Raw genomic sequence first — 55,764 nt, forward strand, 5'->3', positions numbered from 1 at the left:
CGTCGACCTGGTCGACTTTGTTGAGGAACACAACCATGGCGGGAATACCCACCTGGCGGCCCAGCAGGATGTGCTCACGGGTCTGCGGCATCGGGCCGTCAGCGGCGTTCACGACCAGGATCGCGCCGTCCATCTGGGCAGCACCGGTGATCATGTTCTTGACGTAGTCAGCGTGGCCGGGGCAGTCGACGTGCGCGTAGTGGCGGTTGTCGGTCTCGTATTCCACGTGCGCCGTCGAGATGGTGATCCCGCGGGCTTTTTCTTCCGGCGCGCCGTCGATCTGGTCATACGCCTTGAAGTCACCGAAATACTTGGTGATCGCCGCCGTCAGCGTCGTCTTGCCGTGGTCAACGTGACCAATCGTGCCGATGTTGCAGTGCGGCTTGCCGCGTTCAAACTTTTCCTTACCCATCTTCAAGACGCCTCACGGTTAGGGGGGCCGCCGACGTGCCCCGAGAGTTTCATCGCGCGCCGTTTATTGAGTCGGGCGGCGAAAATCAAGCGCCACTTGGGTTTTGCACCCTGCCCCGGCCTGCTTTCAGCAGCCGCCGGCGATCTTTGGCGCGTTGCGGGCGGGCTTGTAGTCCTCGGTGAACCACCCGTCGCTTTCCATCTTTTCGCGCAGCCACTTTTCAATGTCCTTGGCGGCGGTTTCGGCCAGACGCTGCATCTGCTCCTCACGGGTCAGTTCCAGCCGCGTTTCAAAGACCTGAATCACCATGACGTCATGCACCTTGGGGTTCATCTTGATGCAGTTGGCATCGTCGTAGATCGTCGCCGTCACGTGCAGGGCAGACTTGCCGGGAACGATGGGGGGCGGCAGCGAATAGGCGATCACCTTGACGCCCAGATGGTAATAGCTGTCCCCGTCGAACCGGCGGAACCGGGTTTCCAGCGCCCCGTCCATGGCATTGATCCACTCTTCCGGGGTCGCATCGCGCGACACCAGCAGCTTGGACGGCGCAGGTTTTTCGGTGACAACCTCTGCGTGGCCGAGCAGGAAATTCCCCATAGGCTCAGTCGGCCCGGTCAGGTCCTGCGTGGCGTCCGTGCAGGCAACCAGCCCCAGCGCCAGCAGCAATACGGCAGCGATCCGGATCATATACATCCCTCCTTGTCGGCCCCTCGACAGGTGCCACCCGCCTGCGTGCATTCACCCGCCAAAATTGTCGACCCCCCGTCCGCCCCTATGTTCGCAACAGCGACCAAGGAGCCACAGATGGCAGGGCGGCGCGTCGAGGCATCCAGCCCCAAAACAAACGGGTATCGCGGCAAAAATTCATCCCTCTCTCCGGCTTGCCCCGCCGGAGACCGCGAGGGTCACGATTTCGTCAGTCAACTGTTTCGCCTGCCCTGCGGGCCGGGGCTCCGCCCGTCCAGCCGCCAAAACCTCCGCTGGAGGTTTCGCCGCGCTACGCGCGGTTCGCGCCGCCCTGCGGGCCGGGGCTCCGCCCGTCCAGCCGCCAAAACCTCCGCTGGAGGTTTCGCCGCGCTACGCGCGGTTCGCGCCGCCCGGCGGGCCGGGGCTCCGCCCGTCCAGTCCCCAAAACCTCCGCTGGAGGTTTCGCCGCGCTACGCGCGGTTCGCGCCTGGAACCCACAAGACATCTGCGCGGCCGTCGTCATTGGCAATGCGAGCCGCGACAAAGAACCAGTCCGACAGCCGGTTGAGGTATTTGACCGCCTCTCCGTTCACCGACTCCATCGTTGCCAGTTCCACGGTAAACCGTTCCGCCCGTCGCGCGACCGTACGGCAGTGGTGCAGATGCGCCGCCAGTGCCGACCCACCGGGCAGGATAAAGCTGCGCAGCGGCTCCAGCACGCCGTTCATCACGTCGATTTCCGACTCCAGTCGGGACACCTGCGCCGCGACCATACGCAGCGGCGGATACTCACGCTCTGCGTCCTTTTCCATGTCCGGGGTACACAGATCGGCCCCCAGATCGAACAAGTCGTTTTGTATCCGGCTCAATTGCGCGTCCAGATCACCCTCGGCCTGCAACCGCGCCAGACCGACAACCGAGTTCAACTCATCCACGGTGCCATAAGACGTCACCCGCGTGGCGAATTTGGCCACCCGCGCGCCGTTGCCCAGCGCCGTTTCACCGGCATCCCCGGTCTTGGTGTAGATTTTGCTCAGAACGACCATGTCACTCCCCCCGAATCCAGACAAACAGCAGGATCAGCACAACGGCGATGAATTGCGCCGCAATCCGCCAGCGCATCGCCTTGTTGGCATATTTCTTGTTGAACGCACCGCCCTTGGCAAAACTGCCGATGCCGAAGAGCAGGACCGCCAGAACCGCCAGCATTGCGACGGCGACGACGATAAAGAGGGGATCATTGGCCATAACGCCTCCTGAGGCTTTGGTCGAGACATAGTGGAGCGGCGCGAAAAAGCGAGTGGACGGAAAGTCACCCCTTGGCCAGCAGCCAGTCCAGCGCCCGACCGGGCAACACACGCCGCGCGGCCTCCATCAGCCATGTGGCGCGGGTGACAAAATAGCGGGGGCGCGGGCGCGGGCTTTCCAGAGCATGGATCAGTTTGGCCGTCACAGCGGAGGGCGGCAGTTCAAAGGTGTCGGGCGTGCCGCGATCCTCATACAGCCGCTTCAGCAGTTTGTTCTCATATTGCGCGGCGCGCGGGCTGGCCTTCCAGTCGATCCAGCGTTCGAAATGCGGGATCGAGTTCTGCCGGATCTTTGACGTGATCGGGCCGGTCTTCAGCAGGACGACATGAATCGGCGTGTCGCGCATCTCGATCCGCAGGGTGCTTGTCAGCGCCTCGGTGGCAAACTTGGTGGCATTGTAGGCGGACCGCCACGGTGCCACGACAAGCCCGAGGACTGAGCCGTTATTGACGATCCGCCCATGCCCCTGCGCCCGCATCACAGGGATCACGCGCCGGGTCAGGTCGTGCCAGCCAAAGACGTTCGCCTCAAAAATCTCGCGCAGCGCATCGACGGGCAGATCCTCTGCCGCGCCCGGCATCGCGTAGGCCCCGTTGTTGAACAGCGCATCCAGCGTGCCGCCGGTTGCGTCCAGCACCTGCGCCAGTGCCGCCCCTATGCTGGCGGCATCGCTATAGTCCAGACGGGGGCTTTCAAAACCCTCCGCCCGCAGTCGCGCGCAATCGGTCTCTTGACGGCAGGCGGCGAACACGCGCCACCCCCGCGCCTTCAGCCCATGCGCCGCGTCATAGCCGATCCCCGAGGAACAGCCGGTGATGAGAATGGATCGCCCTGTCATGCGCGCGCTCTACGGCGCAGGTGCCGGAAAGGAAAGGGGCGCCGCAAGGACCCTGCCCTTCCGACGCCCCGGCACGTGCCAACATACCTCAGTTGGTGGTGGTCAGGAAATCATCCGACATCCAGCCCAAAGTGTCGGAATCGACAACCCGCAGCTTGACCCAGCCGTCGCCGGTGTCGTCCAGCACCTCGACCTCGACCCCCTCATCCAGTTTGTCGACAACATCATAGGAGGTCGCCGGACCGCCCCGCAGGTTCACGCGGCTGGCAGAGACAACCCGCAGATCCCGCGCCTCGGGCACGAATTCCGGGGCAAGCGCCTCCCCCATCTTTGTTCCAAGAGGCAGCGAGGTTCCCAGTCCCGCGATTCGCGGCATCGGCGCTGTCGGGTCAAAGGTGTCTTCGCCCGCAGGGATCGCCCCGGCCAATGCTAGCGCGATTTCGTCCACGCGTCCGGCTGCGGGAGTGCTGACAGGTGCGGATGCAGGCACAATCACCGGCTGGATTTCTTCCGTGCGGGTGCGTGTAACCACCTCGGCAGGGATCACAACGGCCTTCACCGACTTCGACGGCAGCGGCTGGCGGTCGCGCAATGAGGTCACGCGCGGCACGGCAACAGGATCGATTACAGGCGTCTGGATCGTTTTGAGACCCGCAAGCGTGGGCCGGTCAGGCACGGCGCGCGGCGAGGATGTGTCAGGCGCGGCAAGGATCGTCACACCGTGGCCGCCCGGAACAAAATCGCTGCCGCCCGACAGCGCATACCAGGACCACCCCAGCGCCGCGAATGTCACTACCATGATGCGGATCATCATTACCCCCCACACTGCCAAACCCGTATTGCCTCCACCCCGGAGCGCGCTGACTGGTTTTAAGCGATTCCCGGTTTTCCTCTAAGGGAAAAACCCGGATTATTCCCCGGCCCCGCTTGCTGCGGCGACGTGGCATGGATATTACCACATCTATGGATGACGACGCCGACACCCCCAACATGCCTGAACGCGACCTTGCAGAGCCGCTGCGCCGCGCCATTGGCGAGCGCTATCTGACCTATGCGCTCAGCACCATCATGCACCGGGCGCTGCCAGATGCGCGTGACGGGTTGAAGCCGGTTCATCGACGTATCCTATATGCAATGCGCAGGCTGCGACTTAGTTCCACCGGCGGCTTTCTTAAATCCGCCAAGATCAGCGGCGACACCATGGGGGACTTTCACCCGCATGGCGACACGGCGATCTATGACGCGATGGCGCGCCTCGCGCAGGATTTCACCATCCGCTACCCACTGGTCGATGGCCAAGGCAATTTTGGCAACATCGACGGCGATAACCCCGCCGCCAGCCGCTATACCGAAGCGCGCATGACCATCATGTCAGAGGCGCTGATTGAGGGGCTGGACGAGAACTCGGTCGATTTCCGTCCCAACTACGACGGCCGCCTGATGGAACCGTCGGTGCTGCCTGCGTCTTACCCGAACCTGCTGGCCAACGGGTCCAGCGGGATTGCGGTCGGCATGGCCACCAATATCCCTCCGCACAACATCAGTGAGCTGATCGATGCCTGCCTGCATCTGATCCGCTCCCCCAACGCGGTCGATGACACGCTGATGCAGTATGTCCCCGGACCGGACTTCCCCACCGGGGGCGTGATCGTCGAACCGGCAGAGAACATTGCAGAGGCCTATCGCACCGGACGAGGCAGCATCCGCCTGCGCGCCAAATGGTCGGTCGAGGATCTGGGCCGCGGCACATGGCAGGTTGTCGTCACCGAGATCCCCTATCAGGTGCAGAAATCCAAACTGGTCGAACGCATCGCCGAGTTGATCCAGACCAAGAAGGTCCCGATTTTGGCCGATGTCCGGGACGAGAGCGCCGAAGACGTGCGCATGGTTCTGGAACCCCGGTCAAAGAACGTCGACCCCGACGTGCTGATGAACATGCTGTTCAAGAACTCGGACCTCGAAATCCGCTTTTCGCTGAACATGAACGTGCTGATCGACGGCGTCACGCCCAAGGTCTGCTCGCTCAAGGAGGTGCTGCGCGCCTTCCTCGATTTCCGGCGTGAGGTCCTGATCCGGCGGTCCCGTCACCGCATGGCCAAGATCGACAACCGGCTTGAGGTGCTCGAAGGCCTGATTGTCGCCTTCCTGAACCTTGACCGCGTGATCGACATCATCCGCTACGATGACGACCCCAAGGCCGCGCTGATGTATGAGGACTGGTCGCGTCCACATCAGGCCACCCTCACCCGCGCCACGGATGAAAACGATTATATCTCACCGCTGATCGGTGTCGACGTTGCCGCGCTGGAACTGCGCGAGGACCCAGAGGCCATCGCGCGCGGCGTGCTGGCCGATGACGGCACCGACGCCAAAGTACCCGCCCGCTTTGCAGGCCGGTCCGAAGGCCTGTCGGATGTGCAGGCCGAGGCGATCCTCAACATGCGCCTGCGGTCGTTGCGCCGCCTTGAGGAACTGGAACTGGTCAAGGAACGCGACGCCCTGATGGAAGAGCGCGCAGGCCTTGAGGACTTGCTGGACAGCGAAGACCTGCAATGGAAGCGCGTCACGGACGAGCTGAAGGACGTGAAAAAGAAGTTCGGCAAGGGGCTGGATCGCGGCGCCCGCCTGACCGCCCTCGCCGAGGCCGGAGAGGCCGAGGAGGTCCCGCTGGAGGCGATGATCGAACGGGAACCGATCACGGTCGTCTGTTCGCAGATGGGCTGGATACGCGCCATGACCGGCCATATCGCGCTGGACCGCGAGTTGAAGTTCAAGGACGGCGACGGCCCGCGCTTTATCTTCCACGCTGAGACCACCGACCGCCTGCTGGTCTTCGCCTCCACGGGCCGCTTTTACACGCTGTCGGCTGCGGCCCTGCCCGGCGGGCGCGGCATGGGTGAACCGCTGCGCCTGATGGTCGACCTGCCGAACGAGGCAGAGATCATCGACATCTTCATCCACAAACCGGGCCGCAAACTGTTGGTGGCCTCCTCTGCGGGTGACGGATTCATTGCGCCCGAGGATGAGATCATCGCCCAGACCCGCACCGGCAAGCAGGTGCTGAACGTGCGCGCCCCGGCGCGCGCGCTGGTGTGCAAGCCGGTGACCGCCGATCACGTCGCCGTCGTGGGCGAGAACCGCAAGCTTCTGGTTTTCCCGCTCGACGAACTGCCCGAGATGGGCCGTGGCAAGGGTGTGCGCCTGCAAAAGTACAAGGACGGCGGATTGTCGGACGCGCGCACCTTCCTGATGGAGGCCGGTCTGTCGTGGCAGGACCCGGCGGGACGCACCCGCACGGTGGAGGCCGCCGAGCTTGAGGAATGGGTCGGCAAGCGCGCCGGAACGGGCCGCATGGCACCGCGCGGCTTCCCAAGGGACAACAAGTTCAACTGAGTGTTTCGCGCGCGAAACATTACGCCTTAACAACACGTTAACCCCTCCCACGCGGGATGCAAAACCACCCGCCCAGAGGTCCCGGATTACGTCCGGGACGGGGGGCGCTTGGGTCCGGGCCCGGTCATCCCGCCCCGGACCTGATCCGGGGCGTCGGCGATGCGTCACACAACACCGCAGTTGCGCAGCAGCCGGGAAACCGCCACTCTGCCCGCAGGACCGGCGGGGAGGCAGGGACCGTTTTGGAGGGGCACGGAACATCTCCGGGCGTGCCGGCGCAGGCCGAGGATGTGACGCAAGACCTGCGTGACGACCGGCTTTCGACGCTGTTCGCGGGCCGCCGCTGGCCGCTGTTCAAGCTGACATTTGTCACTGGCGTCCTGACCGTCCTCAGCCTTGGTTTTTACCGGTTCTGGCAAAAGACCCGCATCCGGCGCTGGTACTGGTCCGCGATCCGCCCCGGCGGGCACCCTCTGGAATATGTTGGCGACCCGTTCGAGAAACTGTTGGGCTTCCTGATCGCGGTGGTCATTCTGGCGTTTTACATCGGCGTCGTGAACCTTGGCCTGATGTTCGCCAGCTTCGCGGTGTTTCAGGGCAATACCGCCGCCTATACGCTCAGCTTTGTGGGGGTCATCCCGATCTGGTTCTATGCCCGCTACCGCGCTCGGCGGTATGTGCTGGCGCGCACCCGGTGGATGGGACTGCGCTTTGGTCTGGCCCCGGGCGCGTGGGGCTATGCGATACGTGCGCTCTGGCACTGGCTGCTAACCCTCATCACGCTGGGCCTGCTGTGGCCGCGCATGACCTTCAAACTGGAGAAATACCGCACCGACCGGACATGGTTCGGCGATCACAGCATGGAACAGGGCGGATCGTGGTTCATGTTGTTCTGGTGCATCAAGTGGCACCTCATTGCCATTGGCGTGCTGGTTGTCTCGACCGTTGTTCTGGGCGCGGGCCTTACCCCTCTGGCGGTGCTTGGCTATGTGTTTGCAGGGCTCTTGGTGCTCTATGGCGCGGTCTATTACCGCGTCGAGACCCGCAAGCGGATGGCCGGGGCCAAGCGTCTTGGCCCGCTGCGCCTGCACTTGACGATCAACCCGCTGCGGGTGTTCTGGATTGTGCTGTCCGGCTATGCCCTTGCGCTGCTGGTCTCGGCGGTCCCCACCGCCTTTCTGGGTGTGCTGTTCCTGCGCCTGCAATCGGCGGAAACCCTGACAGAGATTGGCATGGCGGATCTGTCACAGCTCTTTGCCGGGGCCGACCGCTGGCTGCTGGTGGGGATGACGGCGATGACCTATTTCGCCATCTTCCTGATCTGGTCGGCGCTGACTCAGGCATGGGTCACGCTGCCCCTGACCCGGCTCTATGCGCGCGGCCTGCGGATCGAGGGGGCCGATACCCTGCCCGCGATCCGCCAGCGCCCGCGCGACGACCATCTGGAGGCCGAAGGCTTTGCCGAGGCGCTGGATGTGGGGGCCTCGCTATGACAACCGTCGTCCGCGTCAGCGCGCAGCCCCCGGTTTTTCGCGGCGAAGGCACGTTTTTCGACGGGCAGAACGCCGAGGCCCGTCACGTCAGCCTGTCGATCAACGAGGCGCGCGGCGTGCTTTTGGCCGAGGGGCTGGACTGGCCGCTGGAGGAAATCCGCCAACTGCCCGATATTGCGGGCGGTGATCTGGTGATCCTGCGCCACAAGGACAACGCGACCGCGCGCCTGATCCTGACCGACGACACGCTGCTTGTACGGCTGCCGGACCGGGACCGAAGCGCGCCTTTTATCCGTCGCGGGCGGCTGGCCGGATGGGCGTTGGCGGCGGTGGCCTCGGTGACGCTGATCCTGTTTGTTCTGGTGCCGCTGATGGCCGATCAACTGGCCGAATACATCCCGCCAAACGGCGAAAAGGCGTTGGGAGAGGTGACGCTGACCCAGATCCGCGAGGCGTTGGACGACACCGGCCTGCACCCCGTCACCTTTTGCACCGCGCCCAAAGGCGAACAGGCCCTGCGCAAGATTCAGGCGCGCCTGACCGCGCAAATGGACCCGCCCGCCGACCTGTCGGTGCATGTTCTCAATCACGAGATGGTCAATGCCTTTGCCCTGCCCGGCGGCCAGATCGTCTTTTTCCGCGGTCTCATCGACGAGGCCAATACCCCCGAGGAACTGGCCGCGGTCTTTGCCCATGAGATTGGCCACGTGGTCAGCCGCGATCCCACCCGGCACGCCCTGCGCTCTGCCGGATCGATCGGGGTGCTGGGGCTGATCTTTGGCGATTTCGCGGGCGGCGCGGTTGTCCTGCTACTGGCCGAACAGCTGATAGAGGCGCAATACAGTCAGGGCGCAGAGGGAACGGCGGATGTCTTTGCCCATGACTTGATGATCCGCGCGGGCCTGTCGCCCGCCGCGCTGGCAGTGATGTTCGAACGCTTTCGCGCGCTGGGGGGCGACGCCGAAGGCTTTGTCGGTCATTTCCTGTCCCACCCCAGATTGGGCGACCGCATCGACGCCGCCCGACAGGCCGTGCCCGACGGGTTGCAGCCCAAGCCACTGCTCACCGCCGATGAATGGCAGGCCCTGCGCGACATTTGTAAGGGCGGATCCCTGTACTGACGCCAGTCCGCAACAGCCCCCGAAAGGGCAGGCATTCCCGACTTTACGCGGTCCGCCCGGCCCCCCATCGTGGGCGTATAGACAGTGCGCGCCCCTCACGCGCCCCACCCCGCGACCGAGAGATAGTAAAATGAGTACTGATCAAGATTTCATGGACATTCGTTATACCGGCGAAAAAGGCCCGCTTTTCAACCTCGCCTTCAACACCGGCCTGCTGACCGTTGTCACGCTGGGCATCTACCGGTTCTGGCAAAAGACCCGGATTCGAAAATACATCTGGTCCTCGGTCGATGCGGGCGGCGACACCTTTGAATACACCGGCACCGGTATCGAAAAGTTCCTTGGCTTTCTGGTCGCCGTTGTCTTTCTGGCGATCTACATCGGCCTGATCCAGATGGCGCTGTTTTACGCGGGCCTCAACGTCATGGTCGATCCAGAGACCGCGTCGCCACAGGACATGATCACCCAGACGATTGCCATCTACATCACCTTCTTCGCCGTTCTGCCCTTTATCCTCTACGCCACCTATCGCGCACGGCGGTACAAGATGGCGCGCTCGCGCTGGCGGGGCATCCGCTTTGGCATGGAAAAAGGCGCGTGGGGCTTTGTCTGGCGTGCGCTGGGTTACGGCTTTCTGGCGGTGATCACGCTGGGCATCCTGACCCCACTGCAAACCTTCAAGCTGGAGAAATATCAGGCCGACCGCAGCTTTTACGGCTCTGCACGGTTCACCCAGACAGGCAAATGGACGGACCTCTACCCGGCCATGAAGCACATGCTGATCGGTATTGGCATTCTTGTCGCCAGCTTTGTCCTCATCGGCGGCGGTGCCGCATCGGGTAAAATGGGGCTGGCGGCCCTTGGCGGGTTCGCGGCCTTTGTCGGCTATATCTGGGTCATCATCGGCAGCATCCATTACGGGGTGCAATCCTTTGCCTACCTGACCGCGAACAAGGTTCTGGGCGACGACATCCACTTTACTGCCGCGCCGCGCACCGGTTTTGTCATCAAGACCTATATCGTCGGCGGCCTGCTGGTCGGTCTGTTGGCCTCTGTCGCCTTCGGCATCGTCGCCGCCATTGCGGCCGCCTTTGTTCCGTTGCTGGAAAACGGCGTTGGCATGGTCGCCTTCGGGATCGTCATGGCGGTTGGGTATGTGGTCGCGCTGGTGCTGACGCAGGCGCTCAGCCTGATCCTGATCACCCAGCCGGTTCTGGCGCACTACATCGAAAAGCTGGAGATCGTGAACGCCGAGGGGCTGAACCGCATCGCCCAGCGCGAAGCCGAAACCGGCGTTGACGCCGAAGGCTTTGCCGACGCGCTGGATATCGGTGGCGCGATCTGATGCAAAAGACAGAGGCGCATTTCTTTGATGGCCTCACGGCGGGGCGGCATGAGGTTCATGTCGCCCTGTCCGACGACCGGCAGGCCATGCTCATCACCGGCGACAGTCTGGCAGAGCCGCTGCGCTGGTCGCTGATGGACCTGCGCGCGCTCAGCGATACCTCTCATAATGGTCGCCTGACGCTTACCCGCCATGCCGATACCGATGATGAGGCCCCGCGCGACCCTGCCCGACTGGTCCTGCACGACCCAGAGCTGATCGCATGGATGCACCGCACCCGGCCCGGCCTGTTTCGGCGGGATCTGCACAAGGGCACGTGGCGCAAGGTGTTTCTGTACAGCGGCGGTGCGCTTGTCGCCGCCGGGTTGATGTTGTTTGTCATCCTGCCCGCCATGGCGAACACGCTGGCGCAGATCATCCCGGTCGAACGTGAGATCGCCTTTGGCAAGGTTGTCACCTCACAGATGGAGCGCGTGCTTGGCCGCACCGACAAGAAATCCCTGCGCTGCGAGGACCCGGCAGGCCGGGCCGCGCTGAACACGATGCTGGCGCGGATGACCGACAATCGCGCGATGGAGTATCAGATTTCGGCGCTGGTCTTCGATCACTCGATGGTCAACGCCTTTGCAGCCCCCGGCGGGCAGGTGGTGATCCTGCGCGGGCTGCTGGACAGGGCGCAAAGCCCGGATGAGGTGGCGGGCGTGCTGGCCCATGAAATCGGCCATGTCGAATCGCGCGACGCCACTCGGCACGCCCTGCGCACCGCCGGATCCGCCGGGCTGCTGACCATGCTCATCGGTGATTTCACCGGCGGGGCCGCCATTGCGCTTGTGGGCGAGCGACTGATCACCGCCGCCTATAGCCGTGACGCAGAATCCGCCGCCGATCTCTTTGCGCTCGACATGCTGGCCTCTGCCAATGTCGACGCGACTGGCTTTGCCCGGTTCTTCGACGAATTGGGCGGAATGCAGGGCATCGAGATCCCGGCCTATCTGTCGACCCACCCGGTGACCGCTGAACGTGCCGAACAGGCGCGCGGCTTTGCGCAAAGCCAATCCGGCACGCGCCCGATCCTGAGCGATGCCGAATGGCAGGCGCTGCGCAACATCTGCCGGTGATCTGTGACGCCCGCGTTGCAGCACGCCGTCGATAGCGCCTGGCAAGAGATCGACGGGCCGGTTCCCGACAGCCATCAGGCCTGCACCGCCTGCTGTATGACACCGGAAAACGACTCTCGGTTTTTCCGTGTCCCAAGGCGCACGATGCCCGTTACGATGCTGGATGACTGGTTTCATGCGGCGTTCGGTGGCCCGGCCTCGCCCGACCTGCGGCGATACCTGCTGCCCCGCGTGTTCGAGCTTTTGGCACAGGGAACCGAACTCGGCCTGAGCGTCGAACTGACGCTGGAGCGGTTCGAAACCGGGCGGGCCGATCTCTGGACCGACAGGGAAAACGCGGTCATCGCCGCATTTGAGGCTGCGCTGATCGACGCGCAAACCGGGGTGCCGTCACCTTGGGGCTGTCTCGATGACATCTTTTGCATGTTTGCCCGTGCCGGGCACGACATGACCCGCATTCTTGATCGTGTCTGGGGCTGGCCCGATGGGGCGCTGGTGACGCGACTGCACGCCGACTGGTGTCATCGCGGCGGCGGTATCTGGCTCTGGCACACCGCCTTTTGGGACAGCGACCGCCCTGGTCTGGCCAAGGCCTCGGCACAGGTGACGGACTGGTATCGCGGCCCGCTTTTGCAGGAACGCTGTTTCGACATCTGTCTGGATGAGACCCAAAGCGAGGCGATACAAGCCATGGCCGGACAGCTTTACGATGGGTTGCTCCACGTCTGATAGCGCAACCGGGCCAATTGAATTCGACGGCATACCGAAAAACGTTCCGTCATGGCGACGCGCAATGACAATAACGCGACGATTTTTCGCTGTTTCCACCTGTCCGGGCGGGCTACACCACCCTGCAAGGAAGTTTCGCGGGCCCTCCCGCGGGCATGACAAACCTGAGGAGAGACACGCAGATGAAGGTCCTGGTACCGGTCAAGCGCGTGATCGATTACAACGTGAAAGTTCGCGTGAAGGCGGACGGATCGGGTGTCGATCTGGCAAACGTGAAGATGTCGATGAACCCCTTCGACGAAATCGCCGTCGAAGAGGCCATTCGCCTCAAGGAGGCCGGCAAGGCCGAGGAGGTCATCGCGGTCTCCATCGGCGTCAAGCAAAGTCAGGAAACCCTGCGCACCGCGCTGGCCATGGGCGCGGACCGCGCCATTCTGGTGGTGGCCGCCGATGACGTGCACACCGACATCGAGCCGCTGGCCGTCGCCAAGATTCTGGCCGCCATCGTCAAGGAAGAACAGCCGGGCCTAGTGCTCTGCGGCAAGCAGGCGATCGACAACGATCTGGGCGCCACCGGCCAGATGCTGTCGGCCCTCTTGGGCTGGTCGCAGGCGATGTACGCCAACAAGGTCGACGTTGATGGCGACCATGCGGTCGTCACCCGTGAGGTCGACGGCGGTCTTCAGACCGTCAAGGTCAAGATGCCGACTATCATCTCGACCGACCTGCGCCTGAACGAGCCGCGCTATGCCTCGTTGCCGAACATCATGAAGGCCAAGAAAAAGCCGCTGGACGAAAAGACCGCCGCCGATCTGGGTGTCGATGTCTCACCGCGTCTGGAAATCGTCTCGACCGGTGAACCGGCGGCGCGGGCGGCTGGCGAAATGGTCGGCTCCGTCGATGAACTGGTGGCGAAGCTCAAGGAAAAGGGGATCATCTGATGGCCGTTCTGCTGATTGCCGAGATTACCGATGGCGCGCTGGCGATGGACGCCACCGCCAAGACCGTCGCCGCCGCCAAGGCGCTGGGGGATGTGACCGTTCTGGCCGCAGGGGCCTCCGCCAAGGACGCCGCAGCCGAGGCCGCCACAATCGAGGGCGTGTCCAAGGTGCTGCTGGCCGAGGATGACCTCTATGGTCACCGTCTGGCGGAACCAACCGCCGCGCTGATCGCCTCGCTTGCGGGTGACTACAGCCACATCGTCGCCCCCGCCACCACCGATGCCAAGAACATCCTGCCGCGCGTCGCCGCGCTGCTGGACGTGATGGTGCTGACCGATGTGACCGCCGTGGTTGACGCCGACACGTTTGAGCGTCCGATCTATGCCGGTAACGCCATCCAGACGGTGAAATCGAAGGACGCCAAGAAGGTCATCACCTTCCGTACCTCCACCTTTGACGCCGCCGCCACCGGTGGGTCCGCCGCAGTCGAGGAAATCGCCAGCGGCGACAACCCCGCCCTGTCGGAATGGGTCGAGGACAAGGTCGCCGCAAGCGACCGTCCGGAACTGACCTCGGCCGGGATCGTCGTTTCCGGCGGTCGCGGTGTCGGCAGCCAGGACGATTTCGCCCTGATCGAAAAGCTGGCCGACAAGCTGGGTGCCGCCGTTGGCGCGTCCCGTGCCGCGGTCGATTCGGGCTTTGCCCCGAACGACTGGCAGGTTGGTCAGACCGGCAAGGTTGTGGCGCCGGATCTTTACGTCGCCGTCGGCATCTCGGGCGCGATCCAGCACCTTGCCGGTATGAAGGACAGCAAGGTCATCGTCGCGATCAACAAGGACGAAGAGGCTCCGATCTTTCAGGTTGCCGACTACGGTCTTGTCGCCGATCTGTTCCAGGCCGTCCCGGAACTGACCGAAAAACTGTGATCTGCGGCGGGGTTACCCCCCGCCCTTCCGCATCTGTCAAAGGCCCGCCTCACCGGCGGGCCTTTGCATTTGCGTCAGAGGTCCATCATGTCCGACAGTACCTCGGCCAGCGCCACGCTGACCTCCTGATGCGCCAGCGGCCCCATCAGTTCCTCCGCCGCGCACGCCTCGAAGTCGCTGAACACCATGCCGCGTGTCCCTTCGGTGCGCGCCGCGTCCGAGGCCACAACCTCGACCACGTGACTCACACGGGGGCGCAATATCTCGATCATCTCGCGGTTCACGAACAAAGGGTCCCCGTCAAGCGTTGCCGGATTTTCAACCGGGACCGGATGATCGGCAAACCACAGCAGCACGATGTCCCCCCGCAGTTGCGTCAGCAGATGTTTCATCCGTGCGGTCCACGCCATGCGCAATTCATCCAGAACCTGCGCATAGCGATCGCCGGAAACCTCGGCCAACCGCCCCAGCATGTGCCGAACAAAATGGAACTCCGTGAAATCGATCTCTGGATAGAGCGCCATCAACCGGTCCGACGCCCGCAAAAAGCGGTCGTTCCTACGCGGATGCACTGAATAGAACCGGTTCGACAGGTTCTGCGCCCCCATGACCTGCACGACCTTGGTATCCGCCCCGGCCATCAAATCCATCACCGCAGGGTCGTTCAGATAAAGATCCACACCTGCGTTAACCACACCGAAATTGGCGCAGGCTATCTTGACCTTAGTTTCCACCAACGCAGGGAACGGCGTCTCGACAAAACGGCCATAGGTCTCGGTCCCGCCGAGAAATGCAACATATACGCCGTCCAATTGCCGTCGCGGGCCGCGAAACAGCACGCGCGAATTTCCATAGCGGCACGGATAATATTCCAGGGACCCATGGCCCCCGCCAAGTACTGACATAACACCCACCTCATTTTCTCACCCAAACGGAGAATCGCGCAAAGCTCTTGCCATTTCCCTAAAGCGACAATGCAAGACGAATCCGCTGCTCTTGCAGCCCCCTTCAAGCCGGGTCATTGTGGCGCTGGAACAAGAGGGGCAGCCCATGGAAATCAAGTCGGTTGGTATCGTTGGCGCGGGACAAATGGGCAATGGAATTGCCCATGTGATGGCGCAGGCGGGCTATGAGGTGCGCCTGAACGACATCAGCCAGGACTCGCTGGACAAGGCGATCGCCACAATCCGCAAGAACCTGGATCGTCAGGTCAGTCGTGAAAAGATTTCTGAGGAAGAGCGTGATTCGACCTTGGCCCGGATCCGTACCACGATGGACCTTCCTGAGATTGCCCAGACCGATCTGGTGATCGAGGCCGCGACAGAGCGAGAAGAGGTTAAGGACAAGATTTTTGCCGCCCTCGTGCCAGAGCTGAAGCCGGAAACCATTCTGACCTCGAATACATCGTCGATCTCGATCACCCGTCTGGCGTCGCGCACGGACCGGCCCGAAAAATTCATGGGCTTCCACTTTATGAACCCGGTGCCGGTGATGAAGCTGGTCGAATTGATTCGCGGCATCGCCACCGACAAACAGACCTATGAGGCCTGCCTCAAGGTGGTCGAGAATCTGGACAAGACCGCCGCCTCGGCCGAGGATTTTCCGGCCTTTATCGTTAACCGCGTGCTGATCCCGATGATCAACGAGGCCTGCTATACGCTGTATGAAGGCGTCGGAAACGTGAACTCCATCGACATGGCGCTAAAGCTGGGCGCGAATCATCCGATGGGGCCGCTGGAACTGGCCGATTTCATCGGGCTGGACACCTGCCTTGCGATCATGAACGTGCTGCACGACGGGCTGGCCGATACCAAATACCGCCCCTGTCCGCTGCTGACAAAATACGTCGAGGCGGGCTGGCTGGGCCGCAAGACCAAGCGCGGCTTTTACGATTATCGCGGCGAGGTGCCGGTCCCGACCCGGTGACGCCCGCGCAGTCGATGCATTTGCGCATGGAACCTCTGCGGTTCCGGCCAATGGACCGCTGCGCGCCCCCGCGTTAACCACCCCCAACCGCAGCACTGCACCTAGGGGCGCGCACCATGCAGACCGTCTTTATCGCCGGCGCGACAGGGTATCTTGGGCGCTTTCTGGTGTCCGAGTACCGCCGTCGCGGCTGGCATGTGACCGCGCTTGTCCGCAACGCGGCCCGCGCCGCCGATCTGCCGGCGGACCGTCTGATAGAGGCGCAGGCCACCGATCCCGACAGCCTCTCCGGGGCAATGGACGGGGCCGATCTGGTGGTGTCCAGCCTTGGGATCACGCGCCAGACCGACGGGTTGCGCTATCGCGACGTCGATTATCAGGCCAATGCCAACCTGCTGGCAGAGGCACTGCGCGCGGGCGTCCAACGCTTTGCCTATGTGCATGTGCTGGGCGCGGACCGAATGCGCGACGTGCCGTTGGTGGCCGCCAAACAGGCCTTTGTCGATGACCTGCGCAAATCCTCCATCCCCGCCACGGTGATTGCGCCCTCTGGCTATTTTTCGGACATGGCGGATTTTCTGTCGATGGCGCGATCCGGGCGCGTCTGGTTGTTCGGGAATGGCCACAACCGCATCAACCCGATCCATGGCGCGGACCTTGCCTGTGCCGTGGCAGAGGCGACCGACGCCGGGACAGATTGGCTGGATGTCGGAGGGCCCGAGGTGCTGAGCCACCGGGAGATTGCCGAACTGGCCTTTGAGGTCCTCAACCGGCCCGCGCGCGTCACCAGTCTGCCGGACGGGGTGCGCCGGGCGGCCCTGACCATTCTGCCCCGGGTCACCCCGCGTCGGATTTACGGCCCCGCGCAGTTTTTCCTGACGGCCATGGGACAGGACATGGTTGGCGCGCGTCACGGCAGCCGCACACTGAAGGATTTTTGGACAACCGAGGCCACAGCAGTCGCCGCCGCCTAGCAATCACTGGGACCATCAGTGCTCGCGCAGATCCAGCGTCTTTTGACGCAGCCACGAGACAAACTCGCGCTGACCGCCCTCGAAGGCCTTGATCGTCTCCGGTGAAATCGGCTCACCGACCACCGGCTTTTGCGGGCGTCGGCAGGCGTGCACGACCTCATGGATCAACAGCCCTTGCCGGATCGTCGCAGAAACGCGGTTGGCGATCTGGTAGGCGCGGCTGTTCTGGCCCGGAAAAAAGATCGGCACGACGGTCGCACCGGAGCGCTGGACCATCTTGGCGGTGAACGGGTTCCACCCCGCCTCGACCGCCGTCCCCCACCACGTTTCCGACGAGGCCACGACGCCGGAGGGAAACAGCACGATCACGCCGCCGTCCTTGAGGTGTTCCATCGCAAGCGCGCGCATTTCCAGGCTTTGTTCGCGGGCATCTTCCTCATGCGGGAAAGGCACCGGGATCATGAAAGGTTCGACCTCTTTCACCCCGGTCAGCAGCGACCGTGTCAGAATGCGGTAATCCGTCCGAACCCGCCCGATCAGTTCCGCCAGAACCATCCCGTCGACCAGACCGTGCGGGTGATTGGCCACCACGATCACCGGCCCCTCCTTGGGGATGCGGGCGATCTGTTCGTCCGGGGTCATAAGGTCGATCCCCATGATGCCCAGCGCCTGGCTCCAGAACGCCTGCCCCTCGACCGGGCCCATCCGTTCAAACCGGCGCACCATGCGCAACATCGGGATCTTTCCGGTCAGCCATTCAAGCGTACGAATGGCGTTCGCCTTCCACGGATTCGTGAAGGTGTTGGCGTAGCTGACCTGGCGTTTGTCATAAGGCGCGGGATTCTTCGCCCCGCCTCGACGCCTGAGGGATGTCGCTTGGGTGCTTTCGACCATGCGCCTGCTTCAGTCCCGTTCTATGCGTTAATCCCGGTGCCGGGACTAACAGTCCTCCCCGAAGCGATCCGCCACCAAGGCCTCGACCGCATCGGCCAGCGCCTCGGCGTCCGGACCCGAGGTTTGGACTTCAATAGTGCTTCCTTTGGCGGCTGCCAACATCAAAAGCCCCATGATGCTGTCGCCGCTTGCGGACATGCCGTCGCGGGCCACCTCTGCCGTCGCGTCAAATCCTTCGACAACTTCGACCAGCTTAGCCGAAGCACGGGCGTGCAGGCCCTTCTCGTTGACGATTTTCAACGCACGGTGAAATGATGTGGACATTGGGACCGGACTTTCTCGTGGCGGATCAATAAAGTTCAGGAGGACTCAGCCGTAACGTTCTGGCTGTCAATATATTTCCGCCCGGCCTCCATCGCGTTGCGTACTGCTTCGGGCACCTTGAGGTGACGGCTTTTGGTCAGTTTGATGAGCATCGGCAGATTGGCGCCGTATAGAATGCGCCGGTTGTCGGGTCGGCAGGCATCCAGCGACAGGTTCGACGGCGACCCGCCGAACATGTCGGTCACGATCACCACACCACCGCCGCTGTCGACGGCATCCGCCGCCGCCCTGATCTCTGCCTGTTTGGCGTCCCGGTCGGCGTCCGCCTCGATCGAGATAGCCATCATGGCGGGTTGTTCACCGACAACATGTTCCACCGCCGCGAGGTATTCGCGCGCCAGTCCACCATGTGCGACGATTACGATGCCGATCACCCGGTTTTCACTCCACTCACGCCGGTCCCTCTGTCGGGCCCGGACGCCGTGCCCCGTCGTTCCAGCTCGCGGTGCCTAATTGACACCCGCCAGCCTTCCTGTGCAAGGGCCGCAGCCACGTTTTCCGTCACGGCAACCGAACGGTGTTTGCCTCCGGTGCAGCCGAACCCGATGGCGAAATGCGCCTTGCCCTCTGCCACGCAGGCAGGAAGCATCAGCAGGATCAGCCCGGTCGCCCGGTCCAGAAACTCATCGTACCGGGGGTCGGCGGCGACAAAGCTGGCCACCTCCGGGTCAAGCCCGGTAAAGTCGCGCAGGTCCTTTTCCCAATGGGGGTTACGCAGGAATCGACAGTCGATCACCACGTCCAGCCCCTGCGGCAGCCCGCGCTTGTAGGAAAAGCTCTGGACCGAAACCGCCATGCCCTGACTGGTGACCTCACCGAACCAGGCTTCCATCTCGGCCCGCAGGTCGTGGACCGTCAGTTCGGAGGTGTCGATCAGGATATCGGCGCGCGAAATCACGTCCGACAACAGAACCTTTTCCCGGAACACCCCGTCCTGCGGTGTTTCATGCGGGGCCAGCGGATGACGGCGGCGGGTTTCTGAATAGCGTCGGACCAGCACCTCGTTCGAGCAGTCGAGGTACAGCAGATCGACCGTCACCCCCATGTGTTCTGCCATCGCGTCGCGAAGCTGCAACAGACCTTCGGCGCTGAAATCGCGGTTGCGCACGTCGATCCCCAGCGCAAGGGGCCGCGCCAACGGGCTGTCCCCCTCAACAAGGCGGGGAATCAGGCTGAGCGGGATATTGTCGATGCTTTCGAATCCAAGGTCCTCCAGCACGTTGATCGCGCTGGACCGCCCGGCCCCCGAGGGGCCGGTGACAAATACGATGCGGGCGCTGGCCGGTCCCATGTGTTCCATTTCTAGTCTCGCCTTCCGGCCTTTAGATAATGAACAAGTCCTGCGGGGAAATATTCAGACGCGGAATTGTGAAGCAATGAGACTTCCACGCCCAGCAGACGGGTTGTGCGGATAGGTGGCAAACGATGCGTTTCGGCCACATCCAGATCAACCACAGCCATCAGCGGGACGCTGTCGACGCAATCAGCATGCAGCAGACCGATTCGACGCGCCTCGATCATCCCGCGCAGCGGTAGCGGAACGGATAACAGCAGGACGTCGCCCTGCCGGGTGACGATGGTCCGGTCGTCAGCGATCAGCGTCGCGCCGCGCGCCATCATTTCCAGAGCAAGTCCAGATTTTCCGCGCCCCGAAGCGCCGCGGATCAAAAGACCCCGGCCCGCCACCGCGACAGAGGTGGCGTGCAGAACCTCACGCATTGGCGACGGTCAGACCGGCAGGCCGACGACAAACCGAGCGCCCAGCGGTTCCGAGGTCACATCCGCCTCGGTCGGACGGATGTTCTCGGCCCAGATCACACCGCCATGCGCCTCGATGATTTGTTTGGAGATCGCCAGACCCAGCCCCGAGTTATTGCCGAAATCCTGGCTCGGGCGCGAGGTATAGAAGCGTTTAAAGATTTTTTGAAGCGCGTCTTCGGGGATGCCGGGACCGGTGTCCTCGACCACCACCAGAACGCGGTTGTCGCGCCGGCGCGCCCAGACGCGGATGGCATCCCCATCTTCGCAAAAGCTAATGGCGTTGGTGATCAGGTTCACAAATACCTGCGCCACGCGTGGCTCCAGCCCGGTGATTGTAACCGGCCTCTTGGGCAGGTCGGTGATGAACTCGATGCCCTTTTGGCGTGCGTCCTGACCAAGGAATTCCGACAGGTTGCCAAGCATTTCCAGCAGGTTGAATTCTTGCTCTTCTTCCTTGACCAATTCGCTGTCCAGACGGGAGGCGTTGGAAATATCGCTCACCAGCCGGTCCAGCCTGCGGACGTCGTGTTCGATCACGTCCAGCAACTTGGTCCGGTGTTCTTCTTTCTTGACCATCCGCAGACTGCCCACGGCAGAGCGCAGGCTGGCCAGCGGGTTCTTGATCTCATGTGCCACGTCGGCGGCAAACTGTTCGTTGGCGTCGATCCGGTCGTAGAGCGCGCCAACCATGCCGCGCAACGCGCCGGACAGGCGGCCGATCTCATCGGGGCGCGCGGTCAGGTCGGGAATGCGGATGCGGCCGGGCGTGCGCGCCTTGCGGTTGCGGTCGCGGCCGATTTCGGCGGCGTCGGCCAGATCGGAAATCGGATTGGCGATGGTCGAGGCCAGTACGAGGCTCAGGCCGATAGAGACCAGCGTGGCGATGACAAACATCTGCAACACGCGCTCACGCTCGGCGCTGACAGCGGCGTCGATCTCTGCCGCCGGTGACACCAGCGCAATGGTGCCAATCAAACGGTCGCCCTGACGGATCGGGCTGAACGCGAAAAAGACGGTCTGGCCCTCGCCACCACCGGATTCAACGCGGGTTTGTCCGGGGTCCCCCGCCTCGATCGCGCGGCGTAGGCGATCCTCAAGATCCAGATCGGGGGTGTTCTCAAAATAGGTAAAAAGCCCGGCAACACCGTCCCAGACCGTGTTGAGGAAATCCGAAATCAGCGTCGGCTTTTCCTCTTCGGCGGGTGGAATGATCGGCGCCATGTCGCCTTGCGTCTCACCGACAAGGAAGCTGGCGCTGTCAAAGACCATCAGCTTGACGCCGTTGCGCAGGTCGATCTCATCGACCGTGCGCGCCACGTCGATGCCATCCCCGGAACCGAGGCTGACCGGCGCCCCGCGTGGCAGTTGCGCCTCAAAGACATCGGCGACCAGTTCCACCTCGGCCTGCAGCGCGTTCACGCGCTGCACCGCCAGCGTGTCGCGCGACGAATTCAGCCACAAGATGCCCGCCACCAGCACATTCAACGCGATCAGGTTGAACGTGATGATCTTGCGCGTCAGCGGCGAGCGATTGAGCGTGAAAAGACCCCGCCGCGCGCGACTGTCACGCAGCTCTTTCTCGACGACACTGTCGGGGGCGACCCAATCGTCGCCCAGCACGACATCCGCATCGCGGCGCGCGCCCTTCCGGTCGTCCTTCATGGGGATCTGTTCGGCCAGGGCCATCCCTTACTCTTCGTTGTAGCGGTATCCGATACCATAGAGCGTCTCGATCGCCGAAAACTCGGTGTCGACCGTACGCATCTTCTTGCGCAACCGCTTGATGTGGCTGTCGATGGTGCGATCGTCGACATAGACCTGATCGTCATAGGCCACATCCATCAGCTGATCGCGCGACTTGACGAAACCGGGCCGCTGGGCCAGCGCCTGCAACAGCAGGAATTCGGTCACGGTCAGCGACACGTCCATGCCTTTCCACGTCACCGCATGGCGCAGCGGGTCCATGCTCAGGCTGCCGCGGGTCATCAGCTTGGTGTCTTCGGTGTCGCCCACCACATCGCCAGCCACCGCCTCTTGACGGCGCAGCAGCGCGCGGATGCGTTCCACCAGCAGGCGTTGCGAAAACGGCTTTTTCACATAGTCGTCGGCACCCATGCGCAGGCCAAGGACCTCATCGATCTCATCGTCCTTGGAGGTGAGAAAGATCACCGGCATCTTGGATTTTTGCCGCACGCGTTGCAGCAAATCCATGCCGTCCATGCGCGGCATCTTGATGTCGAACACGGCCATATCCGGCATTTTCTTGTTGAAGGCGTCTAGCGCCGACTGACCGTCGTTGAAGGTTTCCACCTCAAACCCTTCTGCCTCAAGGGTCATCGACACGGACGTCAGGATATTCCTGTCATCGTCCACGAGGGCGATTTTAGACATTGCGCTGTCCTTGTTACTGCTCTGGTTGCCTGTTTTTTTCGTACTATCAGCGAATTTCCGCTTTACAGCAATGCCAATCTGCGAATCAGGCGACCATCCATGCCCCATCGGACGCGAATTTGGCAAAGGAATGGCTAAAAAGCCTCACCTGTTTCCTTCGGATTGAGGCAGTCTTGGCAAAGCCTCGGCGTGGTATCGCTAAACTCGCGCTTGGTAGCGCAAACTGATCACTTGCGTCCTGTTCATGTCGAAAAGCGACGTGTTAAGAGAACCAAGCGGGCGCTTTACTGCGCCGTACAGCAACTTTCGAAAAGCGCTGCGACAGGAGCAAGGCAAATGACATTTGGACGGGTGAACCCAGAGTTCCGGCTAGAAGACCAGGGGATCGAAGGGCTCGGCAATGTCTATTACAACCTCATGGAGCCCGCGCTGATCGAAGCCGCGCTCAAACGAGGTGAAGGCACGCTGGGCAAGGGCGGTGCCTTTCTGGTGACCACAGGCAAATACACCGGTCGGTCACCCAAGGACAAATTCGTTGTCCGCACCCCCTCGGTCGAGGATTCGATCTGGTGGGAAAACAATCAGCCGATGGCGCCCGACGCCTTTGACCGCCTGCATGCCGACATGATCGAGCATATGAAGGGCAAGGATTACTACGTTCAGGACCTTGTTGGCGGTGCCGACCCGGCCAATGCGATTGACGTCCGCATGGTGACGGAACTGGCATGGCACGGCCTGTTCATCCGCCACATGCTGCGCCGTCCCGACCGTGAGGATCTGGACAGCTTCACCGCCGATTTCACCATTATCAACTGCCCGACCTTCAAGGCGGACCCGGAAAAGCATGGCTGCAACACCGAAACGGTGATCGCGCTGAACTTTGACAAGAAGATGATCCTGATCGGGAACACCGAATACGCCGGTGAGAACAAGAAGTCAGTCTTCACCCTGCTGAACTACATTCTGCCCGGCAAGGGCATCATGGCGATGCACTGTTCGGCCAACCATGCGCCGAACAACCCGGTGGATACGGCGATTTTCTTTGGCCTGTCCGGCACCGGCAAGACCACGCTGTCCGCTGACCCGTCGCGCGTTCTGATCGGCGACGACGAACACGGCTGGTCGCCGCGCGGCACCTTCAATTTCGAAGGCGGCTGCTATGCCAAGACCATCAACCTGAGCTCCGAGGCAGAGCCGGAGATTTACGCCACGACCGAGAAATTCGGCACGGTGATCGAGAATATGGTCTTCGACAAAGAGACCTTTGATCTCGACTTTCAGGATGACAGCCTGACCGCCAACATGCGTTGCGCCTACCCGCTGCACTATATCTCCAACGCCTCCAAGACGGCGCTTGGCGGCCACCCCAAGAACATCATCATGCTGACCTGTGATGCCTTTGGCGTGCTGCCTCCGATCGCGCGGCTGACCCCGGCGCAGGCGATGTATCACTTCTTGTCCGGTTTCACCTCCAAGGTCGCCGGAACAGAGCGTGGCGTGACAGAGCCGGAGCCGACCTTCAGCACCTGCTTTGGCGCGCCCTTCATGCCGCGCCGCCCCGAGGCCTACGGCAACCTCTTGCGCGACAAGATCGCCAAACACGGCGCAACCTGCTGGCTGGTGAACACCGGCTGGACCGGCGGCGCCTATGGCACCGGCAGCCGGATGCCGATCAAGGCGACCCGCGCCCTGCTGCATGCCGCTCTTGAGGGCAAGCTGGCCAGCGCCGAGTTCCGCAAGGACCCCAACTTTGGCTTCGAGGTGCCGGTGCATGTCGAAGGTGTGCCGGAACTGCTGCTGGACCCGCGCAAGACATGGGAAGACAAGGCCGCCTATGACGCGCAGGCGCAAAAGCTGGTGCAGATGTTCGCCGACAACTTTGAACAATACGCGCCCTATATCGACGAAGACGTCAAGGCCGTCGCCATCGGCTGATCCCCGCTCAGGGATTGGCAAGAGCCCTCCGCCTTGGCGGGGGGCTTTTTTATTTCAAGAGGCAAGGCGGGTAGGCAAAACCCGCCCCTGCGCCTAACCTGTCGTCGTGTTAGCTTAACGGTCCACCCCGACGGGAGATGCCGCCATGTCCACCAAACCGCTTACCGCCATGCTCGCCGCCCTTGTCGTGGGTCAACCTGCCCTTGCAGAGGTCGGTGCCTTTGTAAAACCGCCGGTCACGCTAGAGGGGTTCGGCGTCATCTGTGAGGTGCAATTGCAGGGCACGCGGCCCGCGCCCGATACGTTGTCGGGGCTGTTGAACCTTGTCGATCAGGATCGGCCCATTGACGTGCAGACCTTGCAGGTGCCCGCCGAAATGGGCCTCAGCTTTGGCATCCGCGCCAGTCTGGCGGCCGGGTCTGCGGTCCCCGAAGTGACGGTTGTCGTCACCCATCCGCCCATGGGACCAAACGGCGTCACGGTCGAACGCTGGCCCACGCCGATGAATTTCGGGGAGACCTCATTGAACCTGTTCACCTTCGAACATGACTACGAAATGGTCGAGGGCACGTGGATGTTCCAGCTAGAGCGCGATGGCCGGGTTCTGCTGCAACAACCCTTCGAGGTGACCGCCCCGGGCACGGTTCCGGCGGTGCAACAGGCCTGTTTCGCCGCCGAAATCATGTCCTGACCCCCGCTGCCGGGCGTAGGGTGGGTTTTCAACCCACCTTCCGTACCGGTCGCCGCGCGCCGGGTCACGCCACCGCGCGCAGACCCAGAATCTCGCGCGCCTGCTGCCAAGTGGCCACGGGGCGTTCGTATTTGTCGCAAATCGCCACAGCGCGCTCGACCAAGGCGGCGTTTGACAGCGCAAGGCTGTTCTTGTCCCAGCGCACGTTGTCCTCAAGGCCGGTGCGGGTGTGGCCACCCGCCGCGATGGACCATTCATTCACCTCGACCTGATGCCGACCGATGCCCGCCGCGCACCATTCCGCCTCTGGGGTCAGGCGCTTGACCGTCTTGATGTAGTAATCAAACACCTCGCGGTCGCAGGGCATCGCGTTTTTGACGCCCATGACAAACTGCACATACAGCTTGCCCGGAATCCGCCCGTCGCGGTTCATCTCTGCCGCCTTGAAGATATGGCTGAGGTCAAAAGCCTCGATCTCGGGCTTAACCTCATAGGTGCGCATCTCCGAGGCCAGCCAGTCCACCAGATCCGGGGCGTTTTCATAAACCCGCGTCGGAAAGTTGTTCGACCCGACCGACAGGGACGCCATGTCGGGCCGCAGCGACAACATCCCGCCGCGTTCACGCCCAGCGCCAGAGCGACCGCCGGTCGACAGCTGGATGATCATGCCGGGGCAGTGCTTTTGCAGCCCCTCGACCAGCCGCGCGAACCGCTCCGGGTCAGAGGTCGGTGTCTCGTCGTCATTGCGGACGTGCGCGTGGCAAATGCTGGCCCCGGCCTCGAACGCCGCTTGCGTCGATTCGACCTGCTCGTCGATGGTAACCGGCACGGCAGGGTTGTCTTTCTTGCGCGGGACGGAGCCGGTGATGGCGACGCAGATAATACAGGGTTTGGTCATGGCGGGCGCGCTCCCTAGATGGCGGCGTCTGGTGCCGCGCTGTCAAGAATTGGAAAAGGGTTGAGGGGGCCAGTGGGTGTACACCCCGCCCCCTCTGTGGTGTCAGATATCGAAGAAGACGGTTTCGTCCTCACCCTGAATGCGGATTTCAAAGCGGTAAACGGGCGTGCCGTCTCGCTCTGACCGCTTGGCGATCAGCGTGGTGCGGCGGCGTTCCCATTCGATCAGGTTCAGCACCGGGTCCTTGGCGTTGGCTTCGGCCTCATCCTCGAAATAAAGACGCGTGTTCAGGCCAAGGTTGATGCCCCGCGCCACAACCCAAAGGTTGATATGCGGCGCCTGCGTTCCGACATTGCGTCCCGGCGTCTTGCCCGGCTTGATCGTATCGAACCCCCATTCGCCGGTGGCGAAATCGGTGATCACCCGGCCCCAGCCGCGAAACCCCTCTTCGACGTCGCCGCCGCCCTCCGGGTGGGCATAGACCCCCTGCGCATTGGCCTGCCACGCCTCCAGCAGCACATCCTTGATCGGCGACCCGGTGCCGTCGATCACCAGGCCCTCGACCCGGATACGCTCGCCCGCCGCATTGGGGCCGGCGATATCCCAGCCCAGCTCTTGTTCGTAGATGTCAAACCCGGCCGCACCGGGGGCAAGGCCGATATGCACATAGGGGCCAGCGGTCTGTGACGGCGTTTCCTTGAGATAATCGAGTTTCTGGACCATGGATCAGTTTCCTTCCAGACGGTTTTCGAACAGGGTCGAGCGGCGACCGCGCAGCACGATATCGAACTTGTAGGCGATGGTATCCAGCGGGATCGTCGCGTTCATGTCCAGCAGGGCGACCAGACTGTCGATCGCCTCCTGATTGGGGATCGTCTTGACGATCGGACATTTCGCAATCAGCGGATCACCCTCGAAATAGACCTGACTGATCAGCCGCTGGGCAAAGCCGGTGCCAAAAACCGACACGTGGATGTGCGCCGGACGCCAGCTGTTCACCCAGTTGCGCCAAGGATAGGCACCGGGCTTGACCGTACGGAAATAGTAATAGCCGTCCGCATCGGTGATCGTCCGCCCGCACCCGCCAAAGTTGGGGTCGATGGGGGCCAGATAGGTGTCTTTCTTGTGGCGATATCGTCCGCCTGCGTTGGCCTGCCAGATCTCGACCAGCGTGTTCGGCACCGGGCGTGCGTTCTCATCCAGAACCCGCCCGTGCAGGATGATCCGCTCACCAATCGCGCTCTCACCCGGCTGGGCGTAATTGTGCAGCAGGTCGCGGTCCATCGGGTCAATGTCGTTGTGACCAAACACCGGCCCGGTGATCTCGGAGACCGAGTTCTGCAAACTGATCGGCGAATACTGCGGCGAGCGGGCAACGCTCGTCTTGTAGTCCTTGGCGTAGGCGGGCGGGTGCCGTTCTCGGTCCCGCTGATAGAATTCGCTTTGGCTGGGCATGTCGGTCTCTCCTCACTTGTCCCCGGACGGCGCAGTATCTTGCGCGGTGTCCTGGGCCTCCATCTCGGCATAGGTCTGCTTGGCCAGCTTCAGCGCGTGGTTCGCGCGCGGCACGCCAGCATAGATCGCAACGTGTTGAAACGCCTCCAGCACATCCTGCTTGCTCGCCCCGGTGCGGGCGGTGGCGCGGATATGCATCGGAATTTCGTCAAAGTTACCAAGCGCCGCCAGCAGCGCCAGCGTAATCATAGACCGTTCACGGTCACTGATCTGGTCAGAGGCCCAGACAGTGCCCCATGCGCCTTCGGTGATCATGGTCTGAAACGGCAGGTCGAACGGTGTCTTTGCCGCCTCGGCGCGGTCCACATGGGCATCGCCAAGAATCCGGCGGCGCACCTGCATCCCGGTGTCATATCGGTTGGTCATGGTTGTCTCCGGTCCGGTCTGGGCAGGGCTTGCACTCGGGGGATTTCGCCCACCTTCAGTAAGGCAGCCCGATGTAATTCTGGGCCATCACCGCTTGCGCATCCCGATTGGAGCGCAGGAACTCAATGTCGGCAAGCTGGATCTTCAGGTCAAAGGCGTTCTGATCGGGGAACCTGTGCAGCAGCGTGGTCATCCACCAACTGAACCGCTCGGCCTTCCAGATCCGTGCCAGTGCCTTTTCCGAATAGCTGTCGATGCCCGCGCTGTCGCCGGACTGATAGAACTGCACCAGCCCGTTATACAGGTAGTGGATGTCGCTGGCCGCTGTGTTCAGCCCCTTGGCCCCGGTGGGCGGCACGATATGGGCCGCATCGCCGCACAGGAACAACCGCCCCCAGCGCATCGGCTCGGTCACGAACGACCGCAGCGGCGCGATGCTCTTTTCGATTGTCGGGCCGGTGATCAGGTTTTCCGCAGCCTCTGCCGGGATGCGGCGCTTCAGCTCTTCCCAAAAGGCATCGTCGGTCCAGTCGTCCGGGCTGTCGGACAGCGAACACTGGATGTAATAGCGGCTGAGGTTTTCGTTGCGCATCGAACACAGGGCAAAGCCACGTTCGGAACTGGCATAGATCAGTTCTTCGTGGACCGGCGGGGTTTCCGACAGCACGCCCAGCCAGCCAAAGGGATACAGCTTTTCGTATTCCTTGCGGACCGTCAGCGGGATGGTCTGGCGGCTGACACCGTGGAACCCGTCGCACCCGGCGACAAAATCGCAGTCGATCCGCGCCGCCGTGCCATCCACCTCATAGGTCACGTAGGGCGCATCGCTGTCGGCGTCATTGATCTGCACGTTCTCGACGTTGAAGACGATCTTGCCATCGGCCTTTTCGCGCGCCTCATACAGGTCGCGCGTCACTTCTGTCTGGCCGTAAACGACCACGTGGCTGCCGGTCAGGTCTTTGAAATTGATGCCGAACTGTTCGTCGCCATAAGAGATGATGGTGCCGTCGTGTACGATGCATTCGCGGTCCATCCGCGCCCCGACACCCGCCTCGCGCATCAGGTCCACCATCCCGGTCTCCAGAATACCGGCGCGGATGCGGCCAAGGACATAGTCCTTGGTCTTGCGCTCAAGGACGACGCTGTCGATGCCTTTCGTGTGCAGCAACTGGCTGAGCAACAGGCCCGACGGGCCGCCGCCGATGATGCAGACTTGAGTTCGCATGATGTCCTCCCCTTTGAACGCAGACTAGAATGAACCTTACAGACATGTAAAATGACATCTTGCGACGTATAGTTGTCCAAAAGGGAAAGTATGATGCTGGATCGCCGGATCAAGTTGCGCCATCTTGAGGCCGTCACCGCCATCGCCCGCCAAGGCAGCCTCAAGGGCGCTTGCGCCGAGCTGAACCTGACGCAACCCGCCCTGTCCAAGACCCTCAAGGAGTTGGAAGAAACGCTGGGCGCAGCCCTGATGACGCGGGACCGCGGAGGGGTGCGCCTGACACCAGAGGGAGAGGTGTTTCTGGAATTCGCCGGGCAAAGCCTTGCGGCGCTCCGGCGCGGGGTGTCGGGCGTGGCGGAGCTGCGCGAAGGCGGGGCAGAGGTGTTGCGCGTCGGGGCCCTGCCCAGCGTGGCGGTGCGGCTGATGCCCCGCGTTGTGACCCGGTTCCGCGCCCTGTCGCCCACCACCCGGCTGGTGCTGCGCGACGGCACGCACGGCGCCCTGACGCGCGAGTTGCTGGCGGGCGCGCTGGATCTGGTGCTTGGCCGCATGGGCGCGCCCGAGACCATGGCGGGCGTTTCCTTTACCCAACTCTACCTTGAACGCGTCGTCTGCGTGGCGCGGGTGGATCACCCGCTGGCCCAACGCCCCGGCCTTGCCCCACAGGACCTGTCGGACTGGCCGGTGCTCTACCCGCCCGAAGGGGCCGCCATCCGCCCGCTTGTGGACCGCTGGTGTGTCGCGCAGGGGCTTGGCCCGTTTCCCGACCGGATCGACTGTGTCTCGGGGGCCTTTGGGCGGCGCTTCCTGCGCGCCTCCGACGCGCTGTGGTTCATTTCCGAAGGCGTGGTTGCCCCCGAGGTCGAAGATGGGGCATTGGTCGCGCTGCCGCTGGACCTGACCCTGACCGCCGGTCCTGTCGGGTTGATGACCCGGCCAGAGACCGCCGCCTCGCGCAGCAGGCAATTGTTTGAACGCGCCCTGCGACACGAAGCACAGTCTTTACCCACATCGTGACGTCGAATCGGAGTCATCCACAACTTAATGCGTCCGTTACCAAAATATCGCTTTACACACCCCCGCCGGGACAGGCACCATATCTGGTAAGGGCCCGCGGAAAGCCCGCAGGCCCTAGAGCAGGCAGCAAGCGTTAGGGGCGACTCTGCCACCCAAACGCGATAACCAGAGAGGTGTCCACATGGCCCTGTCCGAGCAGTACATCACCGATGACGTGCACCCGATCGACCTCGTCGAGCATATCGCCGAGTTCAACGACTGGGACTTCGACCGCATCGCCGAGGATCAGATCGCCATGGCGGTCGAAGGCCAATGGCGCACCTACTCGATCACCCTCGCCTGGTCCGCCTACGACGAGACGTTGCGCATGATCTGCACCTTCGAGATGGAGCCGCCAGAGGCGCGGCTACCGGATCTTTACGAAGGCTTGAACCGCGTCAACGACCAGTGCTGGGCCGGGGCCTTCAGCTATTGGGCCGAGCAAAAGCTGATGGTCTACAAATACGGCCTGGTCCTCTCGGGCGGCAATATCGCCAGCGCCGAACAGATCGACACCATGATCACCGCCGCCGTGATGAGCGCGGAACGCTATTACCCGGCGTTTCAGCTGATGGTCTGGACCGACAAGACGCCAAAAGAGTCGCTGCAAATCGCCATCGCAGAGGCTTATGGCCGGGCCTGACCCGGTTTTCAGTTTTGTAATCAGTAACCCAGGAAAACCTGAGGGGCGGCGCGACGGCGGCGCCCCTTCTTCTTTTTGCGGATTATTCCTTGAGTTGCGCGCCCGCCCCGGCAATTCTGCCTTCAGGAGAAAACCCAGGGAGTTGCACCATGATAACCCGCCTTTCGGCGCTGGCCTTTCTATTGGCCGGGGCCAGCCCGCTTTTGGCCCAGCAGGATGACGCCGCCTGCGTCGCGCTGCGCGACACGGTCTTTGCCGCAGGGCATGTCACCACCGCCCGCGTTGTCACCGCCGAGGGCCTGCCCACCTATTGTGAGGTCCGCGCCACCGCCCTGCCCGCGATCAGCATAGAGGTGCGCCTGCCAATGGAGGGCTGGAACGGCAAATTCTATCAGGCGGGCTGCGGCGGGTTCTGCGGCATCCTTGGCCGCGCCGATGCCGGGTCAAGCTGGGTCAACGCCATGCGCCCCGGTCTGGAACGCGGCTATGCCACCGCCACCTCTGACAGCGGCCACCACGCGCTCAGCGTCGTGGACGCCGGTTGGGCGCACAACAACCCGCACGCGGAACGCGACTGGGGCTGGCGCTCGATTGGGGAAACCAACCGCGTGGCGCAGATCATGATAGAGGCGTTTTACGGCGATGCCTCTGATCAGGCGATCTTTCAGGGCTGCTCCACCGGCGGCCGCATGGCCCATGTCGCCGCCCAGCGCTATCCAGAGATGTTCGACGGCATCATCTCGGGCGCACCCGCGATGGACTACACCGGGCTTGTCGCGACCAAGATGGCGTGGCTGGTGCAGGCCAACACCGCCGATGACGGCAGCCAGATTCTTGGCCCCGAAGAGGCCAAGCGGATCGGCGACGCGGTGCTGGACCAATGCGATGCGGTCGACGGAGCCGAGGATGGCGCCATCGCCGACCCGCGCGCCTGTGATGTGAATTACAGCGACCTTGGCCTGAGCAATCAGCAGTTGGATACGCTGATGAAATGGCGCGAAGGGCCGCGCAACGCCGCCGGAGAGCAACTGTACCCCGGTGGCATCCCCGAAGGGTCTGAACCGTTCTGGTGGCTCTGGCTGACCGGCAACGGCACGGGTGGCGGCAATCTGGTGCCCGCCTTTGCCGTCAACTTTGGCCGCTACATGGCCTTTCCCGTGGACCCAGGACCGGAATGGACGCCACTGGATTTCGACTTTGAGGCAGACCCGGCACGCCTGTCCACAATGGCCAGCGTCTACAACGGCGACAGCCGGGATCTGAGCGCATTCCGCGCAGCGGGCGGCAAGATGATCGTCTGGCACGGCTGGGCCGATGCCATCGTCACGCCCTACAAAACCGTCGACTGGTACGAAAAGGCCGCCGCCGAGGCCGGAGGAGAGGAAACGCTGAAAGAAAACGTCGCGCTCTTCATGGTGCCCGGCGTCGATCACTGCGGCATCCTGCCCGGTCCCGACGGGATCAACGCCGCCAGCCTCGATCCCATGACCCCGCTGGAGGCATGGCTGAACGACGGCACGGTCCCCGCCTCGATTATGGCCAAATGATCTTCACCCAGTGATCTTGTCCCCCTTCCCCGGCGCGCCTAGTGTCCGCCGGGGAAACGTAAGGGGACGCTCATGCAGGATACGGATTTGGCACGGCGCGGCTTGGCTCTGCTGGGCTGCGGCAAGATGGGATCGGCGATGCTGGCCGGATGGTTGGCGCGCGGACTGCCCGCAACTTCGGTTCGGGTACAGGACCCCTACCCCTCTGACTGGCTGACCGCGCAGGGCGTCCACATCAACGCAGGCTTTGGCGACGGCCCCGCCGTTGTCCTGATCGCCGTCAAACCACAGGTCATGGCAGAGGCGCTGCCCGCGCTTCAGGCCCTGCCCAAGGGTGACACGCTGTTCATCTCGGTCGCCGCAGGCATCCCGATGGCCACCTATGAGGCGCATCTGGGCGCTGTTCCCATCGTCCGCGCCATGCCCAACACCCCCGCCGCCGTCGGCAAGGGCATCACCGCCATCGTCGGCAACGCGCAGGCCACCGACACCCATCTGACACAGGCCGAGGAATTACTGTCCGCCGTGGGAGAGGTGGTGCGTCTGGACTCTGAGGGCCAGATGGATGCCGTCACAGGCGTCAGCGGCTCTGGCCCGGCCTATGTCTTTCATATGATCGAATGTCTGGCCGCCGCCGGTGAGGCAGAGGGGCTGACCCCCGACCTTGCCATGGCGCTGGCCCGCGCCACCGTCGCCGGTGCAGGCGCTTTGGCGCAGGAGACCGGCGAAGACCCCGCGCAACTGCGCCGCAACGTAACCTCGCCCAATGGCACCACACAGGCGGGGCTAGAGGTGCTGATGGATGCGGACACCGGCCTGCCTCCGCTGATCCGGGCCACCGTGGCCGCCGCCGCCAACAGATCGCGGGAGCTGGCCAATGGCTGACATCACCTATGACGATTTCCTCAAGGTCGACATCCGTCTTGGCACCGTCCTGCGCGCCGAACCCTTCCCCGAGGCGCGCAAACCGGCGATCAAGCTCTGGATCGATTTCGGGCCAGAGATCGGCGAAAAGAAAAGCTCGGCCCAGATCACCGTGCACTACGATCCCGAAACGCTGGTCGGCAAACAGGTCATGGCGGTCGTCAACTTTCCGCCCCGCCAGATCGGCCCGATGCGGTCCGAGGTGCTGGTGCTGGGTGTCTCGGACGACAAAGACGCCATCGTGCTGATCGGCCCGGATCAGGCCGCGCCCAACGGCACGCGGATGCACTGACGGTAGCGCTGCGGGCGCGGGACGGATATGAATACTCACCTGAAGACGCCGCAGACCAGCGCCTGACACAAAAAGGGACGCGCCCATGACCATGCCAGCGATCACCGGCCACGGGGTCTACACCCCCGCCTTGAGCATCTCGAATGACGAACTGGTCGAGGCGTTCAACGCCTACGCCGACCGCTGGAACGCCGAACACGCCAAACAGATCGCGGCGGAAGAGGTCGAGGCCATGACCCACTCCAGCGCCGATTTCATCTTTTCCGCCTCCGGCATCGAAAGCCGCTATGTTCTGGACAAGACCGGCGTGCTGGACCCGGCGCGCATGTTCCCCAAACTGGCCGCCCGGCCGGATGAGGCCCCCGGCCACATGGCGGAAATGGCGGTCGATGCCTGCGCCAAGGCGCTGGACATGGCCGGGCGCGCCGGGGACGAGATCGATCTGGTGATCTGCGCCGCATCGAACCACGAACGCGCCTACCCCGCCGTCGCCATCGAGATCCAGCAACTGCTGGGCGCTGGCGGCTTTGCCTTTGACATGAACGTCGCGTGCTCCTCCGCCACCTTCGGCATTCAGGCCGCCGCCGACATGATCCGCGCGGGCAGCGTGAAACGCGCGCTGGTCGTCTGCCCCGAAATCTGCTCGGCCCATCTCGAATGGCGCGACCGCGACTGCCACTTCATCTTTGGCGACGTCTGCACCGCCGTCGTGGTGGAACCCGCGTCAGAGGCCAAGGGCGATCACTGGCTGATCCATTCGACCCGTTGCGCCACGCAGTTTTCCAACAACATCCGCAACAACAACGGTTTCCTGCGCCGCACCCATGACCAGATGGAAGACCGCCGCGACATGCAGTTCATGCAGAACGGGCGCAAGGTCTTCAAAGAGGTGCTGCCGATGGTCTCGGCGCATATCCTTGACCACCTCGACGCCACCGGCTGGCAGGCGGACGACCTGGGACGCCTCTGGCTGCATCAGGCCAACAAGACGATGAACGATTTCATCGGCAAAAAGGTGCTGGGCCGCATGCCGGAGATCGGCGAACAGCCCAACATCCTGCAAGACTACGCCAACACCTCTTCCGCCGGGTCGATCATCGCCTTTTCCAAACACTCCGGCGACATGGCCAAAGGTGCCAAAGGCGTGATCTGTTCCTTTGGCGCGGGCTACTCAGTCGGATCGGTTCTGGTCGAACGCGCCTGAGCGCCCGCCTTTTCGGCGGCCTTTTCCGCCGCCTCTTCGGCCTCCATCGCCTCTTCCAGCTCTTCGGCCTCTTCCTCGCCATCGGACAGCGCCACGGTTTCAGGCGTGGAGCCGCGCGCTGGCAGCGTCATCTTGAAGCTGCCCTTTTCCCTCTCGGGCACAGCGGCGCGCTGCATGATCCGCCACAGCGTGTAGAAAATCATGATCACATGCGCCGAAATAGTGGTCAGGAACAGCCCCTGCGCACCCGCCATGGCCATCATGACTCCCGCCAGCAACGGCCCGGCGATTGAGCCGATGCCAAAGACCATCAACAGCCCGCCCGACACCTGAATCGACGTGCCCTCGGGCGCGTGATCGTTCGCATGGGCCACGATGATCGGATACAGGGCATAGATCGCCGCACCGAAGACCCCGACCAGTATAAGGTTCGTCATCCGGTCCTGCGGCGCCAGCAGGATGAACCCCAGATCCGCCGCCAGCGCCAGAACCGCCGCCCCCACCAGCACCTTGCGCCGGTCCATCCGGTCGCTGAGAAAACCAATCGGCACCTGTGACGCCGCCCCCGCCAGAATCGGGATAGAGGCAAACAGCGCAATGGCCGTCAGCGGCAAGCCGACGCCCCCGGCATAAACCGCCGCCAGCGTGCCGAAAGACGCGTTTGAAATCCCCACAAGGAACACCGCCACCACCGCCACCGGAGAGTTGCGCCAGAGCAGCGACAGGTTCAGGTTCACCGAGGTCAGCGGCGCGGGCGTGTGCGAGGTCGACAGCGCCGTCGGCACCAGCGCAAGCACATAGACAATCGCCCCCACCGCAAAAAACATGAACCCGGCGACGCTACCCAGCGCGATCACCATCTGACCGGCGGTCATCGCGGCAAGGTTCACCATGGTGTAGATGCCAAAGATCGTGCCGCGGGTCTTCGGGCTGGCCTGATCGGATAGCCAGCTTTCGACAATCATCGCAGCACCGGCGAAACAGAACCCCGACACCGCGCGCACCGGAATCCAGAACTCGGCAGAGACCAACAGCGCCTGCAACAGGATCGACACGGCGGCAAAGGCGCACATCACGCCAAAGGCGCGGATATGGCCGACCGATCCCACGATGCGCGGCACAAAATAGCATCCCGCCACATAACCCACCGCCCAGCCGGTGCCCAACAGGCCCAGCGACGTGGCGCCAAACCCCTCTTGCGCACCGCGCAGCGGCAGGACAAGCCCGTGAATGCCCCCCGCAAACAGCAGCAGGGCGGAACCGAACAAAAGGGCGCTGACGGGCAATAACTGGCGGATCATGCGGGCACCGTACTGGATCGTTTGCGGGCTGCAAGGGCGGGAATGGCCGCGCCTTCAGTACATGCGGGTGGTCGCATCGTTGTCATGAACGGCCTGAACCTCTTCCAGCGTCTGCCCGGTGTCCACCGCGCCTTTCACCCAGTCCGCCAGCGACGGCACCCCGTCAAGATCCGGCCAAAGCTCCGGCACCCAAAGCCGCGACCGCACCGAGGACTTCGAACAATGCATAAAGGCCTGCGCGACCGTGACCACCAGCACCAGATCCGGCACCTTGCCGTTGACCGCATGGCGCGCGCGCAGGTCCGCATCCGCCGCGATGCGCCCGGTGCCGGACACCCGCAACGTCTCCTTGAATCCGGGGATCAGAAAGATCAGGCCGACACCGGGGTTCACCAGCAGGTTTTCAAAGCCGTCCAGCCGGTGATTGCCCAGCCGGTCCGGTATGATCAGCGTATCGTCCCCAACCACCTCGACAAACCCCGGCGCATCGCCTTTCGGTGACAGATCATGCCGCCCGTCGGCCCCCACGGTCGAGATCAGCACATAAGGACAGCGCGCGATGAACGCGCGGCCCACATCGTTGATGTGACCCAGATCCTTTTGGCTGGCGTTGCCGGTCCATTCGGGCAGGATTTCGCGCAACCGTTCGCGGGTGGTAATCTGATCCTTCAGTGTCAGTGCCATGCCCTGCTCCCTGTTGCGTGGGGTCAGGCTACCCCAGACGCGCCGGATCGCAAAATCCCGCCCGCCCCCGGACGATGCGCCGCATCCGCCTTTCTTCCCAATCCCCCCGGCCGCACCTTACGCTAGCGGCACCTCATTTTGCCGGAGACGCCTCATGTTCAGACTGACCGCCCTGTTCCTGCTCTGGCCGCTGGCCCTTGCCGCTGACATGCTGACGCCCGAGCAGATCGCCCCCGGCATCTGGGCCATCGAAGGCCCCGCCACCCAGCGCGATCCCGAAAACCTTGGCAACAACGCCACCTTCGGCCTGATCGACACACCCGCCGGGGCCGTGCTGGTCGATCCCGGCGGCAGTTGGAACGGGGCAGAGGCGCTGCACGGCGTGGTGCGCGGACTGACTGACAGCCCCGTTGCCTATGTGATCAACACCGGCGGTCAGGATCACCGCTGGCTGGGCAATGGCTATTGGCAGGCGCAGGGGGCCAGCGTCATCACCTCTGCCGCCGCCCATGCCGATCACCTGGACCGGGGGTCACTGCAAATGACCGCCCTGCACACGCTCATCGGCCCGGATGGTTTGGCCGGGACAGAGCCCACCAGCCCCGACATCATCTTTGCCGACCGGTATGAGCTGACCCTTGGCGACACCCGGATCGAAATCCTGCATGTCGGCCCCGCCCATACCCCCGGCGACAGCCTCGTCTGGCTGCCCGACAGCGCCACGGTCTTTACCGGAGACGTGGTCTACGTGGGCCGGGTTCTGGGCGTGATGTCGTTTTCCGACAGCGCCCATTGGCTGGACGCCTTTGCGCAGATCGAGGCGTTAGAGCCCGCCCATTTGGTCCCCGGTCACGGCCCCGCCACCGATCTGGCGACCGCGCAAAAGGACACGCGCGACTATCTGGCCAACCTGCGGGACCAGATGCGCAGCCATATCGACGATGGCGGCGACATCCTTGGCGCGGTCGATGTGGACCAGTCCGCCTTTGCCTATCTTGACCAGTTCGACGCGCTCGCCCGGCGCAACGCGCAGACCGTCTATGAGCAGATGGAATGGGAATGACCTGCGCCACAGCGGTCACGTCAGGCCGCAAAGGTTACTGCGCCGCGCCGTCCGGACGCCGCGCGGGCACGCCAAGCGTCACTTCCTTGACCAACACGCTGATAAAGTTCACGTCGCGTTCAAACCTTGCCTGAAAATCCGGATCGCTCACCGGAGCACGGGTCAACTCGACGCTGCCCATGGACAGGGACAGGCCCGACACATTCACACTGGTCTGGCCAAAGACCTCGGCCAGCTTGGCCTGATCGGTCTTGCCCCGCCGACCGACGGACAGGTTTCCGAGGTTCAGGGCAAAGTTGAAATCCACCTTCTTCTTTTTGTCGGCCTCCGTTGCCGCATCCTTGGAGGCGCGCAGAAAGGCGGCAAAGGACTGCACGCGCTCTTCCAGCGCCGTGGTCAGATAGGCGGTATCGCCGCGCCGCTCCAGCCGTTCCAGTTCGCCGACGAAATTGTCGATCTCGGCAATGAAATAGGATTTGTCCTCACCCCGCTTGCCGCCAAAAAGATACTGGTTGTAAACGGCCTTGAGCCGGGACAACGCGGCGCTGAGGGGGACATAGACCGTCTCGACATGCGCCCGCGCCCGGTCAAGATAGGCGTCGTCCTGCGAGTGGCGGCGCTCAAGTTCGTATTTCTCGATCTGCTGGGTGAATTTCCGGCTCAACTGCCAGAGCGCAAAGCCCCCGGTCACAAGGCCGGTCACCACCCCGATTAGACCCGTCAGGAACTCGCCGCTGCCAAAAACTGACCAGAGCGGATGCGTGGGCGGCTGGATGAAGGTCAAAGAAAGGATCATGGCAGGACGATCTAAACACTAGACAACCAATAGGGGAATGATGCCACACCCAGTCGCGCAGGGCAACGGTCCGGGCCTATTGCCCCGCGCGGTCGCCCGTCGCCTCACGCCAATGCCTGCGGCACAGGCTGACATAGGTCTCGTTGCCGCCGATCTGGACCTGTGCCCCGTCGGTCAGAACCGCGCCGTCCGCCCCTTGCCGGATCACCATCGTCGCCTTGCGACCGCAATGGCAGATCGTGCGCACCTCGCGCATTTCATCCGCCAGCGCCAACAGCGCGGCCGAGCCCGGAAACAACTCGCCCCGGAAGTCGACCCGCAGCCCGTAGGCCATGACCGGGATGCCCAGATCGTCGACCACGCGGGCCAGTTGCCACACTTGTTCGCGCGTCAGGAACTGCGCCTCGTCAATGAAGATACAGGCCACCGGCCCCGCGTCCAGCCGCCCGGAGATGCGCGCAAACAGGTCCGTCTGCGGCTCAAAGGTCTCTGCCGGGCGCGACAACCCGATCCGCGAGCCGATCTGACCATCCCCCGCCCGGCGGTCGATCGCCGCCGTCATCAGGTAGGTTTCCATGCCGCGCTCATTGTAGTTGTGCGCCGCCTGCAACAGCAGCGTCGATTTGCCCGCGTTCATGGTCGAATATTGAAAGTGCAGCTTGGCCATGGCCCGGTGATGCCCGACGGGTCCGTTTTAGGCAAGATGCGCGAAAGCCGCGTCCCCGCAACCACAGACCCCTGCTGACGTTAGGTTATCCGCCATATGCATCTTGACCCGCGCCAAAATCACGCATGACATTGCAGAACCGGTAGAATAGTGGGAAAAACCGGCGAGTAGTCCCCGGAACACGTAACCGGGGAAAGGGGATGGTCTTATGTCGGTCGTTGGACGGTATCTGAAGAAACACATCGAGGCGCTCGTCAAGGACGTCGGCATCGAGGCAGCCTGTGAACTCACGGGCAAATCCAAGGCGACGCTGGGCCGCTACTACTCTGACTACCCCGAACACGCCGACCGGTTCATGCCGGTCGATGCGGTGGCCGCCCTCGAAGAGGCGGCATCCTATCCGCATGTCACCGCGGCCCTTGCGGAACTCAAGGGCATCCAACTGCAATTCGACGACAGCCGTCGCAATTCCAAACCCTCGGGCAACGTCAATTCCGACGTCATCGCCCTGGCCCAGCGCTTTGCCATCCTCATGGGCGAATACAACCAGTCGATCGAGGACGGCGTGATCTCTGCCAATGAGGCCAAGCGCCTGCTCAAAGAGACGGTGGCCATCCAAAAGGTTCTGATCGACATGAAGCTGAACCTTGAGGACGAGACCACGCACTAAAGGCCCATGTCCAGCAACGACCGCCCAGACCGACTTATCCTGCATCTGGGGCACGGAAAAACCGGGTCCACCTCGATCCAGCGGACGCTGCGCGCCTCGCGGCAGGCCCTGCACGCCGCTGGCCTGCTGTTTCCCGACCCCGGTCGCCACGACAACCATCAGCTTTTGTTCCCGCACCTGCACGGCGACCTGCCCGACGACCCGGTGCAGATGGCCTCTCTTGCCGCCACGCCAGAGGCCGCGCGCACGAATGCCAAAGGTCTGTGGACCGCGCTCCTGCAACAAATCGCCAAGGAACGGCCGCGCGGCGTGATCCTGAGTTGCGAAAACCAGTTCCGCCCGCTGCCGCCCGACGCGCTGCACCGGCTGACCCAGCATTGCGCGCAAATCGCCCAACGGACGCAGGTGGTGGCCTACCTGCGCAGCCCGGCACAGTTCTTTTTGTCCAACATCCAGCAGGACGTGAAAAAGCGCGCCGAATTCCGGCCTATATCGGCCAGCCGCATCCGCGACACGCTGGGCCCGTTTGTGGATCATGGCCCCGGCCCGGTTTCCGCACGCTGCTTTGCCCGCGATCAACTGCTGGGCGGCGACGTGGTCACTGACTTCGCCCAAAGGTTCCTGCCGGAACTGGACGCAGACAGCCTGACCCGCGGCGCGGCAGAGGAAAACAGTTCCGTATCGGCAGAGGCAATGGCCCTGTTGCAGCAGGTGTTTCGCGGCCACCGTGACCTGCCCCGCGCCTACGCAAAGGACCTCAAGGGGTTCCGCAAGATCATCGTCGAGACGGACAAGGCGGTCGAGGGCTACCGCCGCCCCGCCCTGTTCTCCGAGGTGCGCCAGATCGCAGAGGCACGGGTCAGCGACCTGGAATGGACCAGAGACGTGCTGGGCGTCACCTTTGCGGATGTGCCCGCCCCCGGCATGACACGGGCAGCGGCGGAAACCGCCTATGCCACGTTGCGCGATGTCGCTCAGGTCTGTGCCGTGGACAGCCACCGGCTAGAGGCGCTTTGGCAACAGACACTGGCCCGCGCCAAAACGCAGGCCCGCCCGTTTGGATGGCTCTTTCGCCGCTAGCGGCGCGTCAGACCAACCGCCCCCACAGGTCGTATTCGCCGCTTTCGTCCACCTCGACGGTGACGATCTGACCGGGTGTCAAATGCGCGGCCCCTTCGTCGATGAACAGGTTGCCGTCGATCTCGGGGGCGTCTGCCTTGGTGCGGCAGGTGGCAACGCCGTCCTCGTCCACGTCATCTACGATCACATCCATGATCTGGCCCAGCTTTGCCGCCAGCTTGGCCTCGGAAATCGCCTGTGCTTTTTCCATGAACCGCGCCCAGCGCTCTGCCTTGACCTCTTCCGGCACATGATCCGGCAGCGCATTGGCCCGCGCTCCGGCGACGTTTTCGTATTGAAAACAGCCGACACGATCCAGTTGCGCCTCATCCATCCAGTCCAGCAGGGTCTGGAACTCATCCTCGGTCTCACCGGGGTAGCCGACGATGAACGTCGACCGCAGGGTGATGTCAGGGCAAATCGCGCGCCATGCGGCGATCTCATCCAATGTGCGGGAGGCCGCAGCAGGCCGCGCCATCCGGCGCAGCGTATCCGGGTGCGCGTGCTGGAACGGAATATCCAGATAGGGCAGCACCTTGCCATCCGCCATCAACGGGATCAACTCACGCACATAGGGATACGGATAGACATAATGCATCCGCACCCATGCGCCGAGGTCCCCCAGATCCCGCGCCAGATCCAGCAGCGGGAACTTGGTCTCGCGGTCTTTCCAGTCGGTGCCATAGGCCGAGGTGTCCTGACTGATGACCAGCAGTTCCTTTACCCCCGCCTCGACCAGCTTTTCCGCCTCGCGCATAACCGCCTTGTGCGGACGGCTGGACAGTTTGCCGCGCATATCGGGAATCACGCAGAATTTGCAGGCGTGATTGCAGCCCTCGGAAATCTTGAGATAGCTGAAATGGCGCGGCGTCAGGCTGACACCGCTGGCGGGCAGCAGGTCGATAAACGGATCAGGGTCCGGCGGCACGGCGGCATGGACCGCGTCCAGCACCTGTTCGTATTGATGCGGGCCCGTGACGGCCAGCACCTTGGAATGTGCACCGGTGATATATTCGGGCTCTGCTCCCAAACAGCCGGTGACGATCACCCGCCCGTTTTCGTTCAGTGCCTCGCCAATCGCCTCTAGGCTTTCGGCCTTGGCGCTGTCCAGAAATCCGCAGGTGTTGACGATCACCGCGTCGGCGCCACCGTAGTCGGACGAGATGCCATAACCCTCGGCGCGCAGCCGGGTCAGGATGCGCTCGCTATCGACCAGCGCCTTGGGACAGCCAAGGCTGACCATGCCAATCGTGGGCTGACCGGGACGGGCGGACTCTGTCACGCGGGCGCGGGCAAGGTCGGGGCGAAGATCTGGGGGATTCTGTGACATGGCGCCTCATAGCGCGGCAGCGGCGGCTGGGGAAGATAGCAGGTGATGGCTTGGCGATTGATCGAACAGCATGAAAGCGCCGATGGCGCGGCGCGGGTCGGGATGCAGACCGATGGCAGCGGGCATTACCGCTATGTCCTGTCGATCTGGATCGCCGCCGCCCCCGAGGACGAAGGCGCACTGGGCGACGGCCTCTGGATGGACGCAGAGGTCTCTGGCCTCTACGGCTAGCGCGGACCTTGCCTGAATGACGCAAAACGCGCCCTGCGGTTGCGGGGCGCGTCGGCGGCAAGCGTTAACGGCAGGTAAAACCGTCTCTGTAACCCATTGATTTTACGTACCCGCCTTGCTGTCCACGCGTGGACAGCCCGGATTCACCGGCGACGGTCGCGCCGCGCGCTCATCGGCTGAAAGGCGACGCCCACATGGGCCTCACAATAGGGTTTGCCCTGCTGGACGGGCAGGCCACAGAACCAGAAATCATCGGTCGCCGGGTCCCCCACGGGCCATTTACAGGTCCGCTCGGTCAGCTCCATCAAGGTCAGCCGCTTGGCCTTCTTCTCGATCTCGCTGACCTTTGCCAACGCCTCGGGGCTGATCTCATTGGTCGACGGCTGCGGCGGCAGCGGCTGACCCGCCGGAATGATCGCCTTGCGCGCCGGGCTGATCGCCGGGGTGGTGGCGACGGCGGCGGGCTGCGGCTTGGCCTCCGGGGCCGGATCGGGCTTGTTCGCCGGGGCCGGCTTGGGCGGCGCCTTGGCCTTGGGTTGCGCCTTCGGCTCTGCCGGCTTGGCCTCGGCCTGCGCGGCAGGGGCGGCCCCGGCGCGGTTCGACAGGCCCAGACGGTGTACCTTGCCGATCACCGCGTTGCGCGTCACCCCACCCAGTTCCTTGGCGATCTGGCTGGCCGACTGGCCCTCGGACCACATCTTCTTGAGCAGTTCTACGCGTTCATCGGTCCACGACATCAGGTTACCTCAGCGAAAAAAGCGGCCACGAAGGGGCCGCCTGATGTTTTCTTGGTTGGCCCTATTCTAATCATCGATGCACGAGTTACAAGACGGCGAGCAGAATTGGAGAGACCATGTCCGAGACATTCAGCTATGAGCCGGGAACACGCCGCTTTGGCCGCGTCAACTGGCTGGGGTTCTGGACCCTGTGCAAGCGTGAGATCCTGCGGTTCACCAACGTCTGGACCCAGACCCTGCTGGCCCCGCTGGTCACTGCCGGGCTGTTCCTGATGATCTTTACCATCGCCATCGGCCCGCAGCGCGGCGACGTGATGGGGGTTGCCTTTACCACCTTCATCGCGCCCGGCATCCTGATGATGACGGTGATCCAGAACGCCTTTGCCAATACCTCCAGTTCGCTGATGATCTCCAAGGTGCAGGGCAATATCGTCGACACGCTGATGCCGCCACTGTCGGCGGCCGAGGTCGTGCTGGGCTTTGTCGTGGGCGGCACCGCGCGGGGGACATGCGTCGCCCTTGCCCTGCTGGCAATGTTCTGGGCAGTACTTGGCATTGTTCCGGCGGCCCCGCTGGTGACGCTGGCCTTTGTAGTCCTGGGCTCTGCTTTCATGGCAGCGCTGGGGCTGATCGCGGCGATCTTTTCGCAAAAATTCGACCAGATGGCGGCGATCACCAATTTCATCATCACGCCGCTGGCCTTCCTGTCCGGCACGTTCTACTCGGTCGAGGCGCTGCCAAGCGGGCTGTATCAGGTCACGCACCTGAACCCGGTCTTCTACTTGATCGACGGCGCGCGCTGGGGTGTGATCGGCGTGTCGGACACCGCCCCGGCCATCGGCTTTGCCATAGCGCTTGGGGCGACTGCCTTTGCCGTGCTGGTCGCGTGGTGGCTGTTCCGCCGGGGAACGCGGCTCAAATCCTGAGCGGGATACCGGACTTGCAAAAATCGTGGCAGGTGGACAGTCTGGACCTGATTGAAGTTTTTAGGTCCGACCGGGTTGCGACCGGTCGCTTCAGGAGGTTGCCGATTTGAAACCAAATCCCTTTTTCCAGACCCTTGCCGCCGTGTTGGCCCTGTCCGGGCCACTGGCGGCCCAATCTTTCGAACTCAAAGGCTTCCATCTGGAGCCTGAACCGGAAGCGCGCGCCAAGGCGCTCAGCGATTGCCTTGCCGGGATGGCCGATCGTTGCGGCCCCCGCGTTCAACTGACCACACGCGGCATCGACCGCTCGTCGGTGCAGGGGTTGGTTGACGGCGCACCGCCCGCGCAGACCAACGGGCTGAAACCCCGCCTGCTGGTCAAGGAACGGACCAAGGACACCCCCAGCGCCGTCGCCACGCCTCTGGTCAGCATCGACGTCGAGATCTTTTTCGACTCCAACAGCGCAACGCCCAGCGCCACCTCTGTGCCCGACATGCAGGCGCTGGCCACGGCGATCACCGACCAACGCTTTGCCACCAAACGGTTTGTCATTCTGGGCCACACCGACGCGCGCGGGTCGGACGCCTACAACCTCGACCTGTCCGAGCGCCGCGCCGACAGCGTGCGGGCGCGGTTGCAAAGCCTGTCTGGCCTTGCCGCCGACAGGTTCATCTCTGCCGGACGCGGAGAGCAGGAACTCAAAGACCCGACAAACCCGGACGGCGACGTGAACCGCCGGGTGCAGATCATCCTTCTGGACAGCTAAGGGGCCTTGCCATGACCCGTTCCATCCTTGCCCGGCTGGCCCTTGGCCTTGCCGCGCTGACCCTGTCACCCGCTGCTGGGAAGGCGGAAACCTATGACCTGCGCTCTGACCTGACCTGTGAGGCGCGCGATGCGGTGACCGACCGGCTGGCCACCGACACCCGTGTCGCGGTGGGCGCGGACAGCGTGAATGTCGGGGGTCGTTTTACCCTCGACTGGAGCAGACCCGGCTTTCCCGAGCGCGAACCCATATTCCTGATAGTGTCCTTTGATCGCCCCGTGCGCTTGTCGGGGGACGGGATGTACGCGCTGCTGCCCGAAGGCCGCGCGCCTTATGGCATTTCGTGGGCACCCGACCAGACCCGCGCCGTGATCCCCTATTTCGGGCGCGACATGCCCAAGAGCGGCTCTATCGAGGTAGAGCCGCTTCTGTCCGGTCCGCTGACCCTGAGCTGGGCCGTGGTCGGCCACAGCGGATGCGCCGAACGGATCGGCCCCGATGGTCAGGGCACGCAGACCGTCGCCGTGACAACCGCCGCCCGGCCAGTGATCGTGGTCAAGGACCCGGTGACAGAGGATTTGCCGCAAAAGGTGCTGGTGAGCCGCGACGGCTCGCGTCACCTGCAACTGTTCGACGGGCGTTTTCGCCTGACCGATTCAGCGACCGGGGCGGAAATTCTGGAGCTTGTGGGAAAGCCGCATTTCTCGCCCGGCGGACGCTACGTCGTCCTGCCCGGCGCGGACGAGGCCGGGATATTTGACGCGGTGGACGGCACCCGCGTTGTGCCCGCAAACGATGGTTTTGTCTGGAACGCCGGCTGGAGCGCGCTGATCTGGTCACATGAGGACAGCTTTGTGTTGCAAGTGCTGTCGGGCAACGGCCTGTCGCAACTTCATAATTTCGCCGCCGGAAAGACCGTAAGGGTGACGGGTAACGGCTGCCGCATTTGCGGGGGGAACCAGAATGCCTACCGTCTGGATCTTGAAAACAACGTCTTCATCGCCGAAGGCTATAATGAACTGACGGGGTGGCGATTGAGCAGCGGCACCGAGGTATCGCAATTCCGCCCCGAGATCACCGGCGGCGCGCGCGTCACTGATGCCAACCGCCGCAATGCCCTGCGCGACATTGACCGGCAGCAAGCCGTAGCCACTGTCGCACTGGGAAAAGGGTTGATCTATTCCGACCAGATCGCGCTGTCGGTGCCATTTCCCTCCGGTTTTGCCAGTTCGAACAATCTCAGGGATAACAATGAGATTGCCTATGATCTGTCCCCTTACCTGCATCCGAACCAAGAGGTGACGCAGGTCGCGCAGGGCGGGACCGGCCCGAGCGGCGGCACCGGCGGCGCGCTTGCGTGGCGCTCTATCGGAGCAGAGGCGGGCAGTCCGTCATCCGTACGCATCGTCAAACGCCTGCGCGACTTCGGCCTGTCGGCCATCAGCGGCGCGCCTGTTGAGGAGACCGACATCGCTGCGACGTTGCCCGCGTTTGACGACAATCAAACCTATGATGCGCATGACGCCAAAGTGGCATCCGTTTACGCCGCCCTGTGGCAAACGATCGGCGAAGACACCGGGGTCGATGTGCGGCGCTTTGCACGGCGGGAGTACGCCAGTTCCTGTAGCCTCCAAGGGGACGGCAAGTTGCTGGGCGAATTCGACACGCTGTGGAGTTGGACCTCAGGTGGCGAAACCCATAGATTGACAACCCTCCAGTGCGCCGAGGGGTCCGCCGCGTTCAACAACCCCACGACCTACCTGTTTTCCAGTGGGCTGGAGGGCGGCGTGTCCAGCCGTGAAACCAGATGGGGCGACGTCTCCGATCTGGACCTCGGCAATCCGGGCTCGAACATCGCCAATCTATGCACCAGTTCGATTGACGCCTGCGGGTTCGAGGTGCAGGTTTTTGGCAACACCCTGATCCTGTTTTCCCGCCCGGCCAGCGCCTATGCCATCGTCGATCTGACGACCGGGCAAGTGGTGAGCAAACAGTTTGACCTGCCGCGCGGCGATCTGTTCGACAATGTTCTGATGACCGAAGACGGGCGTCACCTTGTCACCCTCCAGAAGGACGGTAGCTTTTTCGTCAATCGGCTGTCGGATGCGCAGCCTGTGCTGTCGGGGCTGTATGCCGATGATGAGGTCATCGTCTGGACTGAGGACGGTCGCTATGACGCCACATCGGAGGGGGCGTATTTCGTCTCGTACACCTTTCCGGGCCACTTTGGTGAGTACACCGCCCAACAGTTTGAGGGGTATCTGAGGGTGCCGGGGCTGGCGCAGCATGTGCTCTTGGGCGTCTACCAACCGGCCATGGTTGAAATCACGCCGCCCCCCGTCCTGCGCGCCTCTGTCGAAGTGGCAGGCACACAGGCAGTGCTGAAGGCAGAGGCACAGGCACCCGTGGCGCTCCGGGCGTTGACGGTGTTTCAGGACGGGTTGCGTACGCAGGATTTTGCGGCGGATGGCCCCGTCTCTGACTGGCAGGAAACCATCGACCTCTTGCCGGGAACGCGCTGGCTCAGCCTTGTGGCGACGGATGTGAACGGCGTTGCCAGTGCGCCCTACAGCGTTGAGATCCCGCAACCCGCCGACGCGCGCCGCCTGCATGTCTTTGCCATCGGCGTGGATGACTATGGCGACCCCTCGCTGAACCTGACAGCGGCGGTCGGCGATGCGCGCCTGTTTGCCTCTGCGCTGGCGGATCGCGCCGGTGACGGGGTGCAGATCGCCTCTCAAACCGTGCTGCTGGACGCCGAGGCGACACCGGACCGCATCCTGTCGGAACTGGAGACACTGGTGCAAACCGCCCGCCCCGGCGACACCGTGGCGATGTATTTCGCCGGTCACGGGCTGGATCTGGGCGGGCGCTATTACCTTGCCGGCTCTGGTGTCGATATCGATGACATCGCCGGCAGCGCCCTGCCTTTTGACGCCATCTCTGCCCGGTTGCGCGATGCCGACCTGCGCATCGCCCTGTTTATCGACGCCTGCCACAGCGGACTGGCGGGCGACGGGCTGTTTTCGACCAACGATCAGGTTGTTGGCGGCGCGCTGGACCAGATCCCCTCGGGGCTTGTGGTCTTTGCTGCCGCCAAGGGGCGGGAGTTTTCGCTGGAAGACCCGGACACCGCGCAGGGCTTTTTTGCGCAGGCCTTGGCGGAGGTGCTGCACGACCCGGCGCGCGATCTGAACCGCAACGGCGCGGTCGAATTGAGCGAGCTGTTCCGCGGCACCAAACAACTGGTGTCCGACAGGGTCCGACAGGCACAACAGGGCGCCGCCCCGACCGATCTGCTGACCCAGACGCCGTGGATGGCGCGCAACCTGATGGTCGGGGATTTCGCCCTGTTCTGAGGCGCTTAGATTGCGGCGCGGGCCGTCACCCGCGACAGGACCTCTGTCGTGACGGCCCGTGTCCCCATGTCTCCGCCAAATTCCATCGGGCGCAGGGCATTGGCCTCAAACCCGGCCTGCACCGCATCGTCGATCAACTGCGCCGCCTCATCGAACCGCGCATTCCCCGTCTTTTCCGCCAGATATTCCAGCATCAAGGCCCCCGACAGGATCGCCGCCAGCGGGTTTGCCTTGTCCTGTCCCATGATGTCCGGCGCGCTGCCGTGGGCGGGTTGAAACAGGCCCGTTTCATCGCCGATCTCGGCGCAGGACGCCATGCCCATGCCGCCGACCAGACCGCCCGCCAGATCGGACAGGATGTCACCGAACATGTTTTCCATGACCATGACGTCATAATCCCAAGGGTTGCGGATCAGGTTCAGCGCCTGCGCATCGACATAGGCGTACCCGGTTTCGACCTGAGGAAACTCGGGCGCGATCTCATCGAATATTTTTCGGAAAAACGCCATCGAAGCAAAGACATTGGCCTTGTCAACGCAGGTCAAGCGCCCCGGCTTGCCCCGCGATTTGCGTTTCTCGGCAAGACGAAACCCAAAGCGGTGCAGTTTTTCCGTGGTCGCGCGGGTGATGCGCAGCGTGTCCCGCACCTCTGTGTCGCCGATGATTTCGCTGCGATTGTGGACGGCGGCGGAATAGAAAAGGCCCTCGGTCGACTCGCGCAGGATGACCATGTCGATACCTGCGGCCCGTGGATCGGCCAGCCGCTGCGGCGCATTGGGGTAGGCCCTCACCGGACGGACGCCAGCATACAGGCCGTAACGGTCCCGCAGCCTCAGGTGGGGACTGATCTCTGTCCCGTTGGCATGGCGAATGGCGGGCAACCCGATGGCCCCCAGAAAGATCGCATCCGCCTGACCGACCTTTTCTTCGCCCCCCGGCTCGATGTCCTGCCCGGTCTCGGAGAAATATCCGGCCCCGGCAAGAGTTTCTTCGAACGACAGGGCACATCCGCCCACGCGGGACGTCGCGGCCTGCGCCACCTCCAGCGCCGCCTCAGCGACGTCCTTGCCGATTCCGTCGCCCTTGATGACCGCGACCCTGCATGTTTTCGTCATTCCGCTTTCCGCCACAAAGATTACGAGACTGCCAATCTCCCGGGCCACCATCCGCGAGAGAGCGCCAAACGTCTATGGCTCCGATTCTGTTTTTCGGGCCTGAGCCGCCAAAAGGCCGCGTTTTCCGGCTGCATCTCAATGGCAAGGGTATCTTATGAATGCCATCATGGCGCACTGCGGTCACATTTATCTGTTACCCGGACACCCGCTTGCCAACAGCGGGGTTTTGCACGGAGGTCCCTTGTGCCAGAACCGTCGCAAGCATCGAAATCAATTGCCCCTTGCTGATCGGTTTGGCCAGAAATGCGTCCATTCCGGCCCGCAGACATGCGTCCCTGTCGCTGTCGTACGCATTGGCTGTCAAGGCAATGATGGGCGGCTGGGGGATTGGCAGATTTCTGATGACTTGGGTTGCGGCCAGCCCGTCCAGTTCCGGCATGGAAACGTCCATCAACACGATGTCCGGGGCCAGCGATTGACAGAGTTCGACAGCGCGGCGACCGTTTTCCGCGTCGATTAAGTCGACGGGCAAACCCGCCAGGTATTTACGAATGAGAATGCGATTGGTCTTGTTGTCTTCGGCAAGCAAAACCCTTTTGCCGATCAGTATGTTCAGGTCAGTGTGGATGACCTCCCCGTCCCGTTTGATCGGACCCAATGGCGTGCTCGTCTGAATTTCGAGGGTGAATACACTTCCCACCCCCAAGGATGAGGCCACGCGGATGTGCCCCCCCATTTGCCCGGCAAGCATTTGCGAAATCGTCAGGCCAAGTCCGGTGCCCCCAAATGCCCGCGAGATCGTGCCATCCGCTTGGGAGAACCGCTCGAACACCTGATCGACCTTTTCTGGCGCCATTCCGATGCCCGTATCCGTCACCTCGATGATCAAGCGATAAGGGTCATGCGGGGCGCAGGTGGCGCGCACGCAAACACAGCCCACCGACGTGAATTTCACCGCATTTCCAACAAGGTTCAAAAATATCTGGCGAAGGCGACCATCGTCGGCACGCACCACTTTGGGAATTTCTTCGGAAATGTCCAACCGGATTTCCAGGCCCTTTTCGCGCGCTGCGGACCGGATGAGATCCACCGCATCCTCGATACAGGATCGCAGTTCAAAGTCCTCATCGGACACAACAACCTTTCCGGACTCAAGACGCGACAGATCCAAAATGTCGTTGATGATCTTCAGCAGGGCCTTTGACGAACTGCGAATGAGATCCACGTTTTGTTTTTGCTCAGCGGGCAGTGGATGATCGGCCAAAAGCTCTGCCATACCGATGATCCCATTCATCGGAGTGCGGATTTCGTGGCTCATGTTGGCCAGAAATTCGGATTTCGCCTGATCCGCTTTTTCCGCAGCCAATTTAGCATTTGCAAGCTCGCGTTCGCGTTGCTTATTTTTCGTTATGTCACGTTCAACGCCGATGACCATGGACACCTTGCCCTGAACGTCACGAACCGGGACAAGATGAGTCTCGACCCAGATCATTTCCCCCGACTTGGTGTAATTCAATATTTCGGTACGGAATTTTTCACCATGTTTGAGATGCCGCGCGATTTCGAGGATAGTTTGCGGATCGGTCTCCGGGCCATTCAATATTTGCGATGGCTTTCGCCCCTTGACCTCTTCAAGCGTGTAACCGGTCATCTTGCCAAATGCTGCGTTGGCCCAGATGATCCGCGCCTCCGGGTCGGTCACGACGATACTGTCCGAGGCGAGTTGCGCCACGGTGGACAGGCGGCTTAGCTCTTTCTGGTGTTTTTCCAGCTCCCTTTCCCGTTGGTGCAGTGTCTGGATCACGCCACGACGAAAGGCCGACATCCGACAAGCCAGAAACGTCGGCAAAAGGACCATGCTGCCAGCAATCAAAAGACCGATCCGAAAAAGCCAAAGGTTGTCTGGCGATTTCGTCCATCCTCCATTGGGTATCGCCGCCAATTTCCAGGTCCCGGCAGGCAAAACAATCTCCAGAAAGACGGGGTCTTGGTCATAAATCGCGGGGTCGCCGAAGAACAGGGCACCCGCATCGCCCATCCCATCCTGCCCTTTGAGAGCAATTTTCAGAGTTTCCGTGGGGCCGATGATACCCGCATCCCGGTAAACCGCCTCAGCGTCAATCACCGCTGAGAGTATCCCCCAGAACCGAGGCCCCGAAGGGCCTTTGGCATACACCGGGAAACGGGCGATAAACCCAATCCCGCCCTGAACCAAATTGACCGGTCCAGCCAGAACGATGCCGCCTGTCTCACGCACACGCATGACCGCGTTTCTTTGCGCGGCCGTTTCTTTGTAATCGAGGCCGATCACCGCGCTGTTTTCCTCAAACGGATGCACGAGGTTGACGACCAGATCGGGGGCTACCGCGATATTGATGAACTGCTCATCTCCGCCAATCGCCAGATTGGCGATTTCGCTGAACCGGTCTTGTGTCATGCCCAGATCAGTCGACAAAACCGCAATCAACCCGCGCACAAGCTGAATGTCAGCGTTCAGCGATCCCTCTAGCTTTGACCGGATCAGTCCGGCATCGGTTTGAACCTCTGCACGTTGAGACTGAAAGTGAATGGTGCGGTTCTGCTGTTCCGCGATGACAAAGACAAACGACAGAACGATGAAGGCAATCCACGCCGGAACGTAGACCCGGCTAAACAACACCGACTTTCGCGCGCTTGCTGTCTCGCCCAGCGTCAATTTGGTTTCGCTCCGCACCTGTCGGGTTATGTCGGTGCCACAGCTTTCGCGGAAAACCGTTCAAAACAGGTTAAGCAGACCGCGTGAACGGAGCGCGGACAAGGGCGAACACCCTTTGTGAGGAGGGTTACGCACCGCCTGGCAACGTTAACACGCTGACCTCAAAGGCGTCTCTTTGTGGTGCCGCGACGGGACATGCGAGACGCTCATAAAGGACCCAAATCCTTACCAGCCTTCGATCTCCAGCAAAAACTCAACCTCTCCCGCAAAGTCGCGTCGAATCTGGAAAAAGCAACTTGCCGGGGTCGAGACATCCGCCCAATGGAAAACATCGCTTCTCATGTCGATACCGTAGAGTGCGAAAAACCGGGGATACGAAACCTTCAATCTCATCTGACCGGGACTGGACGACAATATCTGGATGCCGTGGTCCGTGCTGCTGCTGGGGGATTGCGCGTGAATGTCCCACTCCGTGTACGCATCCAGCCCCGGAACCGGGTATCCGTTGTTCGCAACGAACGAGACGGCGTCTTGCAGCGCCTCAACGGACATGGACGCGTCGACCACCTTGGCAAACCCAATGGTGATCCGCGGCTTGCCCTCTGGAACGTAAATGTAGTTCGGCAGCGGTGTGCTCCCTTTACGTTCGTATCTTGCCTTGAGCGGCCCAAGCGACAGAATCAAACCGTCTTTGACCAGCTCATCCATCCGGATTTTGGCCATTGCGATGACATCGTCCTTGGTTTCAGTTTCAAAGTCACATGGGCTTGGCCCGACCTGTGTCTGTGCGGAGGCCAAAGTGCCAGCCGCCGTAAAGATCGCTCCGGCGATCATCCTTGAGACGCGTGTCATGGGGAGCCTCCATATGAGCGGCCATAGCATTGGGTACGTACCCTGCTTAGCCAAAACGCCCTGTGCAGGTATATTCAGGTATACCAGCCCATCAGGTGCGCTGGCAGGCCCGACAAGCGATACAAAGCCTTCCGACAACAAACGTTAGCGGCCCCGCCAACTGCCCTTGACGCCTGCGAATGGTCGCAATGAAGGAGTGTTGAAAAACTTTCACATTCAGTCCTCACGCCCCCTTGCAGTCCGCTGCGTAGCGATATACCTAGCACCCACTGTCGCGGGGTGGAGCAGCCCGGTAGCTCGTCAGGCTCATAACCTGAAGGTCGTAGGTTCAAATCCTACCCCCGCAACCAATACAATTTGCGATACCTCCGCTGGTTCTACCGCGGAGGTTTTTTCGTTTTGGGAGACCCCGGACTGTGGCGGTCTGTTGGGCGGTGTCCCCTATCAAGTCAACCCAACCAGTTTCAGGGGCCAAGACAGGCCTAAGCTAAGCGAAACACGCTCGCCGCCTCAATCACCGTTCGGTCGGGTGTTTCCCGGCCAGTGTAGTGCACGCTTTATGCTCCGCAAAGGCAGAGAACCAAAAGGACTGAATGTCCTCGGCTTATTTGCCTGTCAGGCTCCAAAGACCGCCCACCGTTTCATCCCAGCATTCCGCCGGAGGGCGGATTTGGCAGCGTCATCAGGGTAACGACAGGGCGGAATGGCGGGGCATCGCAGGCGTAGACAGTTCGATGATCTCGGTTGTCATCTGCTCTTGGCGGGACCGCTGGAACTCTGCCTGAAGATCTGCGGCGATACGTTTGACGTTTGTCTGCGCGCGGGACATGGCCGCCGCACGGGCCCCGTTTTCTGCCGCGTATCCCAGCATCAGCGCTTCGCACAGCTCAGTGAACACGTATTCCTCAACCAGATCCGACACCAGCGCGCCTGCGGATAGCGAGGTCAGAGGCAAGTCCTCTGTCATGGCGGGGAAGCGGTTGAAGTCGAACGGAAACAGCGAGCGGCGAATCAAAGACAGGTCCGTAGCGTCAGGGTCTGCGAACAGGAGCGCGACGGGTTCGCCCGCCGTCTTTGCCAGCCGTTCGAACAGGACATCAGAGAGACGGCTGGCCAGCGATGGCACCTCTTGGGCATGTGTTGCGGTTTCGGTAGACCAGACCGGCGTTACCCGTCTTTCACCAAGTGCGCCCAAGGTGCGCCCACCAACAGCAACAATGTCTGCACCCCGGGTGGCTTCGGCCAGCGCCGCATCGGCGATCCGGTCGCCGAAGACACCCGAAAAACCCTGCGCCGAGCCGATCACGATAACCAGCCCCGGTACGTCCTTTGGATGGGGCGCGGTCGCTTGTGCCGCAGCCAATGCGGTGGACAGCGCCATTGCCACGCTGACCTCATGGGCGCGGATCGGTGCAAGATGGGCGCGCGCTTCGTGCTGGTGGGCGACCGCAAGCGCGCGCAGCGTCAATACAATGCTCTCAATCTCGCGGATATTGGCGATCCGGTCGCGGATGTCGTCCGGTCGGTTCATGTCGTCGGGTCAGCCGGTTGGGCAGGCAGTCGTGCGATGGCGGTCCGGACGCAGGCGTTCGCGGCCTTGCGGGTCACATCGTCCACGCCGGGTGCCATGCTCAGACCTGCAAGCTGCGGCTCGGCCGCGATCAGCGGTCCCAACGAGGCTTTGAGGGCGGGAAACTGGTCGATGGGAACGGGATCAAGCACACCGTCTGCCAGTGCTGCCAGCAATGCCACCTGCGCAGCCGTCGACAACGGCGCGTAGCGATCCTGTGCCAGCAGCGCACCAATACGTGCGCCGCGTTCGAGCCGTTTCTTCATGGCCTCGTCGCCAAACCCACCGAACCGCGCAAACATCTTCATCTCAAGGTATTGCGCATAGTCAAGCCGCAGGCGACCCGCCATCGACTTGAGCGCGGGCGGCTGTGCCTTGCCGCCAACGCGGCTGACCGACAGCCCGACGTCGACGGCCGGGCGTTGATTGCCAGCAAACAGCGCCGCCGATGTCACGATCTGCCCGTCAGCGATCGAGATCAGGTTTGTCGGGATATAGGCAGACAGGTTTCCGGCCTCGATCTCGGCAATCGGCAGCGCGGTCAGCGAGCCGCCGCCCTTGGCCTTCGACAATTTGGCCGAGCGTTCCAGCAGCCGCGCATGCAGATAAAAAATGTCGCCGGGATAAGCCTCGCGCCCGGGCGGCTGGCGCGACAACAGCGCAAGTTCTCGGTGCACAGCCGCGTGTCTTGTCAGGTCGTCATATACAATCAGCGCATGCCCGCCACGGTCTCTTACCGCTTCGGCCATCGACGTCGCCGCAAAGGGGGCCAGCCAGCGCAGGCCCGGTTCCGAAGTGGCGGGAGCAACCACAAAGATCGTGCGCGAAAGGTTTCCTTTTTCGCGCACCGCCTCGATCACCCGGCGCACCGCCGTTGTGCGCTGACCGATGGCGACGTAGATGCAGACAATATCGTTGTCTCTTTGGTTCAGGATTGCGTCCA

Annotated in this window: 55 protein-coding genes and 1 tRNA gene (1 of these 56 only partly in view); 26 read left to right on the forward strand and 30 right to left on the reverse strand. The window is 62.7% G+C overall.

Features of this window, described 5'->3' with window-relative positions:
* From VOI21_RS22810 to VOI21_RS22835, 6 genes are all read right to left on the reverse strand, one after another.
* Nucleotides 1-412 (reverse strand): GTP-binding protein (locus VOI21_RS22810; RefSeq protein WP_323772274.1); only part of this gene is annotated, 412 nt, incomplete at its 3' end.
* Nucleotides 413-538: 126 nt separating this feature from the next.
* Complete coding sequence (locus tag VOI21_RS22815; protein WP_323772275.1) at nucleotides 539-1,102, reverse strand: hypothetical protein; 564 nt, start codon at nucleotides 1,100-1,102, stop codon at nucleotides 539-541.
* Nucleotides 1,103-1,572: 470 nt separating this feature from the next.
* A complete protein-coding gene (locus VOI21_RS22820; RefSeq protein ID WP_323772276.1) occupies nucleotides 1,573-2,148 on the reverse strand; it encodes a cob(I)yrinic acid a,c-diamide adenosyltransferase in 576 nt (191 codons plus the stop codon).
* Nucleotide 2,149: 1 nt separating this feature from the next.
* A complete protein-coding gene (locus tag VOI21_RS22825; RefSeq protein ID WP_323772277.1) occupies nucleotides 2,150-2,350 on the reverse strand; it encodes a twin transmembrane helix small protein in 201 nt (66 codons plus the stop codon).
* A gap of 64 nt (nucleotides 2,351-2,414) precedes the next feature.
* The gene (locus VOI21_RS22830) at nucleotides 2,415-3,248 is read right to left on the reverse strand and encodes an SDR family NAD(P)-dependent oxidoreductase (protein ID WP_323772278.1); all 834 of its coding nucleotides are present in this window, start codon (nucleotides 3,246-3,248) and stop codon (nucleotides 2,415-2,417) included.
* An 88-nt stretch (nucleotides 3,249-3,336) separates the two neighbouring features.
* Nucleotides 3,337-4,059 (reverse strand): SH3 domain-containing protein, encoded by a 723-nt coding sequence (locus VOI21_RS22835; RefSeq protein ID WP_323772279.1) that lies wholly within the window; start codon nucleotides 4,057-4,059, stop codon nucleotides 3,337-3,339.
* 152 nt (nucleotides 4,060-4,211) lie between these two features.
* Between VOI21_RS22835 and VOI21_RS22840 the strand changes: the two genes are divergently transcribed.
* From VOI21_RS22840 to VOI21_RS22875, 8 genes are all read left to right on the forward strand, one after another.
* A complete protein-coding gene (locus VOI21_RS22840; protein ID WP_323772344.1) occupies nucleotides 4,212-6,641 on the forward strand; it encodes a DNA topoisomerase IV subunit A in 2,430 nt (809 codons plus the stop codon).
* Nucleotides 6,642-6,910: 269 nt separating this feature from the next.
* Nucleotides 6,911-8,134 carry a DUF898 family protein gene (locus VOI21_RS22845; RefSeq protein ID WP_323772280.1) on the forward strand — a complete coding sequence of 408 codons (1,224 nt, stop codon included), beginning with the start codon at nucleotides 6,911-6,913 and terminating at the stop codon, nucleotides 8,132-8,134.
* Nucleotides 8,131-9,255: a M48 family metallopeptidase gene (locus VOI21_RS22850; RefSeq protein WP_323772281.1), complete on the forward strand. Its 1,125-nt coding sequence runs from the start codon at nucleotides 8,131-8,133 to the stop codon at nucleotides 9,253-9,255. Before VOI21_RS22845 ends, VOI21_RS22850 begins: the two co-directional genes overlap by 4 nt.
* A 130-nt stretch (nucleotides 9,256-9,385) precedes the next feature.
* Nucleotides 9,386-10,600 carry a YjgN family protein gene (locus VOI21_RS22855; protein ID WP_323772282.1) on the forward strand — a complete coding sequence of 405 codons (1,215 nt, stop codon included), beginning with the start codon at nucleotides 9,386-9,388 and terminating at the stop codon, nucleotides 10,598-10,600.
* Nucleotides 10,600-11,718 (forward strand): M48 family metallopeptidase, encoded by a 1,119-nt coding sequence (locus VOI21_RS22860; RefSeq protein WP_323772283.1) that lies wholly within the window; start codon nucleotides 10,600-10,602, stop codon nucleotides 11,716-11,718. Before VOI21_RS22855 ends, VOI21_RS22860 begins: the two co-directional genes overlap by 1 nt.
* Before the next feature lie 15 nt (nucleotides 11,719-11,733).
* Complete coding sequence (locus tag VOI21_RS22865) at nucleotides 11,734-12,447, forward strand: hypothetical protein (RefSeq protein WP_323772284.1); 714 nt, start codon at nucleotides 11,734-11,736, stop codon at nucleotides 12,445-12,447.
* Between the two features lie 182 nt (nucleotides 12,448-12,629).
* Nucleotides 12,630-13,388 carry an electron transfer flavoprotein subunit beta/FixA family protein gene (locus VOI21_RS22870; RefSeq protein WP_323772285.1) on the forward strand — a complete coding sequence of 253 codons (759 nt, stop codon included), beginning with the start codon at nucleotides 12,630-12,632 and terminating at the stop codon, nucleotides 13,386-13,388.
* The gene (locus VOI21_RS22875; RefSeq protein ID WP_323772286.1) at nucleotides 13,388-14,314 is read left to right on the forward strand and encodes an electron transfer flavoprotein subunit alpha/FixB family protein; all 927 of its coding nucleotides are present in this window, start codon (nucleotides 13,388-13,390) and stop codon (nucleotides 14,312-14,314) included. The genes VOI21_RS22870 and VOI21_RS22875 overlap by 1 nt, the downstream gene beginning before the upstream one ends.
* A gap of 74 nt (nucleotides 14,315-14,388) precedes the next feature.
* On the opposite strand, the gene VOI21_RS22880 is transcribed toward VOI21_RS22875, so the two are convergent.
* Entirely contained in the window at nucleotides 14,389-15,219 is an 831-nt protein-coding gene (locus tag VOI21_RS22880) for a DUF6473 family protein (protein WP_323772287.1), read from the reverse strand.
* Nucleotides 15,220-15,364: 145 nt separating this feature from the next.
* Between VOI21_RS22880 and VOI21_RS22885 the strand changes: the two genes are divergently transcribed.
* Together VOI21_RS22885 and VOI21_RS22890 are read left to right on the forward strand one after the other, a co-directional pair.
* On the forward strand, nucleotides 15,365-16,240 hold the full coding sequence (locus tag VOI21_RS22885) for a 3-hydroxybutyryl-CoA dehydrogenase (RefSeq protein ID WP_323772288.1): 876 nt from the start codon (nucleotides 15,365-15,367) through the stop codon (nucleotides 16,238-16,240).
* Nucleotides 16,241-16,356: 116 nt separating this feature from the next.
* Nucleotides 16,357-17,214, forward strand: coding sequence for an SDR family oxidoreductase (locus VOI21_RS22890; RefSeq protein WP_323772289.1), 858 nt, complete (start codon nucleotides 16,357-16,359; stop codon nucleotides 17,212-17,214).
* A gap of 15 nt (nucleotides 17,215-17,229) precedes the next feature.
* On the opposite strand, the gene VOI21_RS22895 is transcribed toward VOI21_RS22890, so the two are convergent.
* The 7 genes from VOI21_RS22895 to VOI21_RS22925 are packed head-to-tail and all read right to left on the reverse strand — an operon-like array spanning nucleotide 17,230 to nucleotide 22,644.
* Complete coding sequence (locus tag VOI21_RS22895; protein ID WP_323772290.1) at nucleotides 17,230-18,108, reverse strand: lysophospholipid acyltransferase family protein; 879 nt, start codon at nucleotides 18,106-18,108, stop codon at nucleotides 17,230-17,232.
* A 45-nt stretch (nucleotides 18,109-18,153) separates the two neighbouring features.
* Nucleotides 18,154-18,432 (reverse strand): HPr family phosphocarrier protein, encoded by a 279-nt coding sequence (locus VOI21_RS22900; protein ID WP_323772291.1) that lies wholly within the window; start codon nucleotides 18,430-18,432, stop codon nucleotides 18,154-18,156.
* Between the two features lie 35 nt (nucleotides 18,433-18,467).
* On the reverse strand, nucleotides 18,468-18,866 hold the full coding sequence (locus VOI21_RS22905) for a PTS fructose transporter subunit IIA (RefSeq protein ID WP_323772292.1): 399 nt from the start codon (nucleotides 18,864-18,866) through the stop codon (nucleotides 18,468-18,470).
* Complete coding sequence (gene rapZ / locus VOI21_RS22910; RefSeq protein WP_323772293.1) at nucleotides 18,863-19,792, reverse strand: RNase adapter RapZ; 930 nt, start codon at nucleotides 19,790-19,792, stop codon at nucleotides 18,863-18,865. Before rapZ ends, VOI21_RS22905 begins: the two co-directional genes overlap by 4 nt.
* Before the next feature lie 2 nt (nucleotides 19,793-19,794).
* Nucleotides 19,795-20,211: a serine kinase gene (locus VOI21_RS22915; protein WP_323772294.1), complete on the reverse strand. Its 417-nt coding sequence runs from the start codon at nucleotides 20,209-20,211 to the stop codon at nucleotides 19,795-19,797.
* A gap of 9 nt (nucleotides 20,212-20,220) precedes the next feature.
* Nucleotides 20,221-21,939, reverse strand: a complete 1,719-nt coding sequence (locus VOI21_RS22920) for a sensor histidine kinase (RefSeq protein ID WP_323772295.1) — start codon at nucleotides 21,937-21,939, stop codon at nucleotides 20,221-20,223.
* Nucleotides 21,940-21,942: 3 nt separating this feature from the next.
* Entirely contained in the window at nucleotides 21,943-22,644 is a 702-nt protein-coding gene (locus VOI21_RS22925; RefSeq protein ID WP_323772296.1) for a response regulator transcription factor, read from the reverse strand.
* 336 nt (nucleotides 22,645-22,980) lie between these two features.
* On the opposite strand from VOI21_RS22925, the gene VOI21_RS22930 reads away from it, so the two are divergent.
* Nucleotides 22,981-24,579, forward strand: coding sequence for a phosphoenolpyruvate carboxykinase (locus tag VOI21_RS22930; protein WP_323772297.1), 1,599 nt, complete (start codon nucleotides 22,981-22,983; stop codon nucleotides 24,577-24,579).
* A 145-nt stretch (nucleotides 24,580-24,724) separates the two neighbouring features.
* On the forward strand, nucleotides 24,725-25,270 hold the full coding sequence (locus VOI21_RS22935; protein ID WP_323772298.1) for a DUF3859 domain-containing protein: 546 nt from the start codon (nucleotides 24,725-24,727) through the stop codon (nucleotides 25,268-25,270).
* A gap of 64 nt (nucleotides 25,271-25,334) precedes the next feature.
* On the opposite strand, the gene VOI21_RS22940 is transcribed toward VOI21_RS22935, so the two are convergent.
* From VOI21_RS22940 to pobA, 5 genes are all read right to left on the reverse strand, one after another.
* The gene (locus VOI21_RS22940; protein WP_323772299.1) at nucleotides 25,335-26,168 is read right to left on the reverse strand and encodes a 3-keto-5-aminohexanoate cleavage protein; all 834 of its coding nucleotides are present in this window, start codon (nucleotides 26,166-26,168) and stop codon (nucleotides 25,335-25,337) included.
* 102 nt (nucleotides 26,169-26,270) lie between these two features.
* Nucleotides 26,271-26,891, reverse strand: coding sequence for a protocatechuate 3,4-dioxygenase subunit alpha (pcaG, locus tag VOI21_RS22945; protein WP_323772300.1), 621 nt, complete (start codon nucleotides 26,889-26,891; stop codon nucleotides 26,271-26,273).
* A 3-nt stretch (nucleotides 26,892-26,894) separates the two neighbouring features.
* Nucleotides 26,895-27,623: a protocatechuate 3,4-dioxygenase subunit beta gene (gene pcaH, locus VOI21_RS22950; protein ID WP_323772301.1), complete on the reverse strand. Its 729-nt coding sequence runs from the start codon at nucleotides 27,621-27,623 to the stop codon at nucleotides 26,895-26,897.
* A gap of 12 nt (nucleotides 27,624-27,635) precedes the next feature.
* Nucleotides 27,636-28,049, reverse strand: a complete 414-nt coding sequence (pcaC, locus tag VOI21_RS22955; RefSeq protein ID WP_323772302.1) for a 4-carboxymuconolactone decarboxylase — start codon at nucleotides 28,047-28,049, stop codon at nucleotides 27,636-27,638.
* 55 nt (nucleotides 28,050-28,104) lie between these two features.
* Nucleotides 28,105-29,274 (reverse strand): 4-hydroxybenzoate 3-monooxygenase, encoded by a 1,170-nt coding sequence (gene pobA / locus VOI21_RS22960; RefSeq protein WP_323772303.1) that lies wholly within the window; start codon nucleotides 29,272-29,274, stop codon nucleotides 28,105-28,107.
* A gap of 90 nt (nucleotides 29,275-29,364) precedes the next feature.
* Here pobA and pcaQ point away from each other — a divergent pair, with 90 nt between their 5' ends.
* The 6 genes from pcaQ to VOI21_RS22990 all read left to right on the forward strand — a co-directional run bounded on the left by pcaQ (nucleotide 29,365) and on the right by VOI21_RS22990 (nucleotide 34,940).
* Complete coding sequence (gene pcaQ, locus VOI21_RS22965; protein ID WP_323772304.1) at nucleotides 29,365-30,291, forward strand: pca operon transcription factor PcaQ; 927 nt, start codon at nucleotides 29,365-29,367, stop codon at nucleotides 30,289-30,291.
* A gap of 181 nt (nucleotides 30,292-30,472) precedes the next feature.
* Nucleotides 30,473-30,973 carry a YbjN domain-containing protein gene (locus VOI21_RS22970; RefSeq protein ID WP_323772305.1) on the forward strand — a complete coding sequence of 167 codons (501 nt, stop codon included), beginning with the start codon at nucleotides 30,473-30,475 and terminating at the stop codon, nucleotides 30,971-30,973.
* Between the two features lie 149 nt (nucleotides 30,974-31,122).
* The gene (locus tag VOI21_RS22975; RefSeq protein ID WP_323772306.1) at nucleotides 31,123-32,520 is read left to right on the forward strand and encodes a tannase/feruloyl esterase family alpha/beta hydrolase; all 1,398 of its coding nucleotides are present in this window, start codon (nucleotides 31,123-31,125) and stop codon (nucleotides 32,518-32,520) included.
* A gap of 72 nt (nucleotides 32,521-32,592) precedes the next feature.
* Nucleotides 32,593-33,405: a pyrroline-5-carboxylate reductase gene (gene proC / locus VOI21_RS22980; protein WP_323772307.1), complete on the forward strand. Its 813-nt coding sequence runs from the start codon at nucleotides 32,593-32,595 to the stop codon at nucleotides 33,403-33,405.
* Nucleotides 33,398-33,736 (forward strand): tRNA-binding protein, encoded by a 339-nt coding sequence (locus VOI21_RS22985; RefSeq protein ID WP_323772308.1) that lies wholly within the window; start codon nucleotides 33,398-33,400, stop codon nucleotides 33,734-33,736. The genes proC and VOI21_RS22985 overlap by 8 nt, the downstream gene beginning before the upstream one ends.
* 85 nt (nucleotides 33,737-33,821) lie before the next feature.
* The gene (locus VOI21_RS22990) at nucleotides 33,822-34,940 is read left to right on the forward strand and encodes a beta-ketoacyl-ACP synthase III (protein ID WP_323772309.1); all 1,119 of its coding nucleotides are present in this window, start codon (nucleotides 33,822-33,824) and stop codon (nucleotides 34,938-34,940) included.
* On the opposite strand, the gene VOI21_RS22995 is transcribed toward VOI21_RS22990, so the two are convergent.
* Together VOI21_RS22995 and VOI21_RS23000 are read right to left on the reverse strand one after the other, a co-directional pair.
* Nucleotides 34,904-36,241: an MFS transporter gene (locus VOI21_RS22995; protein ID WP_323772310.1), complete on the reverse strand. Its 1,338-nt coding sequence runs from the start codon at nucleotides 36,239-36,241 to the stop codon at nucleotides 34,904-34,906. The two genes, VOI21_RS22990 and VOI21_RS22995, sit on opposite strands and share 37 nt — an antisense overlap.
* Before the next feature lie 54 nt (nucleotides 36,242-36,295).
* On the reverse strand, nucleotides 36,296-36,925 hold the full coding sequence (locus VOI21_RS23000) for an MSMEG_1061 family FMN-dependent PPOX-type flavoprotein (protein ID WP_323772311.1): 630 nt from the start codon (nucleotides 36,923-36,925) through the stop codon (nucleotides 36,296-36,298).
* 154 nt (nucleotides 36,926-37,079) lie between these two features.
* Here VOI21_RS23000 and VOI21_RS23005 point away from each other — a divergent pair, with 154 nt between their 5' ends.
* A complete protein-coding gene (locus VOI21_RS23005; protein ID WP_323772312.1) occupies nucleotides 37,080-37,988 on the forward strand; it encodes an MBL fold metallo-hydrolase in 909 nt (302 codons plus the stop codon).
* A gap of 34 nt (nucleotides 37,989-38,022) precedes the next feature.
* On the opposite strand, the gene VOI21_RS23010 is transcribed toward VOI21_RS23005, so the two are convergent.
* Complete coding sequence (locus VOI21_RS23010; protein ID WP_323772313.1) at nucleotides 38,023-38,784, reverse strand: hypothetical protein; 762 nt, start codon at nucleotides 38,782-38,784, stop codon at nucleotides 38,023-38,025.
* Between the two features lie 76 nt (nucleotides 38,785-38,860).
* Nucleotides 38,861-39,451 (reverse strand): thymidine kinase, encoded by a 591-nt coding sequence (locus VOI21_RS23015; protein ID WP_323772315.1) that lies wholly within the window; start codon nucleotides 39,449-39,451, stop codon nucleotides 38,861-38,863.
* 208 nt (nucleotides 39,452-39,659) lie between these two features.
* Here VOI21_RS23015 and VOI21_RS23020 point away from each other — a divergent pair, with 208 nt between their 5' ends.
* Together VOI21_RS23020 and VOI21_RS23025 are read left to right on the forward strand one after the other, a co-directional pair.
* Nucleotides 39,660-40,121 carry a hypothetical protein gene (locus VOI21_RS23020; protein ID WP_323772316.1) on the forward strand — a complete coding sequence of 154 codons (462 nt, stop codon included), beginning with the start codon at nucleotides 39,660-39,662 and terminating at the stop codon, nucleotides 40,119-40,121.
* Nucleotides 40,122-40,127: 6 nt separating this feature from the next.
* Complete coding sequence (locus VOI21_RS23025; RefSeq protein WP_323772317.1) at nucleotides 40,128-41,201, forward strand: hypothetical protein; 1,074 nt, start codon at nucleotides 40,128-40,130, stop codon at nucleotides 41,199-41,201.
* 7 nt (nucleotides 41,202-41,208) lie between these two features.
* On the opposite strand, the gene rimO is transcribed toward VOI21_RS23025, so the two are convergent.
* Nucleotides 41,209-42,570 (reverse strand): 30S ribosomal protein S12 methylthiotransferase RimO, encoded by a 1,362-nt coding sequence (gene rimO, locus VOI21_RS23030; RefSeq protein ID WP_323772318.1) that lies wholly within the window; start codon nucleotides 42,568-42,570, stop codon nucleotides 41,209-41,211.
* A 45-nt stretch (nucleotides 42,571-42,615) separates the two neighbouring features.
* Between rimO and VOI21_RS23035 the strand changes: the two genes are divergently transcribed.
* A complete protein-coding gene (locus VOI21_RS23035; protein WP_323772319.1) occupies nucleotides 42,616-42,801 on the forward strand; it encodes a hypothetical protein in 186 nt (61 codons plus the stop codon).
* Between the two features lie 143 nt (nucleotides 42,802-42,944).
* Here the strand turns inward: VOI21_RS23035 and VOI21_RS23040 are convergent, their stop codons facing one another.
* Nucleotides 42,945-43,538 carry a GcrA family cell cycle regulator gene (locus VOI21_RS23040; RefSeq protein ID WP_323772320.1) on the reverse strand — a complete coding sequence of 198 codons (594 nt, stop codon included), beginning with the start codon at nucleotides 43,536-43,538 and terminating at the stop codon, nucleotides 42,945-42,947.
* A 116-nt stretch (nucleotides 43,539-43,654) separates the two neighbouring features.
* Here VOI21_RS23040 and VOI21_RS23045 point away from each other — a divergent pair, with 116 nt between their 5' ends.
* From VOI21_RS23045 to VOI21_RS23055, 3 genes are all read left to right on the forward strand, one after another.
* The gene (locus VOI21_RS23045; RefSeq protein ID WP_323772321.1) at nucleotides 43,655-44,464 is read left to right on the forward strand and encodes an ABC transporter permease; all 810 of its coding nucleotides are present in this window, start codon (nucleotides 43,655-43,657) and stop codon (nucleotides 44,462-44,464) included.
* Nucleotides 44,465-44,570: 106 nt separating this feature from the next.
* On the forward strand, nucleotides 44,571-45,230 hold the full coding sequence (locus tag VOI21_RS23050; protein WP_323772322.1) for an OmpA family protein: 660 nt from the start codon (nucleotides 44,571-44,573) through the stop codon (nucleotides 45,228-45,230).
* A gap of 11 nt (nucleotides 45,231-45,241) precedes the next feature.
* Nucleotides 45,242-48,589, forward strand: a complete 3,348-nt coding sequence (locus VOI21_RS23055; RefSeq protein ID WP_323772323.1) for a caspase family protein — start codon at nucleotides 45,242-45,244, stop codon at nucleotides 48,587-48,589.
* A gap of 5 nt (nucleotides 48,590-48,594) precedes the next feature.
* Here the strand turns inward: VOI21_RS23055 and VOI21_RS23060 are convergent, their stop codons facing one another.
* From VOI21_RS23060 to VOI21_RS23070, 3 genes are all read right to left on the reverse strand, one after another.
* Complete coding sequence (locus tag VOI21_RS23060; RefSeq protein WP_323772324.1) at nucleotides 48,595-49,704, reverse strand: isocitrate/isopropylmalate dehydrogenase family protein; 1,110 nt, start codon at nucleotides 49,702-49,704, stop codon at nucleotides 48,595-48,597.
* Nucleotides 49,705-49,897: 193 nt separating this feature from the next.
* The gene (locus VOI21_RS23065; RefSeq protein ID WP_323772325.1) at nucleotides 49,898-52,399 is read right to left on the reverse strand and encodes an ATP-binding protein; all 2,502 of its coding nucleotides are present in this window, start codon (nucleotides 52,397-52,399) and stop codon (nucleotides 49,898-49,900) included.
* A 225-nt stretch (nucleotides 52,400-52,624) separates the two neighbouring features.
* Nucleotides 52,625-53,251, reverse strand: a complete 627-nt coding sequence (locus tag VOI21_RS23070) for a hypothetical protein (RefSeq protein ID WP_323772326.1) — start codon at nucleotides 53,249-53,251, stop codon at nucleotides 52,625-52,627.
* A gap of 273 nt (nucleotides 53,252-53,524) precedes the next feature.
* On the opposite strand from VOI21_RS23070, the gene VOI21_RS23075 reads away from it, so the two are divergent.
* Nucleotides 53,525-53,601 (forward strand) — tRNA-Met (locus tag VOI21_RS23075).
* A 332-nt stretch (nucleotides 53,602-53,933) separates the two neighbouring features.
* Here VOI21_RS23075 and VOI21_RS23080 read toward each other — a convergent pair.
* Together VOI21_RS23080 and VOI21_RS23085 are read right to left on the reverse strand one after the other, a co-directional pair.
* On the reverse strand, nucleotides 53,934-54,782 hold the full coding sequence (locus VOI21_RS23080; RefSeq protein ID WP_323772327.1) for a F0F1 ATP synthase subunit gamma: 849 nt from the start codon (nucleotides 54,780-54,782) through the stop codon (nucleotides 53,934-53,936).
* Nucleotides 54,779-55,764 carry the 3' portion of a F0F1 ATP synthase subunit alpha gene (locus tag VOI21_RS23085; RefSeq protein WP_323772328.1) on the reverse strand. The gene runs 532 nt beyond the window's last position, so 986 of the gene's 1,518 nt are visible here — the last part of the coding sequence; its start codon lies off the right edge, out of view; its stop codon occupies nucleotides 54,779-54,781. Before VOI21_RS23085 ends, VOI21_RS23080 begins: the two co-directional genes overlap by 4 nt.

This window comes from Antarctobacter sp. (assembly GCF_034670325.1).
Lineage (GTDB): Bacteria > Pseudomonadota > Alphaproteobacteria > Rhodobacterales > Rhodobacteraceae > Antarctobacter.

Excerpts from the sequence above, each read along its gene's own strand:
- pobA (WP_323772303.1), bottom strand. The coding sequence starts at position 29,274 with ATGCGAACTCAAGTCTGCATCATCGGCGGCGGCCCGTCGGGCCTGTTG.
- rapZ (WP_323772293.1), bottom strand. The coding sequence starts at position 19,792 with ATGGAACACATGGGACCGGCCAGCGCCCGCATCGTATTTGTCACCGGC.
- VOI21_RS22890 (WP_323772289.1), top strand. The coding sequence starts at position 16,357 with ATGCAGACCGTCTTTATCGCCGGCGCGACAGGGTATCTTGGGCGCTTT.
- VOI21_RS22875 (WP_323772286.1), top strand. The coding sequence starts at position 13,388 with ATGGCCGTTCTGCTGATTGCCGAGATTACCGATGGCGCGCTGGCGATG.
- VOI21_RS22860 (WP_323772283.1), top strand. The coding sequence starts at position 10,600 with ATGCAAAAGACAGAGGCGCATTTCTTTGATGGCCTCACGGCGGGGCGG.
- VOI21_RS23040 (WP_323772320.1), bottom strand. The coding sequence starts at position 43,538 with ATGTCGTGGACCGATGAACGCGTAGAACTGCTCAAGAAGATGTGGTCC.
- pcaG (WP_323772300.1), bottom strand. The coding sequence starts at position 26,891 with ATGGTCCAGAAACTCGATTATCTCAAGGAAACGCCGTCACAGACCGCT.
- VOI21_RS22835 (WP_323772279.1), bottom strand. The coding sequence starts at position 4,059 with ATGATCCGCATCATGGTAGTGACATTCGCGGCGCTGGGGTGGTCCTGG.
- VOI21_RS23035 (WP_323772319.1), top strand. The coding sequence starts at position 42,616 with ATGGCTTGGCGATTGATCGAACAGCATGAAAGCGCCGATGGCGCGGCG.
- VOI21_RS22990 (WP_323772309.1), top strand. The coding sequence starts at position 33,822 with ATGACCATGCCAGCGATCACCGGCCACGGGGTCTACACCCCCGCCTTG.
- VOI21_RS23060 (WP_323772324.1), bottom strand. The coding sequence starts at position 49,704 with ATGACGAAAACATGCAGGGTCGCGGTCATCAAGGGCGACGGAATCGGC.
- VOI21_RS22920 (WP_323772295.1), bottom strand. The coding sequence starts at position 21,939 with ATGGCCCTGGCCGAACAGATCCCCATGAAGGACGACCGGAAGGGCGCG.
- VOI21_RS23010 (WP_323772313.1), bottom strand. The coding sequence starts at position 38,784 with ATGATCCTTTCTTTGACCTTCATCCAGCCGCCCACGCATCCGCTCTGG.
- VOI21_RS22940 (WP_323772299.1), bottom strand. The coding sequence starts at position 26,168 with ATGACCAAACCCTGTATTATCTGCGTCGCCATCACCGGCTCCGTCCCG.
- VOI21_RS22925 (WP_323772296.1), bottom strand. The coding sequence starts at position 22,644 with ATGTCTAAAATCGCCCTCGTGGACGATGACAGGAATATCCTGACGTCC.
- VOI21_RS23045 (WP_323772321.1), top strand. The coding sequence starts at position 43,655 with ATGTCCGAGACATTCAGCTATGAGCCGGGAACACGCCGCTTTGGCCGC.
- VOI21_RS22915 (WP_323772294.1), bottom strand. The coding sequence starts at position 20,211 with ATGCGTGAGGTTCTGCACGCCACCTCTGTCGCGGTGGCGGGCCGGGGT.
- VOI21_RS22885 (WP_323772288.1), top strand. The coding sequence starts at position 15,365 with ATGGAAATCAAGTCGGTTGGTATCGTTGGCGCGGGACAAATGGGCAAT.
- VOI21_RS23055 (WP_323772323.1), top strand. The coding sequence starts at position 45,242 with ATGACCCGTTCCATCCTTGCCCGGCTGGCCCTTGGCCTTGCCGCGCTG.
- VOI21_RS23020 (WP_323772316.1), top strand. The coding sequence starts at position 39,660 with ATGTCGGTCGTTGGACGGTATCTGAAGAAACACATCGAGGCGCTCGTC.
- VOI21_RS22880 (WP_323772287.1), bottom strand. The coding sequence starts at position 15,219 with ATGTCAGTACTTGGCGGGGGCCATGGGTCCCTGGAATATTATCCGTGC.
- VOI21_RS22970 (WP_323772305.1), top strand. The coding sequence starts at position 30,473 with ATGGCCCTGTCCGAGCAGTACATCACCGATGACGTGCACCCGATCGAC.
- VOI21_RS23025 (WP_323772317.1), top strand. The coding sequence starts at position 40,128 with ATGTCCAGCAACGACCGCCCAGACCGACTTATCCTGCATCTGGGGCAC.
- pcaC (WP_323772302.1), bottom strand. The coding sequence starts at position 28,049 with ATGACCAACCGATATGACACCGGGATGCAGGTGCGCCGCCGGATTCTT.
- VOI21_RS23070 (WP_323772326.1), bottom strand. The coding sequence starts at position 53,251 with ATGACACGCGTCTCAAGGATGATCGCCGGAGCGATCTTTACGGCGGCT.
- VOI21_RS22840 (WP_323772344.1), top strand. The coding sequence starts at position 4,212 with ATGGATGACGACGCCGACACCCCCAACATGCCTGAACGCGACCTTGCA.
- VOI21_RS22870 (WP_323772285.1), top strand. The coding sequence starts at position 12,630 with ATGAAGGTCCTGGTACCGGTCAAGCGCGTGATCGATTACAACGTGAAA.
- VOI21_RS22935 (WP_323772298.1), top strand. The coding sequence starts at position 24,725 with ATGTCCACCAAACCGCTTACCGCCATGCTCGCCGCCCTTGTCGTGGGT.
- rimO (WP_323772318.1), bottom strand. The coding sequence starts at position 42,570 with ATGTCACAGAATCCCCCAGATCTTCGCCCCGACCTTGCCCGCGCCCGC.
- VOI21_RS22815 (WP_323772275.1), bottom strand. The coding sequence starts at position 1,102 with ATGATCCGGATCGCTGCCGTATTGCTGCTGGCGCTGGGGCTGGTTGCC.
- proC (WP_323772307.1), top strand. The coding sequence starts at position 32,593 with ATGCAGGATACGGATTTGGCACGGCGCGGCTTGGCTCTGCTGGGCTGC.
- VOI21_RS23000 (WP_323772311.1), bottom strand. The coding sequence starts at position 36,925 with ATGGCACTGACACTGAAGGATCAGATTACCACCCGCGAACGGTTGCGC.
- VOI21_RS22850 (WP_323772281.1), top strand. The coding sequence starts at position 8,131 with ATGACAACCGTCGTCCGCGTCAGCGCGCAGCCCCCGGTTTTTCGCGGC.
- VOI21_RS22900 (WP_323772291.1), bottom strand. The coding sequence starts at position 18,432 with ATGTCCACATCATTTCACCGTGCGTTGAAAATCGTCAACGAGAAGGGC.
- VOI21_RS23080 (WP_323772327.1), bottom strand. The coding sequence starts at position 54,782 with ATGAACCGACCGGACGACATCCGCGACCGGATCGCCAATATCCGCGAG.
- VOI21_RS22975 (WP_323772306.1), top strand. The coding sequence starts at position 31,123 with ATGATAACCCGCCTTTCGGCGCTGGCCTTTCTATTGGCCGGGGCCAGC.
- VOI21_RS22830 (WP_323772278.1), bottom strand. The coding sequence starts at position 3,248 with ATGACAGGGCGATCCATTCTCATCACCGGCTGTTCCTCGGGGATCGGC.
- VOI21_RS22825 (WP_323772277.1), bottom strand. The coding sequence starts at position 2,350 with ATGGCCAATGATCCCCTCTTTATCGTCGTCGCCGTCGCAATGCTGGCG.
- VOI21_RS22995 (WP_323772310.1), bottom strand. The coding sequence starts at position 36,241 with ATGATCCGCCAGTTATTGCCCGTCAGCGCCCTTTTGTTCGGTTCCGCC.
- VOI21_RS22930 (WP_323772297.1), top strand. The coding sequence starts at position 22,981 with ATGACATTTGGACGGGTGAACCCAGAGTTCCGGCTAGAAGACCAGGGG.
- VOI21_RS22985 (WP_323772308.1), top strand. The coding sequence starts at position 33,398 with ATGGCTGACATCACCTATGACGATTTCCTCAAGGTCGACATCCGTCTT.
- VOI21_RS23015 (WP_323772315.1), bottom strand. The coding sequence starts at position 39,451 with ATGGCCAAGCTGCACTTTCAATATTCGACCATGAACGCGGGCAAATCG.
- VOI21_RS22820 (WP_323772276.1), bottom strand. The coding sequence starts at position 2,148 with ATGGTCGTTCTGAGCAAAATCTACACCAAGACCGGGGATGCCGGTGAA.
- pcaQ (WP_323772304.1), top strand. The coding sequence starts at position 29,365 with ATGATGCTGGATCGCCGGATCAAGTTGCGCCATCTTGAGGCCGTCACC.
- pcaH (WP_323772301.1), bottom strand. The coding sequence starts at position 27,623 with ATGCCCAGCCAAAGCGAATTCTATCAGCGGGACCGAGAACGGCACCCG.
- VOI21_RS22855 (WP_323772282.1), top strand. The coding sequence starts at position 9,386 with ATGAGTACTGATCAAGATTTCATGGACATTCGTTATACCGGCGAAAAA.
- VOI21_RS23005 (WP_323772312.1), top strand. The coding sequence starts at position 37,080 with ATGTTCAGACTGACCGCCCTGTTCCTGCTCTGGCCGCTGGCCCTTGCC.
- VOI21_RS22895 (WP_323772290.1), bottom strand. The coding sequence starts at position 18,108 with ATGGTCGAAAGCACCCAAGCGACATCCCTCAGGCGTCGAGGCGGGGCG.